Genomic DNA, 41,427 nt, shown 5'->3' on the forward strand with positions numbered 1-41,427 from the left:
GGCGAGCCGGTCGTCCAGGTCCCGCCGGCCACGCAGGACGCAGTAGGTGAGCGCGACGAGCGCGAGCGCAGCGAAGATCGCTGCCACGGGACCGTCGATGATCCCGTTCGAGATGTGCATCGCCAGTGTTTCCACGCGACCTCCCACGCGTCGGCGGACCCGTCCGGACCCGGCGGGGATCAGCCTATTTCCTACGACTTGTTGTTGCCAGACTCTGGCAACAACGCATGGCCTTGATCACTTCGGTCGACCCCGCTTTCCCTGATGTCGGGGTGTCCACGGCTCGGGAACACCCCGCTTTCCAGGAAGGCGAGCCGGCGGGCGCCGCCCACGCCGACACCGGCACGCCCGGCGGTAGGGTCGGGGCCATGACCGCGCCCGATCGTCTCTCCCCCGGTGACCCCGCGCCCGAGTGGACCCTGCCCACCGACACCGGCGACCAGCTCTCCCTGGCCGGCCTCCGGGGCCGCAAGGTCGTCCTGTACGCCTACCCGGCCGCGATGACCCCCGGCTGCACCAAGCAGGCCTGCGACTTCCGCGACTCACTCGCCTCGCTCCAAGTAGCCGGCTACGAGGTGGTCGGCATCTCCCCCGACAAGCCGGAGAAACTGGCCAAGTTCCGCGACCGCGACGCCATCACGTTCCCGCTGGTGTCGGACGTGGACAAAACGGTGCTCACCGCGTACGGCGCGTACGGCGAGAAGCAGCTGTACGGCAAGACCGTCACCGGCGTGATCCGCTCCACGTTCGTCATCGACGGCGACGGCAAGATCGAACGGGCGCTCTACAACGTCAAGGCCACCGGGCACGTCGCCAAGCTCCGCCGCGACCTCGGGCTCGACTGAGACTGTCCCACCGGACCGCTACCGTCCGTCAATGGTCCGATACAAATACACACCGGAGCTGCTCGCCGAGGCGGCCGCCGCCGCTCGCAACATCACCGAGGTGATGCGGGTGCTCGGCGTACGCGTCAGCGGCGGCTCGCACGCGCACATCAGCCGGCAGTTGAAGAAGTTCGGCATCGACACGTCACACTTCACAGGCCAGGCGCACAACCGCAGCGCACGGCGGACGACATCAGCACAGTTGTTGATTCAACTGCCGCAGGGATCTCGGCGGACGCCCGGCGTGCGCTTGAAGTGGGCCCTTGCGGAACTCGGCGTGCCGCAAGAATGCGAAGCATGCGGGACAGGACCTATCTGGCACGGCGCGCCACTGACCCTGCACGTGGACCACATCAACGGAGACTTCCTCGACAACCGGCCGCCGAACCTCCGGCTCCTTTGCCCGAATCTGCCACAGCCAGACCGAAACCTTCGCCGGCCGACGGAACCGCGCCCGCAGTCTCGCCGCTCCGGCGTTCAGGGCGGACAGCGTCGAGGAACCCTCCACCGAGGTAGTGGGTCCCGACCGCCGGCCGCCGACGCGGCAGGAACTCCTCGACGTGTTCGGCCAGATCGCCGCGCAGCAGATCACCGCCTCGAAGGCGGCACAGCAGTTGGGCTACCAACCGGCATACCTGCACAAGGTCCGGCGACTACTGGAGCAGGAGGGCGTGTTGACGCCGCGTCCGAACCGTAGCTGGCGATCGCGGGCTCATCGAGACGCGGTGATACAGCAGGCGCTGGCCAATCCGGACGTCGGTCCGAAACGGCTCGCAGAGATCCTGCGTAACGCGCCCAACGGGACATGTCGAGTGGGTCACGGCACGGTCTCAGCCATCCTGAAGGAGGCCGGGCTCAACACCGTCGAAGCCAGACGCTCTAGACTCAGCGAGTTGGCGGGAGTGGCGTAACGGCAGCCGCGATAGGTTTAGGTCCTATTGTCCGAAAGGGCGTAGGGGTTCGAATCCCCTCTCCCGCACCAATGAACCACCACCGCGTGCGCGGGAGCTGGTTGTCGACCGCGTCACGGTCGTCTAACGCGACCCTGCTCACCAGGCAGGATGGGCGCGTGAGTGTGCGCTTCGTCCTGGATCCCGAGCTGACCCCGCGGCTGCGTGCCGAGATCGTCGCCCTCTGGGTGGACGTCAGCAACGCCGGCGGGGCGGTGGGTTTCGTCGCGCCGGTGACCGCCACCGACGTCCGTACGATCGCCGACCCGACGTTCGCGGCCGTCGCCGAAGGGCCGGACCGGCTCCTGGTCGGATACGACGGTGACCGGCCCGTCGCGGTTCTGTTCTTCTGCGACAACCGGTTCGGGCTGAAGGCGCACTGGTGTGTGCTGAAGCGGGTGATGGTCCACCCGGACACCCAGGGCACGGGCTGCGGGTCGGCGCTGATGCGCGAGGCCGCGCGGTTGGGCCGCGAGATGGGCCACGAGGCGCTGCACGTGACGGTGCGCGACGGGTTGGGGTTGGACGGGTTCTACCGCCGTCTCGGGTACCGGGAGATCGGCCGACTGCCGGGCGCGCTGCGGGTGGCGCCGGGCGACGACCGCGACGAGATCCTCATGTGGCTGGACCTGACACCGACCGACTGAGGCCGCTAGGGGAACACCGCTAACCGGTTCAGCCGCACCAGCGGGCGGTCGCCCCGGCGGGTCGCGTGGGGGGCCCGTCGGCGGCCGGGGTGGCCGGCGCGTTCGCCACGGCGACCTTGTCGGCGCGGCGGGCCGGTGTCGGCGTGCCGTTGGGTCGGGCGACCGGCGGACGGGCGGTCGTGGGCGGACGCGTGGTCGCGGTGACGACGCCGCGCTCGTACATCCGCACTACGCTCGTCTGCACCTGGCCCGGCGTCATGCGGATGCCGGACACGGTGACCCGGTGTCCGTACACGTCGCTGACCCGCACGCTGTACGGGCCGGGACCCGCGCCGGAGGCCAGCAGCCAGTAGTTGTAGTCCTGCCGGGCGGTTGCCCGCCACGGGCCGCTGGCGCCCTGGCGCACCTCGACGGCCCGCAGGGGGTTGCCGTGGTTGCCGATCCGGACGGCGAACCAGAACTGCGACGCGCCCTCCTTGATGCGGAAGGTCAGCGGGTCGGGCAGCGGCGGGTTGACGGCCGCGCGGTAGGTGACCTGGACGAGCCCCTGGACCGGGTCGGCGATCCGGGCGAACGCCTCCCGGGACAGGTCGAGGTGTCCGGGCTCGCACTCCGGGCACTGGTCCATGATCAGGACCCGGACGGTGCCCTTCGGGCCGGTGACGTCGAGGAAACCGCCGCAGGCGGCGCCCGCGGCGTACTCGGTGGGGCCGAGGGCGACGTAGAGCCGGTTGGCCGGGGCCGCCGGGTTCGAGCAGTTGCCGCCGGTGCCCTTCGAGTCGTAGAAGGTCGCCTTGCCGCTGTGGGTGGCGGTGCCGGTGGGTGGCGCGGCGGCGAGCGTCCGCCCGGCGGCGCAGGCCGGGGTGGAGCCGGACCGCAGGGCCAGGGTGAGTCCGAGGGCCGCCGCGAGCACGGTGACGCCGGTGGCGACCAGCCAGGGCACCGGGCCGGACGAGGACGCGCGCCGATCGTCGGGAGTGCGGTCCAGGTCGAGGTCGATGTCGACGTGCTTGACGGCGAGGGCGGGATCCTCGACGCCGCCGGGAGCGCTTCCGTCGGTCACGTCGCGATGCTGCCGGAACGGCGTACGGCCGGACAAGGCGGCTAAGCGAAAGCTAAGAGAGCATCGACGGACGGTGACGAGCCCAGCGCTGGACCGTCAGGGTTCGACGACGAGCGGGTCGCCGATCCGTATCGGTCCGCTGTCGACGGGCACCACGTTCAGTCCGAACAGGAGCTTCTGGCGGATGTTGCGGTAGCGGCCAAGGGTGCGCAGGGGCTCCTTGGCGCGTACCCCGGTCTCCTGGTCGGTGGTGGTGACCACGCAGCGGTCGCACGGCCCGGCGGCGCGCAGCCGCACGCCGCCGACGCGCAGCGACCGGCCCGCCCACCCGTCCTCGACCCAGGCCGGCGCGCCGTCGACGACCAGGTTGGGCCGGAACCGCGTCATCGGCACCGGCTCCTCCCCCGCGTCGGCGAGCCAGCCGTTGAGGGCGTCGAGGGAGCCGGTGCTGGTCAGCAGCAGCGGGTAGGCGTCGGCGAAGCTGACCTGGTCGCCGGTGTCGTACTCGCGATCGGCAGCGGCCAGGTGTCGCGTCGGACTGGCCAACCAGACCAACCGGACGGGACGGCCGAGGAGCGCGCCGAGCCAGGCGTCAGCGGCCGGGCCGGCGTGCAGCGCGGGGACGGAGGTCGTCCGGCTGCGGAAGGTCCGCACCCGCACCGGCTCGCCGCCGACCGGCTCCGGGACGTCGAGGTCGGGCCTCCCGTCGGCGCGCAGCACCAGGCCGCCCGGGCGCATGCTGGCACGCAGGTCGACCAGGCGGGTCGTGTCCCGCTGGGTGACGCCGACGCCGTCGGCGTCCACCACCATCCAGCGTCGGTCGCCGGCCAGGCCCCACGGCTGCACGAACGCGCCGTCGTGGTCGAGCCGGTGGCAACCCTTGACGGGGTACGTGTGGATCGAGGTCAGCCGCACCCGGTAACCATGACACGGCGACAGCGTCGCGGACGATCCTCCCACCATCGGCGGGCGTTCCTGGCCGGTCGAGGGTACGCGGGGCAGAACGTGAATCAGTAGCATCGCGGGTATGGCGCGTGCAGACCAGACCGCAGAACTCAACCTCGGGACGAACGGGGGGCCGGTCGATCCTGGGCAGCCGGACGGTGGTGAGCAGGTCACCGCGCCGCCGCCCCGACCCCGGCGGCGGTGGAAGCGGATCGTCCTGATCACCGTCGTGGTCCTGGCGTTGCTCGCCGGTGGCGGTGTGGTCGCGGGTGGTCTCTACTACCGCTCCATCAACTCCAACATCGAACGGGTGGACGCGTTCGAGGATGTGCCGGAGGAGTCGCGTCCGGCGTCCGTGGCGACCGGTGCCATGAACATCATGATCCTCGGCAGCGACTCCCGCGACACGCAGAACGCGTCGGGCTCCCGATCGGACACGATCATTCTGGCGCACCTCCCGAAGGACCGGTCCAGCGCTCAGCTCATCTCCATCCCTCGTGACACGTGGGTGAACGTGCCCAAATCCAAGGAGGGGCGCGGCGGCACCGATGCCAAAATCAATGCGGCGTACGCGTGGGGCGGCGTTCCGCTGATGGTGCAAACGGTGGAGAAGTTCACCAACGTCCGCATCGACCACGTGACAATGGTCGACTTCTCCGGCTTCAAGGAGATCGTCGACGCGCTGGGTGGCGTGGAGATCGATGTGGAGCAGAGCTTCACCTCGACCCACTCGCTGAACCCCGACGGGCGGCGCGAGTTCACCAAGGGGAGGCAGACAATGGACGGCGCGGCCGCCCTGGACTACGCCCGTGAGCGTTACGCCTTCGCCGATGGCGACTTCGCCCGGATCAAGCATCAGCAGCAGGTCATCAAGGCCATTTTGGACAAGGCGGCCTCCGGCGGCGTGCTGGCGAATCCCACCAAGCTGAACTCGTTCGTGAAGGCCACGGCCAACTCTGTCGCCGTCGACCGTTCCCTGTCCCTGGTCGATCTGGCGATGGAGCTTCGTCACCTACGGGGCGGCAACCTGGCGTTCTACACCTGCCCCACCAAGGGGACGGGAATGATCGGCAGTGAAAGCGTCGTGCTCGCGGACAAGGGCAAGGCACAACGCGTCTTCGACGCCGTTCGCCGCGACGCGGCAGCCGACATCGCGTCCGCCGCAAAGTAGGAGACAGGAATGCCGTGCCGGCTCTGGTGGTGTAACTGACGCGGTCGTAACCTGCGATCGCCCCCTGGCCTGAATTTCGCCGGGGGGCTCACGGGGGAGGATCACCATGTCGAGCCGACCGGTCATGAGTTACCCGGGTGCGAGACGGACGGAGTTCGGCGACGCGCCGCCACCGGCGCAGGCGCAGCAGCGTGACGAGAGCAGCGCTGCCGCCGAGCCGAGGGTGTCGGCAACGGTGCCCGTGCGGTCCGGTATGGACACCACGGCGGTTCTGCCGTACGCCGGGTCCCGGGCCTCGAAGCGGACGCGCTGGCTGCGGGCCTGGATGTTGACGGCACCCATCGACGGCGTCGCGCTGCTCGTTCCCCTGTTGTTGAGCCAGGACTACTGGCGGGGGACCCTGTCCAACGCGGTGCTGACGGTGGCCATCTTCGCGTCCGGCGGGCTGTATCGCGCCCGCCGGCACGTCGGCATCCTTGATGAACTGCCGAGCATCTGCGGACGGTTGCTGGCGTCCGCCGCGGTGGTGGCAATCATCGCGGCCGAACGTCACGACTCGGTGCACTACGTGGGCGGATTCATGCGCGGCGTCGCGCTCTCCGCCGGTCTGGTGATCGTCGGCCGGGCCTTCAGCAGGGCGTTCACCATCGTCGCCCGTAAGCGCCGGTGGGTGGAGCACAACACCATCATCATCGGTAGCGGGCCGGTCGGTCTGGAACTCGCCCGGCTGTTGCGGCGCTATCCGCAGTACGGGCTGCGATTCGTCGGTTGCGTCGACGTCGTCCCGAACGAGGGCGTCGGGTCCGTTCCGTTGATCGGCACTCTGAACGACCTCACAAAGCTCATCGAAATGTTGGAATGCGACGTGCTGGTCATCGCCGACCCGGATTGTTCCGAGTCGGAGCTGATGGACAACCTGTTGCGGACGGTCGATTCACGCCCCGACCTCTGGGCGGTGCCGCGTCTCTGGGGCTCGCGCTCCCTGGGTGGGTATCCCGACCACATTGGTGCGATACCGATCGTCAAGATCGGAGATACCAAACTCTCCGGGCCGCGATGGGCTGTCAAACGGGCGTCCGATGTGGTCTTCGCGGCGGTGGCGTTGCTCCTTCTCAGCCCGGTGCTGCTGCTCTGCGCGATGGCGACGTTCCTCACCGTTGGCCGGGGCATCTTCTTCTACCAGGAACGGATCGGCCGGTACGGCAGACCATTCAAGGTGATCAAGTTCCGTTCGATGCAGCCCGCCGACGAGAGCGAATCGGAGACGAACTGGTCCATCGCGCACGACCAGCGGGTGGGCGTGGTCGGTCGGTTCATGCGTCGGACGTCGCTCGACGAACTACCGCAGCTATGGAACATCCTGCGCGGCGAGATGAGCGTGGTCGGCCCCCGCCCGGAACGGCCGCATTTCGTGGAGAGGTTCTCAATCGAGTACCCCACCTATGCGATGCGCCACCGGGTACCCGTGGGGCTCACCGGCCTCGCACAGGTCAGTGGCCTGCGCGGTGACACCCCGATCTCCGACCGGGCGAGGTTCGACAACTACTACATCGAGAACTGGTCGCTGTGGCTCGACGTCAAGGTCGTGTTGCGCACCGTCGCCGAGGTGTTCCGCGGTGGGGGCCGCTGACGGTCGGCATCAGCGCATGAGCAGCGGCAGCAATTGGGCCCGGTAGCCGCCGAGGTAACGGTCCGGGTCGCCGGCCAACACGCTGGCGAGCACAGTGCCGAAGACGTCCCGGAAGTCCGTCGTCGCCTTGAGATCGCCGTCATCCAGGTCGGTCAGGCTCGGTTGCTCGCCGTAGAACCCGCCGGCCACGGCATGTCCGAGGATGAACATCGGCCCCGCCGTGCCGTGGTCGGTTCCCTCAGAGGCGTTCGCCCGGACCCGCCGGCCGAACTCGCTGTAGACCACGACGGTGACCCGTCGGCCGGCCTCGGTGCGGCCCATCCGGTCCACGAAGCCGCTCAGCGCCTCGTCGAGGTTCCTGAGCAGCGTCTCATGCCACACGCGCTCGCCCGCGTGCGTGTCGAACCCGCCGAGACTCACCGAGTAGACCCGGGTGGGCACCTGGAATTCCACGCACCGGGCAACGAGCGCCAGTTGGGCGACGAGTGCGTTGTCGCCGCCCGTGCCGGTCGCCTGGACGGCGCTCCCGCCGGAATGCCTTTGCTCGTCGGTTCCACTCGCGGCTTCCTGCACCACACGGTTCATCGTGATGAGGTCCGCGTAGCTGGCCGCTGCCCGCGCCTGCATCTCCGACTCGCCGGGCTCAGCCCGGCCGAGTGCCGAGACGACGGCAGGCGAGAAGCCCGGCGGCAGGGTGACCCCTCGGTAACTCACGCAGGCACCGATGCGGGACTTACCCACCAGCATCGGCGGTAGGGCCGGCTCGAAGCTGACGGCCGTCTCGGTGGCGGCGTTCGTCGCGTCGAGCCAGCGCCCCACCCAGCCGGTTGGAGCGGGAGTGCCCGGCGACGCGGTCTGCCAGATGTCCATCGACTTGAAGTGGCTCCGGTCCGGCTTCGGGTAGCCGACGCCACGCACGATTGCCATCTTCCGGGCGTCCCAGAGCCGTTTCATCCCCCGCAGCGCCGGGTTGAGGCCCAACGTGCCGTCGAGGTGCAGCACCTGCCCCGGCGCGTACGCCAACTCCGGCCGGGCGCTGTGGTAGGCCGGGTCCGCGTACGGGATGACCGTGTTGAGCCCGTCGTTTCCGCCGTAGAGGGTGACCAGAACGAGCGTGGGCAGGCCCTCCTGGGCATCACCGGCCCTGGTCTCCGCACCACTTTTGAGCAGTTCGTGAAAGCCCAGCACTCCCGCGCCGGCCGCCAGCGCGCCACCGCCGACAACCCCGGACGAGATGAGGAATCGCCGTCGGGTCAACGCATCCATGTCCACACATCCGCTCAGGTCACCAGGTACTCGGGACTGACCAGCCCGAGTGTCAGCTTCATCCGGTCATCTCGGGCATCGCGCAGCACGGCGTACGTCCGGTTGGTCCATCGTTCGACGCAGAGCAGTTGCGCCACAGCTTCCGGTGTCAGTGAGCCGGGCTGCACCAGGCCGACAAGCATGCTGGCGATCTTCAACCGGACCTGGGCGGCGGCCGAGGTCAGCCAGGCTGCACCTGCCGGCCACCCGCCGACGCTCGGCGGTGCCAACGGACGCTGACCCAGCGCTTCCATCGCCCAGTAGATCTGCGTGAACACCTGCTCGGTCATCGCGGCCGGCCGGACCCCCAGTTGGCGCATCGCGCCAACCAGCCACTCGACGGGTTGCAGGACCATCGTCCCGCGAGTCGCCTGGAACGCCTCGTCGGCGAAGAGCACCCGCAGCATCGCCATCGGCGCCGGGAAGGCCTCCGCCATCGCGTCGCGGATGCGCCCCGGGATGGGCTGGGTGGCCGAGGCGTACCGGTACCACAGCCGGGACGCGATGAACCGCCGGCACGTCGGTTGTTCCAGCAGGAGGTCGACGAGACTGTGTGCGTCGAAGTTCGCGGTGACGCCGAGGACCTTCTTGCGGCCGGTGTCGCGGTGCTGGGGATCGGAGACCAGCGACTCACGGTCGAGGATTACCCGCCAGCCGGTCAGTGCGCGGCCAGCCTCCTTGACGTCCTGCTCGGTGTACTGCCCGACACCGAGCATGAACAGCTCGAACAGTTCGCGGGCGAGGTTCTCGTTCGGTGCCGCCTTCTTGTTGTGCTGCCCGTCCAGCCAGTAGACCAACGCCCGGTCGAGCACCATGTGTTGGGCCAACTCGGCGAAGTCGCGCGCCCCCCGGAACGCGTGCAGTTGCCCGAGCATGAGCTGTGGGCTGCGGACCTTCGCCACCGAGGTCGCCCAGTGTCCATGCCAGAAGAAAACCAACTTCTCGACCGCCTGGTGGTCTGCCACGGTCATCCGATCGAGCCACCAGCGCGCGAGGGACACCGTCTGCTCCGTACGCCGACGGTCTCCCTCGGCCCGCTGAGCGTCCGTTGGCCGGGCCAGGCCGATGAACGGATCGGGACCCAGGTCGGGAACCCGTGCGCTGGTCGCGCCGACGTCCGGCCCGCCAGGGGCGACCATCCCCGTCAGCGTCGCCGCGTAGCCGAGTTGCCGCGCGGCGCCCACCTCCGCCGCAGTCGGGCCGAAGCCGGCCCGCCGAAGCAGAAGGACGATATCGTCGGTCATGCGTCCACACTAAGGAGTGCCACCGATGTCCGGCGACAGGCCGGCACCGTTCCCCCGTCGACAGGATCTGACCAAAGAGCCATTCCTCCGTTTTCCTGAGCCGCCCATCTGATGCCAAATGCCTACAAGAGGACTGAGTAGCGTTCCGACTTAGCTTGTCGCCATCGTTACCGGAGGGTCCAGCAGTCTGGTCCATCATTGACAGAAGGGCCGGCGCTGAGGTCTATTAACCCCGGCTTGACGGGGGCAGCCCTCGCTGCCGTCGTCTGCGGGTGCGCCCGGCCACCGTCGCGGCTGGCGAACGCACCCAACCGAATGGGGATCGGGTTGTAGCGGAGTGCGTCCTGTCGTGCACACACCACCGCTGCCGCGCGGTCTGCACACCTGCGGCCGCAGCGCGAACATGTGGCCGGACGAATCCGGAAGAGACACGTGACGACACCACCTCTGCCGCCGGACCGCCTCTCCGGAGCCGGGTCGGCAGCACCGACGATCCTCGTCCTGGGCACCGCCGAGTGGAATGCTCAGATCGCCACGAACCAGCACTACGTCGTACGGGAACTGGCCCGTGCCTCTGACACCTACTTCGTGGAATCTCTGGGTCTACGGCGAGTGAGACTCGACTCGAAGGACGCCACCCGGATCGCCAGGCGGCTGCGCCACTCTCTCGCCGGCCATCAGAAGACGGCGGCCTACCGTCCCATCCCCGAGCGGGCCACGGTCATCTCGCCGCTCATCGTGCCGCTCCACCGGAGGCCGACCCGCTTGCCGAACCGACTCCTCCTGCAACGTGCCGTGGCCGAATGGCGGCGAAGCCCGAGCCCTCGGATCCTCTGGACGTTCACGCCCGTCACGTACGGCCTGGAGCAGTACGCGGACTTCACCCTCTACCACTGCGTCGACATCCTCCAGGCCTTCCCCGGCATCGACGCCTCGGCCGTGTCGGTCGGCGAGCGGAACCTGGCGGAGCGGGTCGACCTGACCATCGGCACCAGTCAGGCCGTCACCGCCCACCTGACCGACGTCGGGTTCACCGAGGTCCTCACGCTGCCGAACGTCGCCGAGATCGATGTCTTCTCCGCAGCGAGCCAGCCGGCGGCGCAGCGGCTTCCCGCAGCACTGTTCGCGGGTAACCTCTCGCCACACAAGCTGGACTTCGAACTGCTGCGCACGTTGACCACCGCTCTGCAGGGGCACGGCGAGCTTCTCCTCGCCGGCCCGATCGCGGCGGGCGGCGGCGGGTTCGATCGCGAACTGGCCCACCTCGAAGGGCTCGGCGCCAGGTACCTGGGAGTACTGACCCTCGACCAACTCGCCGCCGCCGCGGGCACGTGCAGCGTCGGGCTGATCCCGTACGCGCTGAACGACTACACCGCCGGCGTCAGCCCGCTCAAGTGCTACGAGTACCTCTCGTCCGGCTTGAACGTGGTCAGCACCCCCATCCCCGACGTCGTACAGGCGGCACGAGCCACCCCGCACATCACCGCCGCGAGCTCCACCAGCGACTTCGTCGGCCAGGTGCTGGCCACGATCCGCCCTGGTACGGACGACACCATCGAGGCCCGGGTCCGGTATGCCGGCGACTTCGGCTGGCGCTCTCGGGGCGGCCTTCTGCGCGACATCGCACATCGCATGCCACGACGCGTCGCCGAGGTCGTGGCGCGGCCTGCGGGCGAGACTGGAGGCACCCGTGGCTAGGGCACGCTCAGCCGCAGCCCGGGCGATCGCGACCGGATCGACGCCGGCGGCCGCAGTCTGCCTGGTGCTCTTCCTCGCCCTGCCCCAGTTCTACCTTTTGCCCAGAGGCAGCACCGACATCGCTGCGTCGACGCTGGTCACCATCCTGCTGGTCCCGGGAGTCCTCCTTGCGGCCCGTCGCGGCTCGGGCGTCGACCTGCTCCGCCTCGGCTTCTTCCGCGTCCTCGTGGCGCTACTCGTGGTACGGATGCTGGCGCTGGTCTGGTCGCCGGATCCACGCGCGGGTCTGCCGCTGATCGCGCTGCTCGGCCAGTTCATCGTCACGCTGACGCTGATGCTCCAGGCTGTCCGTCAGGACTCCGATCTGCTGCGCCGATTGGCGCGCTGGTACTGGCCCTGGGTCATGGTGGAGGTGGCGATGGTGCTCACCTTCCGTGTCCTACCTGGCGTGGAGGACGCGTTCCTGCGTTCCGTCGGCGGGCTCGTCGCGGGGCAGAACACCGTCGCCGCCCTGTTCGGGGACAGTCCCAACAACGTCTTCGACGAGGCGAAGTCCGGCGGGGTGTTCGTGAACGCGAACGTCGCCGGACTGTTCCTCGGTGTGAACGCGATTGCCGCGTTCGCCGTCGCGGCTGTCACCCGGGATCGGTGGACGCGGGTGGTGGGCTTCGTCGCGCTGGCGGCGGTGCCGGTCACCGGCTCGAAATCGGCGACGATCCTCGCGGTCGTCCTACCCGCGACCGTGCTCGCCGTTGAACGTCTCGCCCGTACGCGCGCCTCGGGGCCGGCCCGACAGAGCATCCGCCACTGGCCGACCGGCCGCAGGCGCCGTCGGCTGATGCTCGGGTTGGGCGGCGTCGGTCTGCTCGGCGCGATCGCGGCCGTGCTGCTCGCCGTCAACCTCGGCCTGACCAATGCGTTGGCCAAGTCCTTCGGCGACCGGGCGGCCATCTGGGGGTTCGGCGCGGAGGCGTTCCTGCGTGACCCGCTGCTCGGCCTCGGCTACGGCGGCTGGGACGCCGGCTTCGGGACATACGCGCGAGAGCACGGCATCTACCGCAGCTTCCCGCCGCACAACGTCCTCCTCGCGGCGTGGGCCGCCACAGGTCTGGTCGGCCTGGTGCTTACCGCCGTGTTCTTCGCGCTCGCGTTGCGGCTCGCCGTCCGCGTCGTCACCAACGGCGAGCCTCGACACCGAGCGTTCGCGCTCTGGACCACCGCGGCCATCGCCTGGACGCTCATTCATGGGCTCGGTGACAACACCGATATTTTCGGTGACATCCACCTCATACCTATCCTTTCGCTGCTGGTCGCCTTCCTCATCGGGGGCGGCCGCGAGGAGACGAACGACCATGCGACTGCCCGCCGTCGGAATCCTTCGACATCAACAGTTCCTGCCCTCGGAGACGTTCATCCCGAGCCAGGCGCTGGCGATGCGCAGCTTCCGACCGCTGTTCGTGGGCCGGGATCTGGTTCCGAACCGGCCCGGGACCGAATCGGTTAGCGTCGCGGATTTCGGCAAGTCGGCCGTCCTCCCGTACACGCTGACGCGCCGCTCCCCGGCGCTGGCCGCCGCGCTCGCGGAGCGCGGCACCGCCTTGCTGCACGCCCACTTCGGCGTCGAGGGGGTGTACGCGGTCCCCACCGCGAAGGCGCTGGAAGTGCCACTGGTCACGACCCTGCATGGCTTCGACGTCACGGTCACCCGGGCGAAGATGCTCGCCTCGAAGAAGCCGTCGTGGTTGAACTACGTCACCTGGCGCAACTCACTCTTCACCGAGGGCGCGGTGTTCGTCTGCGTGTCCGAGCACATCCGCCGCCGCGCGGTGGAGTGGGGATACCCCGCGGACCGGTGCCGCGTACTGCCCATCGGCGTGGACGTCGACGCCATTCAGCCCAGCGGTCCTGTCGAGGTGCCCCGCATCCTGCACGTCGCGCGGCTGGTGGAAAAGAAGGGAACGCAGTACCTGCTGCGGGCGTTCGCTGAGGTGCGGAAGGCAATCCCCGGCGCGGAGCTGACGCTCATCGGTGAGGGTCCGCTCCGCGACCCGCTCGGCGCGCTCGCCCGGGAACTCGGCATCGAGGCATCTGTGCGCTTCCTGGGCGCCCAGAAGCACAGCGACACCCTCCGATGGCTGAGCCAGTCGACGTTGCTCTGCCTGCCGAGCGTGACGGCCCAGGACGGTGACCAGGAGGGGCTGGGCATGGTCCTCCTGGAGGCGGCCGCCTCCGGCAAGCCGGTGATCGGCACTCTCCACGGCGGGATACCGGAAGCGGTGACCGACGGGGCGAACGGCTTCCTGGTGCCCGAGCGGGATGTCGCCGCGCTCGCGGACCGGCTGATCGAACTGCTGCGGGACAAGCACCTCTGCGACCAATTCGGCAAGGTGGGGCGGCAGACCGTCGAGGACCGGTTCAACCTGCGCCGGCAGACCAAGAAGCTCGAGTCGTTGTATCGGGATCTGCTGTGATCGAGTCAATCCTGATCCATTCCCGATCGACGCCGCACCATCACACCGGCGGGATGGAAACCCTCGCCTGGCGACTGGCCGCCGAGTGGGCCAGGACCGTGCCGCGCGTGCAGCTGGTCACCACGGCGATTCCGGGCCGGACCGGCGCGTTCGCCGAGGACGGCGTCCAGGTGACGCCGCTGGCCGGCACCCGGCCGGGCCGCTACTCCCGCGCCTGGTGGGAGGAGTCCCGGGCCCACTGGGGGGCGATCAGCTCCCCACCGGGGGTGGTCTTCTCGGTCAGCGCCGGCTCCTACTCGGTGGTCCGGGAGCGGGCCCTGCACCCGCACACGCCGTTCGTGCTCCAGGCCCACGGCACGTCCGCCATGGAACTTGGGTCGAAGCTGCGGGCGCCCACCGCGCGTTCCCTGGCCGGTGCGCCCAAGAACGCGCTCTCGCTGGTCCGCGACCTGGCCCGGTATCGCCAATTCGACCGCCTTGTCGCGGTCGGCGAAAACGTGGTCGAGTCGCTGACCGCGGCACCGCAGAACTGGTCGACGACGCCAGGCAAGATCCGTCTGATTCCGAACGGTGTCCGGGCCGAGGACCATGCCTTTGACGGCGCGGCCCGGGACCGGATCCGACGCGCTCTGGGGATCGACGAGGCGACGGTCCTGGTCGGCTGTGTCGGCCGACTGCACGTGCAGAAGCGGGTCGATCGGGCCCTGCGGGCGGCAGCGGCCCTCCGCGACCGTGGCCACGGCGACCGGTTCCGGTTCCTCATGGTGGGCGATGGCCCGGACGACGGGCGGCTGCGCGGCCTGGTCCGCAAGCTCCAGCTGGAGAAGATGGTCGTTTTCACCGGACGGGTGGACGCGGACGCAGTGCCCGACTACTACTCGGCCGTGGACGTGTCACTGCTTACCACCGCGCGACTGGAAGGGCTTCCGATGGCGGTGCTGGAGGCGTTGGCCGGCGGCCTGCCCTGCGTCGTCACGGCCGGGTCGATCCGATCCGAGGCGCTGAGCCGGGTCATGCACGAGGTCGACACGTCGGACTCCGACGCTCTTGCCGACGTGGTGCTGAAGGTGACCGCGGACCGAGCGCCGCGGGACAATTTGCTGCCCCCAGCCTTCCTCCTCGACCAGTGTGCCCGGAACTACCTGGCGGACTTCGCACACCTGATCGCACAGCGCCGAGCCTGACCATGGGCAAGATTTTCTTCCGTCTGGTCCTCGGCGGCATCGCCGGCAAGATCCTCGGCCTGCTCCGCGAGGTGCTGCTGGCCGCGCTTTTCGGGGCGGGGCGGGTGGTGGCAGCCAACCGCATCGCGCTGACTGCGACGTTGATTCCGATCAACTTCTTCACCGCCGACGCGCTGACTGCGGGCTTCCTTCCGCTGTACGTGCAGTACCGCCAGGAGCGGCCGGCGATGGCGCGGACGCTCTACCGTGCGGTGCACCTGCTGTTGGCCGTCTTCTCCCTGCTTTTGGCCGTGGCGCTGATCTTCGGGCGGGACCTGTGGGTTGGGCTCCTGGGGCCGGGGCTGGATCCACACACGGCGGACATCGCCGCGACCATGCTCGGCATCGCCGCGCTAGGCGTGCCGTTCTACGTCCTGTACAACCTCAACACCTTGGTCGGCCTGGCCAACGACGACGTCCGCCTGATCAACCTGCGGCCCTCATGCCAGAGCATCGGGCTGATCCTCGCCACGGTGATCGCCTGGAGGACCGGGCACGTTTCCGTACTGGCGTGGGGCTTCACGGTGCCGTACATCGTGCTGTGGGGTTGGGGCGCCTACTGGATCCAGCGTCAGGGCTACCTGCACGGAGGCGACGACACTGGTTCGCGCCGCCCGGATCGGGCGGCCGCCAAGGTCGCCCTCGGGATGTTCTGGCGGCGCCTGCGGCCACTGCTGCTGATTCCCGTGATCCTGCAGGGCTCGATCGCGGTGGAGCGGGCCGTCGGCTCGCTGCTCGGCGTCGAGGTGGTAGCCGCCACCGAGTACGCACGCTTCGTGGTCGACTCGTGCATGGCCCTGCTCGCCGCCCCGCTGGGTCTGGCCGGCCTGGCGTCGTTCGCCCGCATGAAGGCCGGGGAGGTGGGTGACGGGCTCCGCCGACTGATCCCGCCGGTGATACTGGTGGCCGTCCCCCTCGCCCTGATCCTGTCGCTGAACAGCCGGGGGATCGTCACCCTCCTCTATGCCCGAGGCCAGTTCGACGAGCGGGCCGTGGACGTATCGTCGGTGCTGCTGTTGGGCTTCGCGCTCGGGATCTGGGCACACGTCCTCGGCTACACCTTCGTAAAAGTGCTGAACGCCCGAGGGGCCAACGTCCAGGTCGCGATCGTGATGGCGCTGTCGTTCGGCATACCAATCGCCGTGAACGTCCTGCTGTACAGGCAATGGGGCGCCTTCACGATCGGCGCTGCCTCCTCGATCGGCGGCGTCCTGATGTTCCTCATCTCCGCGAGGTGGCTGTCGGTGCTGGGCTACAGCACGCGCCTGCTCGCCATCGCGCTGCCCGGCGCGGTCGTCGCCGCAGTAGCCGGATATCTGCTGGCCGGCGCCGGGCTGCTACGCCTCGTCGCATCTTGCGTGGCCATCCTGCTGGTCTGGGTCGGCTACGTAACGGCCGTGCCCTCGCTTCGGCGTACGTTCCTGTCGTTCGTCCTGAAGAAGCTCGGCCGCGGCACGGACGAGCCTCAGCAGGACGGCCTGGTGGCAATCAAGTGAGGCTGATGAGCGGGCGGGTGGCACTCGTGCACGAGTGGTTCGGGGCGACCGGCGGCTCGGAGAACGTCTTCCGGCAGATCAGCAAACTGCTGCCGGACGCGGAGCGCTTCGTGTTGTGGAAGGACCACGACGCCGTCGAGCCCAACCTGCGGGAATCTTGGTTGGCGCAGACACCGTTGCGCCGTACGAAGGCAGGGGCGCTGCCGTTGATGCCGCTGGTCTGGCGAACCCTCAGCCGGGAGCGGTTCGACCTCGTCATCTCGTCCAGCCACGCGTTCGCCCACACCGTACGGCTCGGCTCGACGGAACACACCCGGTACCTGAGCTACGTGCACTCCCCCGCCCGATACATCTGGAGCCCGAACTTCGACGGGCGAGGCTCCAATCCGCTGCTGACCCTGCCACGGCGTGTGCTGCAGACCGCCGATGTGCGGCTCAGCCGCCACGTGCACGGGTACGCCGCGAACTCCGAGGAGGTGCGTGCCCGGATCGCCCGATACTGGCGGCGCGACGCGGTCGTCATCAACCCTCCAGTGGACGTCGATTACTTCGCTGCCGCGCCTGCTGCTGACCAGAGCCAGTCCCGCGACTACCTGCTCGGGGTCGGGCGATGGATCCCGTACAAGAACTTCGACCTGATCATTCAGATCGCCGAGGCGGCCGGTCTGCCGGTGGTCATCGCCGGCTCGGGTCCCGAGGAGTCCGCGCTGCGGCGCGCTGCGGAGCGAGCCCGGGTGGCGGTGACGTTCGAGGTCCGCCCCTCGAAGGAGCGGCTGCGCCAGCTCTACTGGGGTGCGCGGGCACTGCTGTTCCCGGTCCACGAGGACTTCGGCATCATCCCGGTCGAGGCACAGGCCTGCGGTACCCCGGTGGTGGGCCTGCGCCGCGGCGGTCTATTGGAGACCGTGCACAACGACGAGACCGGCTTCCTCGTCGACTCCGTCGACCCACACAGCTTCGTACCGCTGCTCCACCGCCTGCCGGAACTGTCGCCGGAGCGCATCCGAGCACATGCCGCCAGGTTCTCCGAGCAGCAGTTCGCCGCTCGTATGACGGACTGGATCGCCGAAACCCGTCGCTGAGCGCGATTTACGTGGACACGCGTGCCGGTCGGCACGCGTGTCCACGGCAAGTTCAGAAGACCACGACGTCCCGCAGGTAGGTGGCCACCCGGCGCAGTTGCTGGGCCTCCGGCACCGGGCTGGTCATCCGGAGCACGAGCTGCCGGTCGACGACACCGTCCCCGCTGCGGAAGTAGGCGACGACGACCAGACCGTGCCGCTGCTCGCCGTCGGCGTCGATGAGCGCCTCGGCGTAGGTGGCGTACTGCCCGCTGCGGATCCACCGCGCGCCCCACGCCTCCTCGCTCATCCGCATCGTGGTCTGGCGTTGCTCGTCACACGGCTGGGGACAGTTCCGAACGATCAGCTCACCACCGATCGGCGATCTCCCGGAGGCTGTCATGCCGCAGTTGTACTTGACGAATCCCTCGGTCTGACCAGCAAGTGTGCAGGACCAGTCCATCGGAACCTTCACCGGGAACCCGAGCCCTTCGAGGCCGGTCAGCGTCCGCACGTTGTCCCGTTCGGTGAACCGCGGCCACTGTGGCGGCCACTTGCCGCCGCGCGGCGGCTCGATTCCCGGCGACTGTGGCGGCGCGGTAGGCATCGTTGGCGGTGCGGCGGCGGCGGTGGCGTTCACGTCGGCCGGGTTGTCGTCGTCGGCCAGGCCGGCCCAGGCGATGAGGCCACCCGCGCCGGCCAGCACCACCAATACCAGCGCTGCGGCTCCGACCCAGAGGCCGGTCCGCCGCTTGGGCGGTGCGGAGGGGGTGATGCGACGGACTGGCGAGGCGAACAGGTCGGCGCTCGTCGGTCCGTTGCTGTGGGCGTCGGGTGGCGCCGAGGTCACCGGCGCGGGTGGCGCCGACGTCACCCCGGCCGGCGAAATGGGCGCGCCGGAGATCGGGTGCGGGATCGCGGACACCAACTTGCCGGGGACGGGACCCGTCTGCACTGCCCACGGGGCCTGCGGCGCACCGGAGACCGGCTGCGGCGGGCTCGACACGGGCGGGGCGGACACCGACGGCGGGACGGACGTCGGAGCGGGGGTGTATTCGACGCCGAGGGCCCGGAGCAGCTTTTCGGCCCCGGCACCCGCCTCGGCCGGGTACGCCACCCAGGGGGCATCGGCCGAGAAGTCGGCGTACGTGTAGGCCAATCCATCCGGAGCCTGCGCCAGCGAATCGGCGATTCCGGCGAAGGACTCGCGCCAGCCTGGTGCGGCGGCCACGGTGGCGTCGAGCACCGCCACGGTGACGAACCGGCCCTGCTCGTCGATCGCGGCCCATGCCTTCCCTACCGGAGACCCGCCGAGCGCGTGGGTGAACCTGTAGGGGCCTTCCGGCTGCATGCGCACTCCTCCGTTGTACCGCCGTGCGGATAGTACCGGCCATCGTCCAACCCGACCCGCCCCGGCGGCACCCACCGGTGACCGCGCCACTGCTTGCTTTGTGAAAGTTTTCATGCATAGAGTCGAAGCGTGAATGACAGCGCTGCCGAGGCGACGGCCGAGCAGGTCCTCGACCTGTTCGACGGGGTACGGCTCACCCCGACCCAGCGCCGGATCGCGCACTGTCTCGTGCAACACGCGCCGACCGTCGCGTACCTCTCCGCTGCGGAGGTCGCCGAGCTGGCCGGGGTCAGCCAGCCCTCGGTCACCCGGTTCGCCGTCGCGCTCGGCCACGACGGCTACCCGGCGCTGCGCCGCCGGCTACGGGACCTCACCGCCAGCACGGCCGGCGGCCCGGCGGACACCGCCAACGAGCTCCAGCAGGCGGTACGCGCCGAGATGGGCAACCTGGACCGGTTGGCCGGGCAGCTCGCCGACACCGGCCGGATCGCCGAGACCGGACGGCTGCTCGCGTCCAGCCGGCCGCTGCCGGTGCTGGGCCTGCGGGCCGCCGCGCCGCTGGCCGCGTACTTCGCCTACTTCGCCGCGAAGGTCCACCCGGACGTGCGGGTGCTCAACGACGGGGGCAGCCTGCTGACCGACCGGCTGGAGCAGGCCGCCGAGGCCGGGGCGTCCGCCGTGCTCGCCTTCGTGCTGCCCCGCTACCCCCGGGAGACCCTGGATGCCCTGCGCGACGCGCGTGCCGCCGGGCTGACCGTCGTGGCGATCACCGACTCACCGGTCAGCCCGGCCACCGAACACGCCGACGTGGTGCTGCCGGCCGCCGTCGGCGCCCAGCTCGTCTTCGACCTGCACACCGCCCCGATGACCCTGGCGATGGTCCTGTTGCAGGCGATCTGCGACGCCGCGCCGGCCGACACCCAGCGCCGCCTGGAGGCGTTCGAAGCCTCCGCGGCCCGCCGACAGTTGTTCCTCGGATGAGGAGGAGACCGGAGATGACCCAGCCCATCCGTGCCGCACGGGGCAGCCAGCTCACCGCCCGTGGGTGGCAGCAGGAGGCCGCCCTGCGGATGCTGATGAACAACCTCGATCCGGAGGTGGCCGAACGCCCCGACGACCTGGTGGTCTACGGCGGCACCGGAAAGGCGGCGCGGGACTGGCCGTCGTACCACGCGTTGGTGCGTACGCTGACCGACCTGCGCGCGGACGAGACGATGCTGGTGCAGTCGGGCCGCCCGGTCGGGGTCATGCGCACCCACGAGTGGGCGCCCCGGGTGCTGCTGGCCAACTCGAACCTGGTCGGCGACTGGGCAACCTGGCCCGAGTTCCGTCGCCTGGAACAGCTCGGCCTGACCATGTACGGGCAGATGACCGCCGGCTCGTGGATCTACATCGGCACTCAGGGCATCCTCCAGGGCACCTACGAGACGTTCGCGGCGGTGGCCGCCAAGCGGTTCGGCGGCACCCTGGCCGGGACGCTGACGCTCACCGCCGGGTGCGGCGGAATGGGTGGCGCGCAGCCCCTCGCGGTCACCATGAACGACGGCGTCTGCCTGATCGTGGACGTCGACCGCACCCGTCTGGACCGCCGGGTGCACGACCGCTACCTGGACGAGGTCGCCGACTCCCTGGACGACGCGGTCGCGCGGGTCCGCGCGGCGAAGCGGGACCGGCGCGCGTTGAGCGTCGGGGTCGTCGGCAACGCCGCCGAGGTCTTCCCGGAGCTGCTGGGCCGGGGCGTCGAGATCGACATCGTGACCGACCAGACCAGCGCCCACGACCCGCTGGCGTACCTGCCGGTGGGGGTCGAGCTGGCCGACTCCCGGGACTACGCCGCGGCGAAGCCCGCCGAGTTCACCGATCGGGCCCGCGCGTCGATGGCGAGGCACGTCGAGGCGATGGTCGGTTTCCTCGACGCCGGGGCCGAGGTCTTCGACTACGGCAACTCGATCCGGGGCGAGGCGCAGCTCGGCGGCTACGAGCGGGCGTTCGACTTCCCGGGCTTCGTGCCCGCGTACATCAGGCCGTTGTTCTGTGAGGGCAGGGGTCCGTTCCGGTGGGCGGCGCTCTCCGGCGACCCGGCCGACATCGCCGCCACTGACCGGGCCATCCTGGACCTGTTCCCGGAGAACGAGTCGCTGGCCCGGTGGATCAAGCTGGCCGGCGAGCGGGTCGCCTTCCAGGGCCTGCCGGCCCGGATCTGCTGGCTCGGCCAGGGCGAACGGGACCTGGCGGGCGTGCGGTTCAACGACATGGTCGCCTCCGGTGAACTCTCCGCCCCGGTGGTGATCGGTCGGGACCACCTGGACACCGGCAGCGTCGCCAGCCCGTACCGGGAGACCGAGGGGATGGCCGACGGCTCCGACGCGATCGCGGACTGGCCGCTGCTGAACGCGCTGGTCAACACCGCCAGCGGGGCGTCCTGGGTCTCCATCCACCACGGCGGTGGGGTGGGCATCGGCCGGTCAATCCACGCCGGGCAGGTCTGCGTGGCCGACGGCACCGCACTGGCCGGCCAGAAGATCGAGCGGGTGCTCACCAACGACCCGGCGATGGGCGTCATCCGGCACGTCGACGCCGGCTACGACAGCGCCCGCGAGGTCGCCGAACGCACCGGCGTCCGGGTGCCCATGACCGAGGGTGAGAACGCGTGAGTGACGACCTGCCCGGCCGGTTCCGGGAGCTGTGGGACGAGATCGCGCCGGTCGGGCGGGACGCCGGCAGCGGCGGCTACCTGCGGTACGCGTTGACCGAGCCGGAACACCAGCTGCGGGCCTGGTTCCGGGCGCAGGCCGACCGTCGCGGCCTGCCGGTCACCGAGGACGGCAACGGCAACCTGTTCGCCCACTGGGGTGACCCCGAGGGCACGGACGCCGTGCTGACCGGGAGTCACTTCGACTCGGTGCCGCACGGCGGGGCGTACGACGGGCCGCTCGGCGTCGTCAGCGCGTTCCTCGCCGTGGACGAGCTGCGCGCCGCCGGTGTCACCCCGGTCCGGCCGCTGGTGGTGGCCGCGTTCGTGGAGGAGGAGGGCGCGCGTTTCGGCGTACCCTGCCTGGGGTCGCGGCTGCTCACCGGCGTGCTGGCGGCCGACCGCGCGGCCGGCCTGCGCGACGCGGCCGGGGTGAGCTTCGCCGACGCGCTCGGCGGGCGGCCGGCGGGCGCCCGCCCGGAGCTGCTGGGCCGGTTCGGCGCGTTCGTGGAGCTGCACGTCGAGCAGGGCCGCGCGCTCGTGGACGCGGACGCGCCGATCGGCGTGGCGAGCGCGATCTGGCCGCACGGCCGCTGGCGTTTCGACGTGGTCGGCGAGGGCAACCACGCGGGTACGACGCGGATGGCCGACCGGCGCGACCCGATGCTCACCTACGCGTTCGGGGTGTTGGCCGCGAACAAGGAGGCCCGGGTGCGTGGGGCGCACGCCACCGTGGGTCGGGTCGCCGTGGAACCCAACGCCACCAACGCGATCCCGTCGAGGGTGACCGGCTGGCTGGACGCGCGCGCCGCCGACCCGGAGACCCTGACCGGGCTGGTCGACGCGGTCCGGGCCAAGCTCGCCGAGCGGTCCCGCCGCGACGGCACGGAGGTGCTGGTCACCGAGGAGTCGGTGACTCCGCTGGTCGCCTTCGACGACGACCTGGCCGCCCGGCTGGCGACGCTGCTCGACGCGCCGGTGCTGCCCACGGGCGCGGGACACGACGCCGGGGTGCTCGCTGCGTACCTGCCCACGGCGATGCTGTTCGTGCGCAACCCGACCGGGGTGTCGCACTCCCCCGCCGAGTCCGCGAGCGACGACGACTGCGCGGCCGGGGTGCGCGCGCTGGCCCGGGTGCTCGAGGAGCTGACATGCCGCTGACGGTCGTGGTGGGCCCGGGCAGGGCCGGTCCGCGCCGGGTTGGCCCACCGCGTGGCGCTGGTGGGCACCTGTTGTGGACGTCCTTTGGAGCTGATGCCGCAGACGGATCAGTCGGAGCGCCACAACCACCGCGACCGGCCGGGGCGTCGGCAGCACCCCGGCCGCTGATGTCACAGACGATTCAGCTCCAAAGGAGGCGCGGAGTATGACCGCCACCCGCTGGCTCGCCGAGTACGCCTGGCTGCCCGCGCACGCCGAGCCCACGCCCGACGTGCTGATCGAGGTCGAGGACGGCCGGATCAGCGCGGTGACGCCGCTGACCCCCGGGAGCCGGCCGCCGTCCGGGGTCGACGTGTACGCCGACGCCGTGCCGCTGCCCGGCCTGACCCTGCCGGGCCTCGCGAACGCGCACTCGCACGCCTTCCACCGGGCCCTGCGGGGGCGCACCCACGGCGGGCGGGGTGACTTCTGGACCTGGCGGGAGCGCATGTACGCGGTCGCGGACCGGCTCGACCCGGACACCTACCTGGCGCTGGCCCGGGCGGCGTACGCCGAGATGGCGCTCGCGGGGATCACCTGCGTGGGCGAGTTCCACTACCTGCACCACCGGCCCGACGGCGGCGCGTACGACGACCCGAACGCGATGGGCTCGGCGCTGGTCGAGGCCGCCGCGCACGCCGGCATCCGGCTCACCCTGCTGGACACCTGCTACCTAACCTCCACAGTGGACGGCCAGCCGCTCGCCGGACCGCAGCGGCGCTTCGGCGACGGCGACGCGGCCGGCTGGGCCCGGCGGGCGGGGGCGTTCCAGCCGACCGACTCCCACGTGCGGCTCGGCGCGGCCGTGCACTCGGTCCGGGCGGTGCCCGCCGACCAACTCCGTACGATCGCCGACCGGGCCCGCGACCGGCAGGCCCCGCTGCACGTGCACCTCTCCGAGCAGCCCGCCGAGAACGACGAGTGCCGGGCCGTGCACGGGCGTACGCCCACCGCGCTGCTCGCGGACCACGGAGTGCTCGGGCCGGACACCACCGCCGTCCACGCCACCCATCCGACCAGCGCGGACCTGACCCTGCTCGCCGACAGCCGGACCGGCGTGTGCCTCTGCCCCACCACCGAGCGGGACCTCGCCGACGGCATCGGTCCGGCCCGCCGGATGGCCGACGCGGGTATCCGGCTGAGCCTGGGCAGCGACAGTCACGCCGTGGTCGACCTGTTCGAGGAGGCCCGCGCCGTGGAGCTGGACGAACGGCTGCGTACCCGCCGCCGCGGCCATTTCACCCCGGTCGACCTGTTCACCACGGCCACCGCCGCCGGGCACGCCGCGCTGGGCTGGACCGACGCCGGTCGGATCGCCGCCGGCGCCCGCGCCGACCTGGTGACGGTACGGCTCGACAGCGCCCGCACCGCCGGCGTACCGCCGCTGGGTGCGTTCTTCGCGGCCGGCGCTGCGGACGTCGACCAGGTCGTGGTGGACGGCCGGGTGGTGGTGGCCGAGGGCCGGCACCTGAGCGTCGACGTGCCGGCCGAGCTGTCGGCGTCGATCGAGGCGGTGACGCGCTCATGAGCAGCCTGCTTGTCGACAACATCGGGGAGCTGGTCACCAACGGCATCGGCGCGGACCCGCTGGGCATCCGCCGCGAGGCGGCCGTGCTCGTCGAGGAGGATCGGGTGGCCTGGATCGGGCCGTCCGCTTATGCACCGGCCGCCGACCACCGGATCGACGTCGGCGGGGCCGCCGTGCTGCCCGGCTTCGTGGACAGCCACGCCCACCTGGTCTTCGCCGGGGACCGGGCCGCCGAGTTCGCCGCGCGGATGGCCGGCGAGCCGTACACCGGCGGCGGCATCCGGACCACCGTGGGCGCGACCCGGGCCGCCACCGACGGAGAGCTGCGGGCCACCGTGCGCCGGCTGCGCGGGGAGGCGCTGCGCCAGGGCACCACGACCATGGAGATCAAGAGTGGGTACGGGCTGAACGTCGCCGACGAGGCCCGCTCGCTGCGGATCGCGGCCGAGACCAGCAGTGAGACCACCTTCCTGGGCGCGCACGTGGTCCCCGCCGAGTACGCCGACCGGCCGGACGACTACGTCGGGCTGGTCTGCGGGCCGATGCTGGCCGCCGCCGCGCCGCACGCGAAGTGGATCGACGTGTTCTGCGAGCGGGGCGCCTTCGACGTCGACCACGCCCGCGCCATCCTCGCCTGTGGGCAGGCCGTCGGGCTGGGCCTACGGCTGCACGCCAACCAGCTCGGCCCCGGGCCGGGCGTGCAGCTCGGGGTGGAGCTGGGCGCGGCCAGCGTCGACCACTGCACCTACCTGAGCGACGCCGACGTCGACGCGCTCGCGAACTCGACGACGATCGAGTGGCTCTCCGGTCCTCCGACGTGCACCGTCGCCACCCTGCTGCCGGGCGCCGAGTTCTCCACCCGCTCGCCGTACCCGGACGCCCGCCGGCTGCTCGATGCCGGTGTGACCGTGGCCCTGGCGACCGACTGCAACCCCGGTTCGTCGTACACCTCGTCGATGCCCTTCTGCATCGCCCTCGCGGTCCGCGAGATGCGGATGACCCCGGCGGAGGCGGTCTGGGCCGCCACCGCCGGTGGCGCGCGGGCGCTGCGCCGCGACGACATCGGCGTCCTCACCCCCGGCGCACGGGCCGACCTGGTCGTCCTGGACGCGCCGTCCTACCTGCACCTGGCCTACCGGCCCGGTGTCCCCCTGATCCGCCAGGTAATTCGCAACGGAGTTCCGCAATGACGCACGTGACCATCCAATCCACCGGGATCACCGCCGACGACGTGCTCGCGGTGGCCCGTGGCACCGCCACGGTCGTCCTCGACCCGGCCGCCCGGGACGCGATGGCGACCAGCCGCGCGATCGTGGACGGGATCGAGGCCGCCGGACGACCGGTGTACGGCGTCTCGACCGGGTTCGGGGCCCTGGCGAACACCTTCGTCGCGCCGGAGCGGCGGGCCGAGCTGCAACACGCGCTGATCCGCTCGCACGCCGCCGGGGTGGGCGCCCCGATGCCCCGCGAGGTGGTACGCGCCATGATGCTGCTGCGCGTACGCTCGCTCGCCCTGGGCCGCTCCGGGGTCCGGCCGCTGGTCGCCGAGGCCCTCGTCGACCTGCTCAACCACGACATCACCCCGTGGGTGCCGGAGCACGGCTCGCTGGGAGCGTCCGGCGACCTGGCGCCGCTGGCACACTGCGCGCTGGTGCTGCTCGGTGAGGGCTGGGTGCTGGGCCCGGCCGGCGAGCGGCAGGACGCCGCCGACGTGCTGGCCGCCAACGGGCTCAAGCCGATCGAGCTGGCCGCCAAGGAGGGGCTGGCGCTGATCAACGGCACCGACGGCATGCTCGGCATGCTGCTGCTGGCCATCCACGACGCGGCGCACCTCTTCGCGATGGCGGACGTGACCGCGGCGCTGGCCATCGAGGCGATGCTCGGCTCGGAGCGGCCGTTCCTGCCCGAGCTGCACGCCATCCGACCGCACCCCGGCCAGGCGGCGTCGGCGGCGAACATCCACCGGCTGTTGCAGGATTCGCGGGTCATGGACTCGCACCGCGACGACCTGGCCCACGCCGTGCAGGACGCGTACTCGATGCGCTGCGCGCCGCAGGTGGCCGGCGCGGCCCGCGACACCCTGGACTTCGTCCGCACGGTCGCGGGCCGGGAGCTGGTGTCCGTGGTGGACAACCCGGTGGTGCTTCCGGACGGTCGGGTCGAGTCGACCGGGAACTTCCACGGCGCACCGCTCGGCTTCGCCGCCGACTTCCTCGCCATCGCCGCCGCCGAGGTGGGTGCGATCGCCGAACGGCGGGTGGACCGGCTGCTCGACGTGACCCGCTCCCGGGAGCTGCCGGCGTTCCTCTCCCCCGACGCCGGGGTCAACTCCGGGCTGATGATCGCCCAGTACACGGCGGCCGGGATCGTCGCGGAGAACCGGCGGCTGGCGGCACCCGCGTCGGTGGACTCGCTGCCCACCAGCGGCATGCAGGAGGACCACGTCTCGATGGGCTGGGCGGGGGCCAAGAAGCTGCGCACCGTGCTGGACAATCTCACCAGCCTGCTCGCCGTCGAGTTGCTGGCCGGTGTGCGCGGCCTGCAACTGCGTGAGCCGCTGGTGCCGTCGCCGGCCGGTCGGGCCGCCGTCGCCGCGCTCGGTGCGGCGGCCGGTGACCCCGGCCCGGACGTGTTCCTCGCCCCGGTGATGGAGGCGGCCCGTGCGGTCGTCGCCGGCCCCGAGCTGCGCGCGGCCATCGAGCGGGAGGTCGGCCCGCTGGGCTGACCTCCACGGGTCGCTGTCGTCCGCCGCGGGTCAGGCGGCGGGCGGCAGCACCTCGCGCCCGTCAGCTCGCGGGCGGTAGCACCTCGCGCCCGTCAGCTGGCGGGCGGCAGAACCTTGGCGACCAGCTTGGCCAGCTCCCGCAGCGCCTTGCCCCGGTGGCTGACCGCGTCCTTCTCGGCCGGGGTCAGCTCGGCGTTGGTCCGGTCCTGACCGTCGCCCAGGAAGATCGGGTCGTAGCCGAACCCGCCGTCGCCGCGCGGCGCGCGCAGCACCCGACCGGGCTGCCGGCCGTCGACCAGGTGCTCCTTGCCGCCGGGCAGCACCAGCGCCACCGTGCAGACGAAGGACGCCGCCCGGTGCTCGTCCGGCACGTCGGCGATCTGGTCCAGCACGAGCTGGAGATTGGCCTGGTCGTCGCCGTGCTTACCGGCCCACCGGGCACTGAACACCCCGGGCATCCCGTTCAGCGCGTCCACGGCGATGCCCGAGTCGTCGGCGATCGTCGGCAACCCCGTCCGCCGGCAACCCTCCCGCGCCTTGATCAGCGCGTTTTCGCCGAAGGTAAGGCCGGTCTCAGGCAGCTCCGGGTACTCCTCGACGTCGTCGAGGCCGAGCAGGGCGATCCGGTGCGCGCCGAGCGCGCCGTCCAGGATCCGCTGAAGCTCCACCAGCTTCTTACGGTTCCGCGTGGCGAGCAGGACCTTGTTCATGAGAGAGCCTTCCGCTGGGCTTCGGCCAACTCGCCACACCCGGCCACGGCCAGGTCGAGCAGGCTGTCGAGCTGGTCCCGGGCGAACACGCCCGCCTCACCGGTCCCCTGCACCTCGACGAAGTCGCCCGTGCCGGTGCACACCACGTTCATGTCCACCTCGGCGACCACGTCCTCCTCGTAGCAGAGGTCCAGGCGCGCCTCGCCGGCGATGATCCCGACGCTGACGGCGGCCACCGAGCGGTGCATGACCTTCTCCGGCTTGCCGGCGAGGGACTTTCGGGCGGCCAGCCAGCCCACCGCGTCGTGCAGCGCCACGTACGCGCCGGTGATCGCGGCGGTCCGGGTACCTCCATCGGCCTGCAACACGTCGCAGTCAAGGACGATCGAGTTCTCGCCGAGCGCCTTGAGGTCGATGCAGGCGCGCAGGCTGCGACCGATCAGGCGGGAGATCTCGTGAGTACGCCCGCCGACCCGGCCCTTGACGCTCTCCCGGTCGGAGCGGGTGTTGGTGGCCCGGGGCAGCATCGCGTACTCGGCGGTCACCCAGCCGAGCCCGGAGCCCTTGCGCCAGCGGGGCACGCCCTCGGTGACGCTCGCCGTGCAGAGCACCCGGGTGCCGCCGAACTCGACGAGCACCGACCCCTCCGGGTGGGTGCTCCAGCCTCGGGTCAGGGTCACCGGTCGGAGTTGTGAGGGCCCTCGCCCGTCAGGTCGCGCCATCCCTGCACCCTATGCGGTGCGGGGATCCACCTCGCCCCGGGTGCCCTGCGGCACGTCCGCGCCGTGTGCCCGGAGGAATCCGGGGTCACCGGGCCATCGACGACGCCCACGAAGCGCCGGGTGGTCAGATGTCGTAGCTAGCGCCCGCCCGGACCACTTCGAGCGGCCCGTTGTACGCGCCGGCGGCCGACTCCAGCGTGTGCGCCTCGCTGCCCCAGGCCGCGACCAGGTGGGTCAGCAGCAGACGACCCACCGCCGCCTTCGTCGCGATCTCACCCGCCTCCCGGCCGGTCAGGTGCAGATCCGGCGGATTGTCCACGCCGTCCAGGTAGCTGGCCTCGCACAGGAACACGTCGGCGTTCTGGGCCAGCCGCAGCAACGCGTCGCACTCGGCGGTGTCCGACGAGTAGCACAGCGACCGGCCACCGTGCTCCAGCCGCACGCCGTACGTCTCGACGGGATGGTTGACCCGGTCGACGGTGACCGTGAACGGCCCGATCGGGAACGTGCCCGGCTGGAGGGCGTAGAACTGGTAGACGTCGTCCACCGTGCCGTCGTCGCCGTAGGCGGCGCTGAGCCGGTCCGGGGCGCCGGCCGGGGCGTACACCGGCAGCGCCGGGTAGGGGCCCTCGGGGGCGTACCGGCGGACCACCACGTACGTCACCGCGTCGAGGATGTGGTCACAGTGCAGGTGGGTCAGCAGGATCGCGTCCGGAGCGTGCAGGCCCACGTACCGCTGGAGGCTGGACAACGACCCCGAGCCGAAGTCGACCAGGAGACGGAAACCATCCGCCTCGACGAGATAGGCGGAGCACGGTGACTCGGGGCCCGGGAAGCTGCCGGCACACCCAAGGACAGTCAGTCGCATCGGGTTTTCTCACTGTCACTGTCAGTAGTATCTCTGCCGGCGGTCGTACCGGCCATGATCTCTACCGACGCGTACGCCACGCTGCGCAGCCTACGCCGGGGTACCCGAGGACAAGAATCATCCGTTGGAAGTTGTCACGAACGTGACACACGCTCACGGCGAGCCGAGACGCGGAACGGGCCATCGACGCGTACGCCGACGGCCCGTTCGCGTGGAACCCGGCCCTCAGGCCCAGAGCTGACCTTCCAACGCGTCCTCGGCGTCGCTGAGTGTGCCGCCGTACGCGCCGGTGGACAGGTACTTCCAGCCGCCGTCGCACACCACGAACGCGACGTCGGCACGTCGGCCGGCGCGGACCGCCTCGTGGGCCACCGCCAGCGCGGCGTGCAGGATCGCGCCCGTGGAGAACCCGGCGAAGATGCCCTCCACCTCCACGAGCTGACGGGTGCGCAGCACCGCGTCCCGCGTGCCGACCGAGAAACGCCGGGACAGCACCGAGGCGTCGTACAGCTCCGGCACGTACCCCTCGTCGATGTTGCGCAGCCCGTAGACCAGCTCGCCGTAGCGCGGCTCGGCCGCCACGACCTGGATGCCCTCGACCTTTTCGCGCAGGTAGCGCCCGGTGCCCATCAGGGTCCCGGTGGTGCCCAGTCCGGCCACGAAGTGCGTGATGGTGGGCAGGTCGTGCAGCAGCTCCGGGCCGGTCGTCTCGTAGTGCGCCCGCGCGTTGGCCTCGTTGCCGTACTGGTAGAGCATCACCCAGTCCGGGTGGTCGGCGGCGATCTGCTTGGCCGTCGCGACGGCCTGGTTCGAGCCGCCCGCCGCCTCCGAGAAGATGATTTCCGCCCCGTACATGCGGAGTAGTTGAACCCGCTCGGTCGAGACGTTCTCGGGCATCACGCAGACCAGCCGGTACCCGCGCAGCTTCGCCACCATGGCCAACGAGATACCGGTGTTGCCGCTGGTCGGCTCCAGGATGGTGTCACCAGCCCGGAGCCGGCCCGCCTCTTCCGCCGCGCGGACCATGAACATCGCCGCGCGGTCCTTGATGCTGCCCGTCGGGTTCCGGTCCTCCAGCTTGGCCCACAGCCGCACCGGCGGCGCCCCGTCGGGCACCGTCGGGGAGAGCCGGGGCAGCCCGACGAGCGGCGTACCTCCGCACGCGTCGAGCAGGCTGTCGTACCGCGCCACGACGGCCGCCCTCAGCGAGCGGCGACGGCGTCGCGAGCCGCTGCCGCGCTGTCCCGGCTGATGCTGTGCGAGCTGATCGCCGCTGCCGCGGCGCTGTGCGAGCTGATCGCCGCTGCCGCCGCGCTGTGCGAGCTGATCGCCGCTGCCGCCGCGCTGTGCGAGCTGATCGCCGCTGCCGCGGCGAAGCCGAACGCGCCGCCGGCCACGGCCGGCAGGATGGTGACGCTGTCGCCGTCGGAGAGCTTGGCGTCGAGCGCGCCGAGGAAGCGTACGTCCTCGTCGTTGACGTAGACGTTGACGAAGCGGTGCAGCGCGCCGGCGTCGGTGACCAGCCGGCCGCGCAGGCCGGCGTGCCGGGAGTCCAGGTCGGTGAGCAGGTCCGCCAGCGTGTCGCCGGCGCCCTCGACGACCTTGGCGCCGCCGGTGTAGCTACGCAGGATGGTGGGGATGCGAACTTCGATGGCCATGATGTCGTGCTCCTTGATCGGGTGTGCCAACGGTGACGGGAAGAAACGGGTGCGGACGCTGACGGGTCAGCGGCCGGAACACTCGTAGTCGACCGTCGCCGGGCTCTGCCCGAACATGTAGGACTGCACGGCGTGCGGGTCGACCCCGGCCTCCACGATCTGGACCGGCTCCTCGGTCACCACGCCGTCGACGATCCGGAACGAGCGGATCTCCTCCGAGTCGGGCTCGCGGGTCGAGACGAGCAGGTAGTGCGCGTTCGGCTCGCCGGCGAAGGACACGTCGGTACGCGACGGGTACGCCTCGGTCGCGGTGTGCGAGTGGTAGATGACCACCGGCTCCTCGTCGCGGTCGTCCATCTCCCGCCAGACGCGCAGGTGCTCCATCGAGTCGAACTCGTAGAAGGTCATCGACCGCGCGGCATTGTCCATCGGGATGTGCCGGGTCGGGGTGTCGCTGCCGACGGCACCGGCGACGACGCCGCACGCCTCGTCGGGGTGGTCCCGGCGCGCGTGGGCGACGATCGCGTTGATGATCGACCGGTCGATGCTCAGCACGTGCACCAGCCTAACGCCTCCCAGGCAGAGGCCTGAAGTGGTGCGGGTCACGCCTAGTCGATCAAGGCGTTGAGCAGCGACTCCTGGAGATATCCGAGATACGCGTAGACCGACAGCTGGAACACCCGGCTCGATCCCGGATCCTCGGTCACCGCGTCGTCCAACTCCTCGCCCAGGTCCGTGCCGTCCTTGATCTCCAGCCGGACGCCCATCGCCAGCCGAGCGTCGTTGAGCGCCCGTAGCCACGCCTCGGCCGCCTCGGCGTCCAACCGCACCTCGCCGCCGGCATCGTCGGGGAGCGCGGCCAGGATCGCCCCGGCCTGGTCGATCTTCGCGGTCTTCAGGTCACCCTCGGTGTAACGGCGGAACTCCGACGTGCTGGCCGCGTCCTCCGGGTACACGGCCGGAAACAGCCGGCCGACGACCGGGTCGGTGTGGTCGAAGCCGTCGGTGAGCAGACCGACCACCTCGTTGGCGACCTTGCGCAGCACCCGCACCTCGTCGACGGCGAAGGTGGCGACGTAGCGGCCCGCCTGCCGCCGGAACATGCTCACGATGCCAGCCTGGTTCGCGACTGCGGGGCTCGCAACCCCGGCTCACTCCTCGCGCTCACGAGCGATCCACCGTTGCCCAGAGCCCGTACGCGTGCAACTGCGACGCGTCGTGCTCCATGCGCTCGCGGGCGCCCGTCGAGACCACGGCGCGGCCCTTGTGGTGCACGTCCAGCATGAGCTGCTCCGCCCTCTCCCGGCTGTAGCCGAACAGCTTCTGGAAGACCCAGGTCACGTACGTCATCAGGTTGACCGGGTCGTCCCACACGATCGTCACCCATTGCCGGTCGGGCGCCGGCACGTCGTCAGTGGCCGGCGTCTCGACCGGTGCAACCTGTGGAGCCGCCATGCCCCCCATCGTGCCACCGGTTTCCCGGAACCGAGGAACCGGAACGCCGGACGAACCCGGATCACCCGTCGTGCGCGCCGCGAAGCCGCCTCCCACCTCGGCGGAGGCGAGACGCGGAGCGAGGTCGAGCCGCACGGCGGGCACGCTTTCAGGCGAGCAGGATGCCGTGGTCGATCGCATCGGACAGCACCACGCCCAGCGAGAGACGGATCACCTCGAACCGCCGGGAGATCTCGCGGGAGAGCTCCAACTCGACCTCCCGAAGCGCTCGCTGCGACCAGGCCCGCGCCGCGCTGTGGTCGTCGTTTCCCGGGGTACGCCACTGCTGCCAGCATCCGCCGGACAGCGCCACCGCGATCGGCGGAAGCACCTCGTCACGGGTTGCCGTCGGATAACCGGCGAGCGCGTCGATCGCCTCGACGCCGGTCAGTCCGGCCACCCCCGCCGTACTGGTGACCAGCAGAACCCGATCCAGGTCGCGTCCCGTGCGGTGGTCGGCCAGGCCGTACTGGACGGCCGTGGCGATCCGACGACGTACGCCCTCCGTGGGCGGCGTGCCGAGCACCTGGGCGGTGGTGTCGGCCACGATGCCCCGCACCCCGCGGTCGCACTGCGCGGTGGCCAGCAGCGACAGTGCCGCCATCTCCCGGTCGAGCAGATCGGGAAGGCCGGCGCAGCCGACCCCGAAGACGATCTCCTGAACGGCCCGCAGATGGATGTTCGCCAGTTCCAGGGCCAGGTGCTGACGGATCCGCTGGGCGCAGGAGCGGGCCTGCCGGTCGAGCCGTTCGGACCAGTCGCCCGGGTCGGCGGCCACCGCCACCCGGTCGTGCTGCCCCGGCAGCACGGGCGGTTCGGCGCTGGCCCGCTGCAACCCCTCGGTCGCCGACCACCCCACCAACGCCCGGCGCAGGTCGGCCGCGGTGTCGACGCCGTCGACCGGGAACCAGCGCGCGGCGGCCAGGGCGGGGACGGCGGCCAGCAGCGCCGCGCGGTGCGCCGCGACGGTCACCGCGACCGGGTCCACCTCCCCCGGACGACCGACCGCCGGCGGGACGGACGCCCCCGCGTCCTCCGTCGTCGCCGTGCCGTCGGCCAGCGCCGCCCATCCGGCCGTGCCGGGCGTAACCGCGAAGACGACCTCCACCTGGGCCGCGGCCACCTCGGCGAGCAGGTTCAACTCCTGGGCGGTGAACGCCTGGTCGGCCGCGATCACGAAGAGCAGCGCGCCGGCCCGGCCGACGGCGTCACGCAGCACCCGGACGCCGGCCACACCGAGCGCGCCGGTGTCCGGCGTGTCGATCAGGGTGAAGTGGCGCAGCAGCGGCTCGGGCACGCTCAGCTCGACCCGTCGGGGCGGGCGGGCCAGCGCCGGGCCGGCCGCGTCCCGGTCCGCACCGTACGAGTGCGGCTGGCGGTAGCCCGGGACGAACGCCGCCCGCGTCGGCACCTTGGCGTGCCGGACCACCAGCCAACTGCCGGCCGGAACGGTGAGCATCACCGGGTCGAGACCGACGAGGGTGGCGAGCACGGCACGCCGGTCGGCGCCGGCGGGTCCGACGGCGACGACGCCGAGCGGCTCGTCCGACCGGGGATCGGGAACCTCGAGCTCGGTGGGCAGCGGGGCGCAACTCGGCGGGTCGGCTGAGCTGGCCATGTCGCTGGGCGAGTCGAGCGAGGGGAGAGGGCCCTGCTGCATCGGGTGGCCTCCCGGGGGTGGCGACCGGCACGCCGGTCGGTTGGAAATTCCGGTGACACTACCCGGATGCCCGAAGAGTACGTCTGGCCTGCCGACCAGGCGGAATACCGCGGGTACTCACCGGTAATTGTGCGACTACTCAACTTCGGTGCGTGACGGTGCGGGCGCGGACGGAATTCGATGGATATGCTGCGCGGATGAGTCGATGGAAGTTCGTCGGCCGGACCGATGAACTCAACCGCCTGCTGGCGGCGGTTACCGGCGAGGCCGGCCGGGGGCTCTTCTTCAGCGGCAGCGCCGGCATCGGCAAGAGCCGGCTGTTGCGGGAGGGCGTCAACACCCTGCCCACCGACCGGTACGCCATCTGGTCCATCGCCGCGAGCGCCACCACCGCGGCGCTGCCGTTCGGCGGGCTGGTGCAGGTCCTCCCGGCGGAGCAGCCCCAGGGGCTCTCCCCCGCCGGCATCCTGCGCTGGGCGCTGGGCGTGCTGCAACAGCAGGCCGCCGGCCGGCGGATCGTGCTCGCCATCGACGACGCGCACCTGCTCGACCCGCCGTCCGCCGCGCTCGTGCACCTGGTCGCCCGCGCGGACAACGCCACCGTGGTGGGCACCCTGCGCGACGGCGAGCAGATCCCGCTGCCGATCCGCGCGCTGTGGACCGACGACCTGGTCGAGCACGTCGAGCTGACCCCGATGCCACCGTCGGAGACCGCCGGCCTGCTGGCGGCGATCCTGGGCGGGCCCGTCGACGCCAACTCCGCCGACCGGCTCGGGCGGCTGTCGGCCGGCAACCCGCTGCTGCTGCGCGAGCTGGTGCATGCCGCCAACGGCAGCGAGGAGTTGAAGCGCACCTACGGCCTCTGGAAGTGGACCGGGCGACTGGAGCTGGCGCCGAGCCTCACCGATCTGATCGACACCCGCGTCGGGCAGCTCACCGACGGCGTCCGTACGGTCGTCGAGCTGGTCGCCTTCGGCGAGCCGCTCGGGCTGCACCTGCTCAACCAGGCCGCCGAGCAGTCCGATGTGGAGTGCGCCGAGGAGCGCGGGCTGATCACCGTCGTCCAGCACGACCGGCGGACCAACGTACGCCTGGCGCACCCGCTCTACGGCGAGGTGATGCGCCGCCGATGCCCGGTCAGCCGCACCCGACGCCTCCAGGCGCACCTCGCCGAACTGCTGGAGCAGGTCGGCAAGCGCCGCCGCGACGACCTGCTGCGGGTGGCGGTCTGGCGGCTCGACTCCGGCACCGCGCAGGACGCCGCCCTGCTCGTGGACGCCGCGATGCAGGCGTTCACCCGGTACGACGTTCCGTTGGCGACCCGCCTGGCCCGGGCCGCACTTCATGCCGACGGCGGCTCGGACGCGGCGGAGCTGCTGGCCACCATCCTGATGTTCGCCGACCGACCGGACGAGGCGCTCAGCGTTCTCGACGCGGTGACCCTGGAGCCCGGCGACGAGCGCCGCCTCTGCCGATGGCTGACCGTCCGCGGCATGGTCAGCTACTGGGGGCTCAGTCGGGAGTCCACGGTGGAGGAGATCGCGAGCCGCGTCGAGCAACTCGGCGACTCCGCCGACCGGGCCCGGGTGCACGCCTTCGAGGCGATCATGCGGCTGCACCGACTGGACACGGCGACCGCCGTACGGCTCAGCCAGACCGTGCTCGACCGGCCGGCGGCCAGCATCGCCGCCCGCGAGTTGGCCCGCAGCACCATCGCGTACGTCCAGGCTGCCGAGGGTCAGCTGACGCGCAGCGGCGCGGCCATCGCGCAGGTGCACTCGGCCGCGGCGAGTTGGCGCACCGACATGCCGTACCTGCAACTGGCCCTGGAGTTGGCGCGCGGCACCCGGCTCATGCTCACCGGCGATCTCGTCGGGATCGACGCGATCGTGGCCGACGAGTTCGCCGACCTCGCGGGGGCCGGTGACTTCCGGCTCGGCACCGGCTACCTGGCGATCCTGGCGGCGTACGCCGCGCGGCTGCGGGGTCAGAGCGACGCGGCCATGCGTACCTCGTTGGGTGCCTGCGCGGTGCTGGCCACCAGTCGGGTCTACGCGGGCCTGGCCCAGGCCGAACGGGCCCAGGCGGCGGCGCTGCGCGGCGACGCGGCGCAGGCCACCGAGGCGATGGCCGAGGCCGACCGCACCCACGCGCCGGGCATGGCGGTGCTCTACCCGTGGTTGGAGCAGGCCCGGGGCGCGGTGCTGGCCGCGACGGGTGACCTGCCGGGCGCGGTGAAGCACCTCGGGGATCTGGCCGACCGGCTGCGCGCGGACGGCTTCGCCGGGCACGAGGTGCACGTCCTGCACGATCTGGTCCGACTGGACCAGGCCGGTGCGCCGATCGGCCCCACCTGCTCCGACGGCGGGCGGCGGACCGTGGCGCAGCGCCTCGCCGAACTGTCCGAGCGGGTGGACGGGGTGTTGCCGCCGCTGCTGGCCCGGCACGCCCGGGCTGCGGTGACCGACTCGGCCCCGGACCTGCTGTCGGTCGCCGACGACTACGCCGCGTTGGAGCTGACCGTGTACGCCGCCGAGGCCACCGCCCAGGCCCTGCACCGGCTGCGTCAGCAGCACTCGGTGGCGGCCGGGGAGGCACGCGAACGGCTCGCGGGGTTGCTCGGGCGGTGCAACCTGATCCGGACGCCGGCGCTACGGGCCGGAGCGCCGGTGCTGACCGAGCGGGAGTGGCAGGTGGCGCGCCTCGCCGCGCACGGCGCGACCAGCAGGGCCATCGCCGAACGGCTGTACCTCTCCGCCCGCACGGTGGAGAACCATCTCCAGCGGATCTACACCAAGCTCGGCGTGACCGGCCGGGCCGAGTTGTGGGCCGCGCTGCGGTCGATCCCGGGCCACGAGGGCGACGACTCGGCCTGAACCTTAGGCTGGGACGGTGAGCACCCTCCGCCCCGCGCTGCTGACCGACCACTACGAGCTGACCATGGTCAGCGCGGCACTCAAGGACGGCACGGCCGACCGCCGCTGCGTCTTCGAGGTGTTCAGCCGCCGGCTGCCCAGCGGCCGACGCTACGGCGTCGTCGCCGGCACCGCGCGACTGATCGAGCTGATCCGCGACTTCCGGTTCGATCCGGCCGAGGTCGACTTCCTGCGTCGCACCGGGGTGGTCGACGACGCGGCGGCGGCCTGGCTCACCGACTACCGCTTCACGGGCGACATCGACGGGTACGCCGAGGGTGAGCTGTTCTTCCCCGGTTCGCCGATCCTGACCGTCTCCGGCGGCTTCGCCGAGTGTGTGGTGCTGGAGACGGTGGCGCTCTCCGTGCTCAATCACGACTGCGCGGTGGCGGCCGCCGCAGCGCGGATGGTCACCGCTGCCCGGGGCCGCGCCCTGATCGAGATGGGGTCACGTCGGGCCCACGAGGAGGCGGCCGTGGCGGCGGCGCGCGCCGCGTACCTGGCCGGTTTCCGGTTCACCTCCAACCTCGCCGCCGGCGAGCGCTACGGCATCCCCACGGCGGGTACGGCGGCGCACGCGTTCACGCTGCTGCACGACGACGAGCGAGCGGCGTTCGCCTCGCAGGTCGCCACGCTGGGCAAGGACACCACGCTGCTGGTCGACACGTACGACATCTCGCAGGGCATCCGCAACGCCATCGCGGTGGCCGGGCCGGAGCTGCGGGCGGTCCGGATCGACTCGGGTGACCTGGCGGTGATCGCGCAGCAGTCCCGGGAACTGCTCGACTCCCTGGGCGCGACCGAGACCAAGATCATCGTTTCGGGCGACCTGGACGAGTACTCGATCGCCGCGCTGGCCGCCGAGCCCGTCGACATGTACGGCGCGGGCACGGCCGTGGTCACCGGCTCCGGAGCGCCCACGGCAGGGCTGGTCTACAAGCTCGTCGAGGTCGACGGCCGGCCGGTGGTGAAGCGGTCCGAGCACAAGGCCACCATCGGGGGGCGCAAGGTGGCGGTCCGCCGGCACAAGCCCACCGGCACCGCCACGGAAGAGATCATCGTCCCGCAGGGCGTGCCCGACCGGCAGGCCAACGACCGGGCGCTCCAGCGCTCGTACGTGGTCGACGGCGAGCCCGTGGCCCTGCCAACCCTCGACGAGTCCCGGGAACACCTGCGCGAGTGCCTCATCTCCATCCCATGGGAAGGGCTGAAGCTCTCCGCCGGTGACCCCGCCGTGCCGGTCACCGTCGTACCCGCCGGCTGAGCCCGCCGATCCGACCTCGAAGGGACCCCCGATGGCCAACGCGCTGATCATCGTGGATGTGCAGAACGACTTCTGTGAGGGCGGCTCGCTGGCCGTCCCGGGTGGGGCCGGGGTGGCCGCCGGGATCTCCCGGCTGCTCGCCACCGAGCCGGACCGGTGGCGGCACGTGGTCGCCACGAAGGATTACCACATCGATCCGGGGGCGCACTTCGGCGATCCGCCGGACTTCGTGGAGTCCTGGCCGCGGCACTGCGTGGTCGGCACCAGCGGCTCGGAGTTCCACCCGGAGCTGGAGACCGGACAGGTCGAGGCGATCTTCCACAAGGGCGAGCACGCCGCCGCGTACTCCGGTTTCGAGGGCCACGCCGACGACGGCGAGTGCCTGGCCGACTGGTTGCGCCGGCACGACGTGGACACCGTCGATGTGGTCGGCATCGCCACCGACCACTGCGTGCGCGCCACCGCGCTCGACGCCGCCCGGGAGGGCTTCGCCACCACGGTCCTGCTGGAGCTGACCGCCGCGGTCGCGCCGGAGACCACCGACGTGGCGCTGCGCGCGATGGACGGCGCCGGTGTGGTCCTGCACGGTGAGCCTGTGATCAGGGCCGCATGAGGCGGTAATTGGTTGGCCAACGGCCCGCGACCCGTCGAGGATGTCGCCGGAGGTACGGACCAACGTGAACATCAAGCCTTACCGGACAGCGCTCGCCCTGCCCGGCCTGCGGTCGCTGCTGCTGGTCGCCGTTCTCGCCCGCATCCCGCTCACGGCCACCGGGGTCACCCTGACCTTCCACGTGGTGCTCGACCTCGACCGGGGTTACGGCGCGGCGGGCCTGGTGGGTGCCGCCATCACGATCGGCGCGGCGATCGGCGGCCCGCTGCTCGGCCGCCTGGTCGACCGGCGCGGCCTGCGTCCGGTGCTGGTGCTCACCGGGATCGCCGAGGCGGTGTTCTGGACCACCGCGCCCTCGTTGGCGTACCCGCTGCTGCTGCCGGCCGCCTTCGTGGCCGGCTCATTGGCCCTGCCGATCTTCTCGGTGGTCCGCCAGTCGATCGCCGCGCTGGTCCCGGAAGATCAACGGCGGCCGGCGTACGCGCTGGACTCCATGTCCGTCGAGCTGTCCTTCATGATCGGTCCGGCGCTGGCGGTGGCCCTGGTCACCGCGATCTCGGCGCAGACCACCATGTACCTCGTCGGTGGTGGCATCGTCGCCGCCGGGGCCGCGCTGTGGCTGCTGAACCCGCCGATCCGTGGCGCGGCCGAGCCGGTCGGCCCACGACGCCAGGTGTCCCGCCGGGAGTGGCTGACCCCCCGGCTGCTCGCCGTACTGGCGCTCAGCGCCGCCGCCACCCTGGTCCTCGGGGGTACCGATGTCGCGGTGGTCGCCGTCCTGCGGGCCAGCGGGGAGGCCGGCTGGACCGGCGTCGTGCTGGCCGGCTGGGCGATCGCCTCGCTGGTCGGCGGCTTCGCCTACGGGGCCGTGCACCGCTCGCTGTCGCCGCTGGCGCTCACCGCGGCGCTCGCGCTCTGCACCATCCCGGTCGGGCTGGGCGGCGCACACTGGTGGCTGCTCTCACTTGCGCTGATCCCGGCCGGCGCGCTCTGCGCGCCGACCATCGCGGCCTCCGCCGACGCCGTCAGCCGGCTCGCCCCGGCCGAGGTACGCGGTGAGGCGATGGGCCTGCACGGCTCGGCCGTCACCGTCGGAATCGCGGTCGGCGCGCCACTCGCCGGCGCGGTCATCGACGCCAGCGCGCCACTGTGGGGCTTCGTGGTGACCGGGGCGCTCGGCGTGCTGATCACCGTGGCCGTGCTCCCGCTGGAACTGCGCCGCCGCCGCAACGCCACCGCCCACCCTCCGACGACACCCACCGAACAGGAACTAGCCGCCACAACCCGCTAGCACCCCGGCACCCCGGCACCCCGGCACCCCGGCACCCCGGCACCAAGATCCGCGCAACTTACCTGATGTTGCTGCTTCGAGAGCGTGGGAAGCAGCAACATCCCTGATGCTGCGCGGATCTTGTCCGTAGAGTGCGCTCGCGACCTGGAAGCCCCGCCTATCCCCGCGCCGATCTTGCACAAACGGTCGCCGTTTTGCCCACTTCACCCCTTTGGTCGCGACAGAAAGTGCAAGACGCTTCTATGTACGTGGTGATCGGTTCGGCTGGTTGCCGCTAGGTTCGGCGTCGATGATCACTTGGGTGGCTCATTGCCGATCCGGCCGCTCGGAGTTGGGGTGTGCCTTGTGCAAGACCTGTCCCCAGGTGGTCGTCGGCGCCGGCCCGGCCCACCTCGCTGGCCTGATCAGAAGCCTGCCCGTGCGAGGACACGTGGCCCATCACAGATTTGCCGCCGAGGTGACTGCATCCCGAGCCGACGCCGACTGTCCCGGTCGTCACTGGCAAAGGAGCAACAACAGAGATGGCACAGATCGTAGAGCGGGTCACGGATGCCTATGACGTGGTGGTGGGGGTGGATACCCACACCGACACGCACACCGCTGCGGTGCTCGACCGGTTCGGGGCGGTGCTGGCGCAGGTCACCGTGCCCACCGATCCGGACGGGTTGAGCCAGCTGCTGGCCTTCGCCGCCGCGCACACCCCACCAGAGGGACGCCGGTTGTGGGCGGTGGAGGGCACCCGGGCCCACGGTCAGGGGCTGTGCCGGCTGTTGACCACCGCCGGTGAACCAGTCCGCGAGGCGCCCAAACCCGCCGCAGCGGCCCGCCGTCGAGGCGGCAAGTCCGATCAGCTGGACGCGGTCGCCGCCGCCCACGCCGTGCTGGCCCTGTCCACCGACCGCATCGCTGTGCCCCGCAGCGACGGACCACGCGAAGCGCTACGTCTCC

The 41,427-nt window shown here is 71.3% G+C and carries 36 protein-coding genes, 1 tRNA gene and 1 pseudogene (1 of these 38 only partly in view); 23 read left to right on the forward strand and 15 right to left on the reverse strand.

The genetic code is table 11. From position 1 onward, the window contains the following. Positions 1-135, reverse strand: partial view of an energy-coupling factor ABC transporter permease gene (locus ACLQ25_RS06970; RefSeq protein ID WP_425730065.1) — the 5' end (the start) only. It extends 585 nt beyond the left edge of the window; only the first 135 of its 720 coding nucleotides appear in the window; it begins with the start codon at positions 133-135; the stop codon falls past the left edge of the window. Positions 136-368: 233 nt separating this feature from the next. Between ACLQ25_RS06970 and bcp the strand changes: the two genes are divergently transcribed. The 4 genes from bcp (at position 369) to ACLQ25_RS06990 (ending at position 2,481) form a co-directional block, all read left to right on the forward strand. Next, complete coding sequence (bcp, locus tag ACLQ25_RS06975) at positions 369-845, forward strand: thioredoxin-dependent thiol peroxidase (RefSeq protein WP_425730066.1); 477 nt, start codon at positions 369-371, stop codon at positions 843-845. 599 nt (positions 846-1,444) lie between these two features. Beyond that, positions 1,445-1,795 carry a hypothetical protein gene (locus tag ACLQ25_RS06980; protein WP_425730067.1) on the forward strand — a complete coding sequence of 117 codons (351 nt, stop codon included), beginning with the start codon at positions 1,445-1,447 and terminating at the stop codon, positions 1,793-1,795. After that, positions 1,781-1,866, forward strand: a tRNA-Leu gene (locus ACLQ25_RS06985). Before ACLQ25_RS06980 ends, ACLQ25_RS06985 begins: the two co-directional genes overlap by 15 nt. Before the next feature lie 87 nt (positions 1,867-1,953). Further along, positions 1,954-2,481: a GNAT family N-acetyltransferase gene (locus tag ACLQ25_RS06990; protein WP_425730068.1), complete on the forward strand. Its 528-nt coding sequence runs from the start codon at positions 1,954-1,956 to the stop codon at positions 2,479-2,481. Between the two features lie 28 nt (positions 2,482-2,509). On the opposite strand, the gene ACLQ25_RS06995 is transcribed toward ACLQ25_RS06990, so the two are convergent. Next, a complete protein-coding gene (locus ACLQ25_RS06995) occupies positions 2,510-3,544 on the reverse strand; it encodes an expansin EXLX1 family cellulose-binding protein (RefSeq protein ID WP_425730069.1) in 1,035 nt (344 codons plus the stop codon). 96 nt (positions 3,545-3,640) lie between these two features. Continuing rightward, the gene (locus ACLQ25_RS07000) at positions 3,641-4,459 is read right to left on the reverse strand and encodes an MOSC domain-containing protein (RefSeq protein WP_425730070.1); all 819 of its coding nucleotides are present in this window, start codon (positions 4,457-4,459) and stop codon (positions 3,641-3,643) included. Positions 4,460-4,571: 112 nt separating this feature from the next. Here ACLQ25_RS07000 and ACLQ25_RS07005 point away from each other — a divergent pair, with 112 nt between their 5' ends. Together ACLQ25_RS07005 and ACLQ25_RS07010 are read left to right on the forward strand one after the other, a co-directional pair. After that, positions 4,572-5,660, forward strand: coding sequence for an LCP family protein (locus ACLQ25_RS07005; protein WP_425730071.1), 1,089 nt, complete (start codon positions 4,572-4,574; stop codon positions 5,658-5,660). Between the two features lie 106 nt (positions 5,661-5,766). Then, positions 5,767-7,290 carry a sugar transferase gene (locus ACLQ25_RS07010; protein WP_425730072.1) on the forward strand — a complete coding sequence of 508 codons (1,524 nt, stop codon included), beginning with the start codon at positions 5,767-5,769 and terminating at the stop codon, positions 7,288-7,290. A gap of 9 nt (positions 7,291-7,299) precedes the next feature. Here the strand turns inward: ACLQ25_RS07010 and ACLQ25_RS07015 are convergent, their stop codons facing one another. Both ACLQ25_RS07015 and ACLQ25_RS07020 read right to left on the reverse strand, forming a co-directional pair. Beyond that, entirely contained in the window at positions 7,300-8,556 is a 1,257-nt protein-coding gene (locus ACLQ25_RS07015; protein WP_425730073.1) for a DUF1501 domain-containing protein, read from the reverse strand. A 14-nt stretch (positions 8,557-8,570) separates the two neighbouring features. Next, positions 8,571-9,839, reverse strand: coding sequence for a DUF1800 domain-containing protein (locus ACLQ25_RS07020; protein ID WP_425730074.1), 1,269 nt, complete (start codon positions 9,837-9,839; stop codon positions 8,571-8,573). Positions 9,840-10,271: 432 nt separating this feature from the next. On the opposite strand from ACLQ25_RS07020, the gene ACLQ25_RS07025 reads away from it, so the two are divergent. From ACLQ25_RS07025 to ACLQ25_RS07050, 6 genes are read left to right on the forward strand one after another with little or no spacing between them, the layout of a single operon-like run. Further along, complete coding sequence (locus ACLQ25_RS07025; protein WP_425730075.1) at positions 10,272-11,537, forward strand: glycosyl transferase family 1; 1,266 nt, start codon at positions 10,272-10,274, stop codon at positions 11,535-11,537. Beyond that, positions 11,530-13,041: an O-antigen ligase family protein gene (locus ACLQ25_RS07030; protein ID WP_425730076.1), complete on the forward strand. Its 1,512-nt coding sequence runs from the start codon at positions 11,530-11,532 to the stop codon at positions 13,039-13,041. The genes ACLQ25_RS07025 and ACLQ25_RS07030 overlap by 8 nt, the downstream gene beginning before the upstream one ends. Beyond that, on the forward strand, positions 12,971-14,008 hold the full coding sequence (locus ACLQ25_RS07035) for a glycosyltransferase (RefSeq protein WP_425730077.1): 1,038 nt from the start codon (positions 12,971-12,973) through the stop codon (positions 14,006-14,008). The genes ACLQ25_RS07030 and ACLQ25_RS07035 overlap by 71 nt, the downstream gene beginning before the upstream one ends. A gap of 53 nt (positions 14,009-14,061) precedes the next feature. Next, positions 14,062-15,192 carry a glycosyltransferase family 4 protein gene (locus ACLQ25_RS07040; RefSeq protein ID WP_425730078.1) on the forward strand — a complete coding sequence of 377 codons (1,131 nt, stop codon included), beginning with the start codon at positions 14,062-14,064 and terminating at the stop codon, positions 15,190-15,192. Between the two features lie 2 nt (positions 15,193-15,194). Next, positions 15,195-16,727 (forward strand): lipid II flippase MurJ, encoded by a 1,533-nt coding sequence (locus tag ACLQ25_RS07045; protein ID WP_425730079.1) that lies wholly within the window; start codon positions 15,195-15,197, stop codon positions 16,725-16,727. Positions 16,728-16,732: 5 nt separating this feature from the next. Then, complete coding sequence (locus tag ACLQ25_RS07050) at positions 16,733-17,809, forward strand: glycosyltransferase (RefSeq protein WP_425730080.1); 1,077 nt, start codon at positions 16,733-16,735, stop codon at positions 17,807-17,809. Between the two features lie 52 nt (positions 17,810-17,861). On the opposite strand, the gene ACLQ25_RS07055 is transcribed toward ACLQ25_RS07050, so the two are convergent. After that, positions 17,862-19,139 carry a hypothetical protein gene (locus ACLQ25_RS07055; RefSeq protein ID WP_425730081.1) on the reverse strand — a complete coding sequence of 426 codons (1,278 nt, stop codon included), beginning with the start codon at positions 19,137-19,139 and terminating at the stop codon, positions 17,862-17,864. A 129-nt stretch (positions 19,140-19,268) separates the two neighbouring features. Between ACLQ25_RS07055 and ACLQ25_RS07060 the strand changes: the two genes are divergently transcribed. The 6 genes from ACLQ25_RS07060 to hutH all read left to right on the forward strand — a co-directional run bounded on the left by ACLQ25_RS07060 (position 19,269) and on the right by hutH (position 27,284). Continuing rightward, a complete protein-coding gene (locus ACLQ25_RS07060; protein WP_425730082.1) occupies positions 19,269-20,120 on the forward strand; it encodes a MurR/RpiR family transcriptional regulator in 852 nt (283 codons plus the stop codon). Positions 20,121-20,134: 14 nt separating this feature from the next. Then, a complete protein-coding gene (gene hutU, locus ACLQ25_RS07065) occupies positions 20,135-21,793 on the forward strand; it encodes a urocanate hydratase (protein WP_425730083.1) in 1,659 nt (552 codons plus the stop codon). Further along, positions 21,790-22,992: an allantoate amidohydrolase gene (locus tag ACLQ25_RS07070; protein ID WP_425730084.1), complete on the forward strand. Its 1,203-nt coding sequence runs from the start codon at positions 21,790-21,792 to the stop codon at positions 22,990-22,992. Before hutU ends, ACLQ25_RS07070 begins: the two co-directional genes overlap by 4 nt. Before the next feature lie 205 nt (positions 22,993-23,197). Continuing rightward, entirely contained in the window at positions 23,198-24,559 is a 1,362-nt protein-coding gene (locus tag ACLQ25_RS07075) for a formimidoylglutamate deiminase (protein WP_425730085.1), read from the forward strand. Then, complete coding sequence (gene hutI, locus ACLQ25_RS07080) at positions 24,556-25,749, forward strand: imidazolonepropionase (RefSeq protein WP_425730086.1); 1,194 nt, start codon at positions 24,556-24,558, stop codon at positions 25,747-25,749. Before ACLQ25_RS07075 ends, hutI begins: the two co-directional genes overlap by 4 nt. Beyond that, the gene (gene hutH, locus ACLQ25_RS07085) at positions 25,746-27,284 is read left to right on the forward strand and encodes a histidine ammonia-lyase (RefSeq protein WP_425730087.1); all 1,539 of its coding nucleotides are present in this window, start codon (positions 25,746-25,748) and stop codon (positions 27,282-27,284) included. Before hutI ends, hutH begins: the two co-directional genes overlap by 4 nt. Before the next feature lie 92 nt (positions 27,285-27,376). On the opposite strand, the gene rdgB is transcribed toward hutH, so the two are convergent. From rdgB to ACLQ25_RS07130, 9 genes and pseudogenes are all read right to left on the reverse strand, one after another. Further along, positions 27,377-27,994, reverse strand: a complete 618-nt coding sequence (gene rdgB, locus ACLQ25_RS07090) for an RdgB/HAM1 family non-canonical purine NTP pyrophosphatase (RefSeq protein WP_425730088.1) — start codon at positions 27,992-27,994, stop codon at positions 27,377-27,379. Next, on the reverse strand, positions 27,991-28,716 hold the full coding sequence (rph, locus tag ACLQ25_RS07095) for a ribonuclease PH (RefSeq protein WP_425730089.1): 726 nt from the start codon (positions 28,714-28,716) through the stop codon (positions 27,991-27,993). The genes rdgB and rph overlap by 4 nt, the downstream gene beginning before the upstream one ends. Before the next feature lie 124 nt (positions 28,717-28,840). Further along, the gene (locus tag ACLQ25_RS07100; RefSeq protein ID WP_357393656.1) at positions 28,841-29,584 is read right to left on the reverse strand and encodes an MBL fold metallo-hydrolase; all 744 of its coding nucleotides are present in this window, start codon (positions 29,582-29,584) and stop codon (positions 28,841-28,843) included. A gap of 225 nt (positions 29,585-29,809) precedes the next feature. Then, positions 29,810-30,775 (reverse strand): PLP-dependent cysteine synthase family protein, encoded by a 966-nt coding sequence (locus tag ACLQ25_RS07105; protein ID WP_425730090.1) that lies wholly within the window; start codon positions 30,773-30,775, stop codon positions 29,810-29,812. Positions 30,776-30,942: 167 nt separating this feature from the next. Next, positions 30,943-31,242 (reverse strand): annotated as a pseudogene (locus ACLQ25_RS07110) (MoaD/ThiS family protein); the annotation flags it as partial. 66 nt (positions 31,243-31,308) lie between these two features. Next, complete coding sequence (locus ACLQ25_RS07115; protein WP_425730091.1) at positions 31,309-31,797, reverse strand: Mov34/MPN/PAD-1 family protein; 489 nt, start codon at positions 31,795-31,797, stop codon at positions 31,309-31,311. 53 nt (positions 31,798-31,850) lie between these two features. Further along, positions 31,851-32,345, reverse strand: a complete 495-nt coding sequence (locus tag ACLQ25_RS07120; RefSeq protein ID WP_425730103.1) for a DUF2017 domain-containing protein — start codon at positions 32,343-32,345, stop codon at positions 31,851-31,853. A 61-nt stretch (positions 32,346-32,406) separates the two neighbouring features. Next, complete coding sequence (gene clpS, locus ACLQ25_RS07125) at positions 32,407-32,697, reverse strand: ATP-dependent Clp protease adapter ClpS (protein ID WP_039905549.1); 291 nt, start codon at positions 32,695-32,697, stop codon at positions 32,407-32,409. Positions 32,698-32,845: 148 nt separating this feature from the next. Beyond that, positions 32,846-34,396, reverse strand: coding sequence for a hypothetical protein (locus ACLQ25_RS07130; RefSeq protein WP_425730092.1), 1,551 nt, complete (start codon positions 34,394-34,396; stop codon positions 32,846-32,848). A 197-nt stretch (positions 34,397-34,593) separates the two neighbouring features. On the opposite strand from ACLQ25_RS07130, the gene ACLQ25_RS07135 reads away from it, so the two are divergent. The 5 genes from ACLQ25_RS07135 to ACLQ25_RS07155 form a co-directional block, all read left to right on the forward strand. Then, entirely contained in the window at positions 34,594-37,272 is a 2,679-nt protein-coding gene (locus ACLQ25_RS07135) for a LuxR C-terminal-related transcriptional regulator (RefSeq protein WP_425730093.1), read from the forward strand. Between the two features lie 16 nt (positions 37,273-37,288). Beyond that, positions 37,289-38,575, forward strand: a complete 1,287-nt coding sequence (locus ACLQ25_RS07140; RefSeq protein ID WP_425730094.1) for a nicotinate phosphoribosyltransferase — start codon at positions 37,289-37,291, stop codon at positions 38,573-38,575. Between the two features lie 31 nt (positions 38,576-38,606). Beyond that, the gene (locus ACLQ25_RS07145) at positions 38,607-39,188 is read left to right on the forward strand and encodes an isochorismatase family protein (RefSeq protein ID WP_425730095.1); all 582 of its coding nucleotides are present in this window, start codon (positions 38,607-38,609) and stop codon (positions 39,186-39,188) included. Positions 39,189-39,228: 40 nt separating this feature from the next. Next, positions 39,229-40,479, forward strand: a complete 1,251-nt coding sequence (locus ACLQ25_RS07150; RefSeq protein WP_425730096.1) for an MFS transporter — start codon at positions 39,229-39,231, stop codon at positions 40,477-40,479. Positions 40,480-41,000: 521 nt separating this feature from the next. Beyond that, positions 41,001-41,427, forward strand: a 427-nt coding sequence (locus ACLQ25_RS07155; protein WP_425730097.1) for an IS110 family transposase, incomplete at its 3' end; no start/stop codon positions are given.

The sequence above is a fragment of the Micromonospora sp. DT44 genome, from assembly GCF_049841635.1.
Lineage (GTDB): Bacteria > Actinomycetota > Actinomycetes > Mycobacteriales > Micromonosporaceae > Micromonospora.

Excerpts from the sequence above, each read along its gene's own strand:
- bcp (WP_425730066.1), top strand. The coding sequence starts at position 369 with ATGACCGCGCCCGATCGTCTCTCCCCCGGTGACCCCGCGCCCGAGTGG.
- ACLQ25_RS07075 (WP_425730085.1), top strand. The coding sequence starts at position 23,198 with ATGACCGCCACCCGCTGGCTCGCCGAGTACGCCTGGCTGCCCGCGCAC.
- ACLQ25_RS07120 (WP_425730103.1), bottom strand. The coding sequence starts at position 32,345 with ATGTTCCGGCGGCAGGCGGGCCGCTACGTCGCCACCTTCGCCGTCGAC.
- ACLQ25_RS07040 (WP_425730078.1), top strand. The coding sequence starts at position 14,062 with ATGGAAACCCTCGCCTGGCGACTGGCCGCCGAGTGGGCCAGGACCGTG.
- clpS (WP_039905549.1), bottom strand. The coding sequence starts at position 32,697 with ATGGCGGCTCCACAGGTTGCACCGGTCGAGACGCCGGCCACTGACGAC.
- rph (WP_425730089.1), bottom strand. The coding sequence starts at position 28,716 with ATGGCGCGACCTGACGGGCGAGGGCCCTCACAACTCCGACCGGTGACC.
- ACLQ25_RS07150 (WP_425730096.1), top strand. The coding sequence starts at position 39,229 with ATGTCGCCGGAGGTACGGACCAACGTGAACATCAAGCCTTACCGGACA.
- ACLQ25_RS07100 (WP_357393656.1), bottom strand. The coding sequence starts at position 29,584 with ATGCGACTGACTGTCCTTGGGTGTGCCGGCAGCTTCCCGGGCCCCGAG.
- hutH (WP_425730087.1), top strand. The coding sequence starts at position 25,746 with ATGACGCACGTGACCATCCAATCCACCGGGATCACCGCCGACGACGTG.
- ACLQ25_RS07010 (WP_425730072.1), top strand. The coding sequence starts at position 5,767 with ATGTCGAGCCGACCGGTCATGAGTTACCCGGGTGCGAGACGGACGGAG.
- ACLQ25_RS07015 (WP_425730073.1), bottom strand. The coding sequence starts at position 8,556 with ATGGATGCGTTGACCCGACGGCGATTCCTCATCTCGTCCGGGGTTGTC.
- ACLQ25_RS07020 (WP_425730074.1), bottom strand. The coding sequence starts at position 9,839 with ATGACCGACGATATCGTCCTTCTGCTTCGGCGGGCCGGCTTCGGCCCG.
- ACLQ25_RS07050 (WP_425730080.1), top strand. The coding sequence starts at position 16,733 with ATGAGCGGGCGGGTGGCACTCGTGCACGAGTGGTTCGGGGCGACCGGC.
- hutI (WP_425730086.1), top strand. The coding sequence starts at position 24,556 with ATGAGCAGCCTGCTTGTCGACAACATCGGGGAGCTGGTCACCAACGGC.
- ACLQ25_RS07045 (WP_425730079.1), top strand. The coding sequence starts at position 15,195 with ATGGGCAAGATTTTCTTCCGTCTGGTCCTCGGCGGCATCGCCGGCAAG.
- ACLQ25_RS07145 (WP_425730095.1), top strand. The coding sequence starts at position 38,607 with ATGGCCAACGCGCTGATCATCGTGGATGTGCAGAACGACTTCTGTGAG.
- ACLQ25_RS07135 (WP_425730093.1), top strand. The coding sequence starts at position 34,594 with ATGAGTCGATGGAAGTTCGTCGGCCGGACCGATGAACTCAACCGCCTG.
- rdgB (WP_425730088.1), bottom strand. The coding sequence starts at position 27,994 with ATGAACAAGGTCCTGCTCGCCACGCGGAACCGTAAGAAGCTGGTGGAG.
- ACLQ25_RS07130 (WP_425730092.1), bottom strand. The coding sequence starts at position 34,396 with ATGCAGCAGGGCCCTCTCCCCTCGCTCGACTCGCCCAGCGACATGGCC.
- ACLQ25_RS07035 (WP_425730077.1), top strand. The coding sequence starts at position 12,971 with ATGCGCAGCTTCCGACCGCTGTTCGTGGGCCGGGATCTGGTTCCGAAC.
- ACLQ25_RS07055 (WP_425730081.1), bottom strand. The coding sequence starts at position 19,139 with ATGCAGCCGGAAGGCCCCTACAGGTTCACCCACGCGCTCGGCGGGTCT.
- ACLQ25_RS07005 (WP_425730071.1), top strand. The coding sequence starts at position 4,572 with ATGGCGCGTGCAGACCAGACCGCAGAACTCAACCTCGGGACGAACGGG.
- hutU (WP_425730083.1), top strand. The coding sequence starts at position 20,135 with ATGACCCAGCCCATCCGTGCCGCACGGGGCAGCCAGCTCACCGCCCGT.